Raw genomic sequence first — 47,247 nt, forward strand, 5'->3', positions numbered from 1 at the left:
CCGGCGGGGCCGGGCGTGGAGCCGCTGGCGTGGCGGATCCCGGGCGGCTCGGCCCGGCTGGCCCGCTGGCTGGTCACCCCGCGGCAGGCGTACGGGCCGGGCGCCGCCCTGGCCCGGGTCCGGCTGCCCGACGGCGCGCTGTACGACCTGGTCGCCCCCTCGGCCGGGCGCGTGCTGCGGCGGCACGCCGTGCCGGGCGACCGGGTCGCCGACGGCGACTGGCTGGTCACCACCCTCCGGCCGCCGGCCCCGGGCGACCTGCTGCCCGGCCCGGTCCCCGGCGAGTGGGCGGCCGGCCAGGCCAAGGGCGAGGTGCGGGCCCTGGCGTGGAGCCCGCGGGGCGAGACGCTGTTCGCCCTCACGGCCGACGGCTCGGTGACGGCGGTGGACGCCCGCGCCGGGGCCCGCGTCCTGTCCCCGCCGGGCGGCGGGCGGGGGCACGGCCTCGCGGTCAGCCCGGACGGGGCGCTGGTCGCCTGGGCGGTCAACGACGGGCACGGACGGATCACGGTGGCCGACACACGCGGGGGGCAGGCGGTGTGGAGCGCGGAGCTGGACACGGCGGCCTTCGCCCTGGCCTTCGCCCCCGACGGCCGCACCCTGGCCGTCGGCGCCGGGGACGGAACGGTCCGGACGTGCGACGCGGCGGCCGGGGAGGGCCCCGGTGCGGTCCGGGGAGAGCCTGCCTTCGAGGTGGCGCTCCGCCAGGAGGGCGCGGTGCGCGGCGTCGTCTTCGACGGGGACGGCGGGCTGACGGCGGTCAGCCGGATCCGCCGGGAGCAGGGCCGCGTCACCACCTGGGCCCGCGTCACCGCCGGGGACCGCGGCGCCGGCCGGCCCCTCGCGGACATCCGCCTGGACACGCCGGTGGAGCGGACCGCGGTCAGCGCGGACGGCCTGCTGCTGGCCGCCTCCGGCCCCGGCGGCCACGCCGGATCGGCCCAGGGCCAGGACGCCCTGGTGTGGCTGTGGCAGGGCCCGCGGCGGCCCGCCGGGCAGCCGGGGCCGGACCGCGCCCCGGCCCCCCTGGCCCGCACCGCCCGGGGCACGGCCCCGGCCCTGGCCTTCAGCCCCGACGGCCGGCTGCTGGCCGAAGGCGGGCAGGACGGCCGCGTGCGGCTGTGGGACACCCGAAGCCGCGGCCACGTACGGGAGTTCGCGGCGGACGCGGTGGTGCGGGCCCTGGCCTTCGCCCCGGACGGGCACACCCTGGCCGTCGGCACCGACCGGGGCCTGACGGTGTGGGCGCTGACCGCGTCGGCGGCGCCGGGCCCGCGGCGGACGACGGACGACGGACGACGGACGACGGACGACGGACGACAGTGAGGCCACCACCATGACGCACCCACCCCTGCTGACCGCCTTCGGCGGCGCCCTGGACGCCCTGCGCGCCCGGCTGGATGCCACCGCGGCGCCCCGGGAGCTGGCGCGCGCGCTGGCCGGGACGCTCGGCGCGCCACCACCGCCCGGCACCCCGCTGCCCGTCGCACCCTTCGTGCAGGCGGTCGAGTCCGCGGTCTGCCTGACGCTGTACGCGCTCGCGGACGCTTCCGCGCCCCCGCCCGCCGGCGGCGACGGGCAGGCGGCCGCCCTGCCGGGCGCGGCGGCGGAGCCCGGCGGCGCGGCCTGGTTCGGACGGCCCAGAGGCAGGCGCCCGCGCCGGGAGGCGGACGGCCCGCCCGCCGAGGCGGCCCCCGCACCGATGCGGGTGAGCGTCGCCAAGGTGCTCGACAGCGTGCGCGCCGCCCTGGAGGCGGCCGACCAGGTGCTCGACGCGGCGATTCCCCGCCCCGCCGAGCCCGAGCCCCTGCCGTGGAGCGAGGACCGGGAGCTGATCGACATGCTGCACGACGTCCTGGCGGCCGGCGCCCGCGGACGGGAGGGCTTCGCGCTGCGCCGCATCGCCGACCTGGAGGAATCCCTGCTGGCCCACGGCATCCAGACCCTGCGCTACGACCCGGACGACGGCGCGGAGGCGGGCGACCCCGTCCGGTTCGACTTCGTGGAGGGGGCCCGCCCGGGCGAGCCGGGCATGACGCTCGCACCCGCCCTGGTGGACCTGGCGGCAGACAGCCGGACCCTGCGCCGGGGCCGGGTCCGGCCCGCACCGGCCGGCCCGCACACCTGACGAGGCATCACACACGACAACGCGTTCAAGGGGGGACGGCATGGGTTCCAGGGGGGACGACATGGCGGACGGCACGACGATCACCATCCTGGGGTTCGACCTCGGCCACGGCGACACCGCGGTCGCCAAGGTCCACGCGGGCTCACGGCCGCAGAGCGCGTCGCTCGGCGACCGCAACGCACCACCGGAGATCGTGCCGCTGGGCGGGGACCGCAAGCAGCACGTGACGGCCGTGGCGGTGCGCCGGGAGGACGGCGCGGTGCTGGTCGGGGAGGCCGCCGTCGAGGCCCGGGGAGCCGAGCTGTTCACCGCCTTCAAGAGCCCCGACCTCGACCAGGAGCAGGTGCGGCGGCCCTTGGAGCTGTTCGCCCGGAGCGTGGTGGCGCACGTGCGGGACGAGCGGGTGTGGAGGGACGCCACCGTCCGCTGGGTGTTCGGCCATCCCTCCGGCTGGACGACGGAGCAGGTCGCCGCATACCGGGAGCTGCTGGCCGGAGTCTGCACGCCGGACGGGGTCCTGCTGGTCCCCGAGTCCCGGGCCGCCCTGCTGTACGCCCGCGACTCCGGCGACGTGCCCGACTCCGGCGCGTTCACCCGCGGCGCGCTCACCGCCGCCACGCTCATCGTGGACATCGGCTCCTCCACCACCGACTACACCTACGTGGCCGGAGGCGTGGAGCGGCCCGTCGACCACGGCAACGTCGCGCTCGGCGCCCACCTCCTCGACAAGACGCTGCTGGAGCTGGCGATCGACCGCTCGCCCGACGCCGGCCGGCTGCGCGCGGCGCTGGCGGCCGACCCCACGGGCAGCGCGGCGCGGCAGCTGGAGATGGCCTGCCGCAAACTCAAGGAGCGGTTCTTCAACACCAGCCCCGAGCACTTCGCCGCCAACCCGCACAGCCGGGTGCGCACCACGGAGGAGGTCTTCACCCCCGACGGCGACGTCGTCGAGCTGCCCATCCGGATCTCCCCGGCCGACATGGAACACGTGCTCGACACCCCGCAGCCCGCGCTCGGCGGCCTGTCCTGGCGCGCGGCGTACCGGCGCGACCTCGCCGGGGCGCTGGAGCGCGTCGGCGGCGAGGCGAGCCTGGTGCTGCTGACCGGAGGGCCGTCGCGGATGAGATTCGTGCTGGACACCTCGCGGGAGCTGGCCGACCGGGCGCGCGTGGTGCTGGGGACGGAGCCGGAGTCGGCCATCGCACGCGGACTGGCGCTGGCGGGCCGTACGGAGGAGCGCACCCGGGGCTTCCGTGACGACGTCCGTCGATTCGTCGACTCCGGCACGGTCGCCGACCTCGTCGCCGAGCGGCTGCCCCGGCTCGCCGAGGGGATGGGTCAGGCCGTCGCCTCCGGCCTGACCGACCACCACGTCATACCGGCCTTCCGGGCCTGGCGCGAGCGGCACGTCGTCACCGTCGACGACATGTGCGCCCGGATCGTCTCCGGCGTCAACGCCGAGCTCACCGGTGAGGGCAGCGCCGCCCTCAAGCCGATCGTCGCCGACTGGACGTCCGAGCTGCGCACGGAGCTGGCCCAGCACACGGCCGTCATCTGCCGCCGGTGGAACCTGGAGCCGACCGCGCTCGCCCTGCCCGACGTGACGATGAGCGCGGGCGGCATGAGCGTCGCCGTCAACACCACGGCGGCCACCGAGGTCCTGGACAACCTCAGCACGCTGGTCACCGTGGCCGTGTCCGGAGTGGTCGCCGCCAGCCTCTTCGGCAGCGGGGCGGCACTCATCATGGCGACCGGCCCGTTCGCCGTGCTCATCGCCGGCGTCGCCGTCTTCGTCGGACTGGGCACGATGAAAGAGAAGATCATGGAGGAGATCGGGGACAAGGACATCCCGCTGCCGCTGCGCAGGCTCCGCGGCGAACAGGCCATGGTCCGCAAGCTGCGCGAGCAGGCCGCCGCCCAGGAGGGGGTCCTGGCCGCGGAACTGGCCGCGCAGTTCCAGTCCGACGGCAGCGGACGGCTCGGCAGGGAGATCACCGCGGCCATTGAGGAGCAACTCCTCAGCGTGGCGGCCGACGCGGAACTGCTCATCGCGTGACGGCCGGCACCGGCCGACCCAGGGGGGGACATGACGAAACACCTCGCAGGACCGCTGCGGGCGCCGGCCGCGACGGGCGGCGCACCCGCCGGCGGCGACGTGCCCGGACCCATGCCCGGCACCGGACCGGCACGGCCGGGCCCGCCCACCGGAGAGGGGCCGCCGGGCGCGGCCGGCCCGCCCCGCACCGGCCCGGCCGGCGCGGACAGGGCCGGCGCGCGCCCTCCCGGCGGGGAGCCCGGGTATGGGGAGTCCGGCGCCGACGCGCTCAGCGACGAGGACCTGGCCCTGCTCGGCGCGGTCGGCGACCACGAGGCGTTCGCCACGCTCCTGGGCCGGTACGGACCGATGGTCCGGGCCACGTGCCTGCGCATCGTCGGCGACCCGGACGACGCCGGCGACGCCGTGCAGGAGACGCTGCTGCGGGCCTGGCGGGGCCTGGCCGGCTTCCGCCGGGACGCCCGGTTCTCCACCTGGCTGTACCGCATCGCCGCCAACACCGCGCTGGCCGAGGCGCGGCGGCGGGGCAGTCGGCCGCTGCCCGCCGAGCGCCTGCCTCAGGAAAGGGAGTCGGTCAGGTCCGTCGGCGACCGGGTGACGGACCGGCTGTCGGTCCAGCAGGCCCTGGCGCTGCTCCCTCCGCACTACCGCGCGGCCGTGGTGCTGCGGGACTGCTGCGACTGCGAGTACGGCGAGATCGCCGAGATCCTCGCCGTGCCGCTCAACACGGTCAGAAGCCGGATCTCCCGGGCCAGACAGGCTCTGGTCGCGCTGCTCAGCTCCGACGACGAGGCAGGAGACGTGTGATGGACGGTGGACGCTGGCTCGACATGTCGGCCTTCCCCGACACCGACCCGGACGAGGCCGTGCCCGCGGAGACGCTGCGCACCCTGCGCGCGCTGCTCCGTGAGGCGGCCACTCCCTGGATCGACGACGAGAGCTGGGCCCGCATGCTCACCGAGGCGATGGACGGCCCCGCCCCCGACGACGAGACGCCCGACGACCAGACGCTCGACCACGCGACACCCGAGGGTGAGACACCCGAGGGCGAGGACGGCGCGGACCTCCCGCCGCCCGGAGCCGCGCCCGGCCGTGTCCCGGAGGCCCGATCGTCCGACACCGGTTCACCGGATACCGGTTCACCGGGCGTCAGGCCGGGACCCGGTGGCGGGGGCGGCGGGGCGGAGGCCTTCGACCGGCTCCGGCGGGAGGTCCTGCAGCTGTTCCCCCCGCTCACCGACGCGGCCCGGCGCCTGGGCGCCGAGGAGGCGCGGGTCCGGCTGGAGGCCGCCCGCGAGCGCCTGGACCGGGGCACGCTGACGGTAGTGGTCTGCGGCGAGTTCAAGCGCGGCAAGTCCAGCCTGCTCAACGCCCTGCTGGGCGACGTCCGCGGCCTGCTGCCGGTGGGCACCGACTACACCACCAGCGTGGTCACCACCGTCGGCTACGGCCCCGCCGAGCACGTCACCGTCACCACCCGGGACGCGGACGGCGCCGTCCGGGAGGAGGAGATCGACCGGGAGCGCATCGCGGACTTCGCGACCGAGCGGGGCAACGCGGACAACGCCCGCCAGGCGCTCACCGTGCGGGTGCGCGTTCCCCACCCCCGCCTGGCCGGCGGGCTGACCCTGGTGGACACCCCCGGCGTGGGCGGCGTGTACCAGGAGCACACCGCGGCCACCGCCGCGTTCCTGCCCCAGGCCGACGCCCTGCTGTTCGTCACCGACGCGCTGCGGCCGCTGACCGACAGCGAACTGGCCTTCCTGCGCCGGGCGATGGACAGCGCCCGCACCACCGGGGACACCGACGGGCAGATCTACGTCCTCACCAAGACGGACGCGGTGGCGGACTACACGCCGCTGCTGCACGACACCGTCGACAAGCTCCACCGGCTCACCGGACTGCCCGCCGACGAGCTGACCGTCCTGCCGGTCTCCAGCCGCGCCAGGCTGGACCACCTGGCCTCCGGCGACCCGGAGGACCTGGAGCTGAGCAACTTCCCCGCGCTGGAGGAGGCGCTGTGGGCGGCCCTGTCCCGGCGGCGCGCCAAGCTGCTTCTCGGCGGCGCCCTCACCGACCTGGAGGCGTGCGCCCTGTCGCTGCTGCGCCCGGTGCGCGCGGAGGCAGCGGCCCTGGGTGACCAGCGGGAGCGGGAGCTCCAGCGGCTCACCGCGGACTACGCCGGGCAGCAGCGCCGCATCGCCGAGCTGGACGGCGGCGGTTCGCGCTGGCGCGCGGACCTGCGGTCGGCGCTGAGCGGTGTGGAAACGCGGCTGAAGCGCCAGGCCCGCACCGCGCTGGGTGAGGTGTGGGCGCACGTCAACGCCGACTACCTCTATCAGGACGGCTACCTGGACAACCCCGACCGGCTGGTGTCCGAGCTCAGCGCCCACGCCGTGCAGACCCTGGGGGCGGTCAACGAGCTGGCGGCCCGTGAGGCGGCCCGCGTGGTGCGGGAGTTCTCCACCTACAACGGCCTGACCCTGGCCCCGGGCGGCATCGGCCGGCTGCCCGACCCGCCCGTGCCGACGCTGCCGCCCGTGGCTCAGCCGGAGGCCAGGCAGGACGCGGACCGGCGCAGGGCCACCAGCTCCAGCGTGGGCTTCGCCGTGGGTAGTACGGCGGGCGGTACGGGCGGCGCCGTGCTGGGCGCCCTGGTGGGCACGGTGCTGGCGCCGGGCCTGGGCACCGCGGCCGGGGCGCAGATGGGCGGGTGGATCGGTTCGGCGCTCGGCGGCATACTCGGCGCCGGGGCGGGCTACCGTACCGCCACCCGGACGCTGGAGAGCGAGCAGCAGTCCGCGCGGCGCGAGGCCCTGCGCCGCTCCCTGGCCCCGCTGCGCAAGGACCAGGAGCGCCACGTGGACGAGGCCGTGGCCGAGGCGGTCCAGGAGTGGGGCCGCGCGGTGGTGGCCGAGTTGGAAAGCCGGGTCGCGCAGGAGCGGGAGACCGTCACCCGGGCCCTGGACCGGCTGGCGGAGGCCCGCCGCACCACCGAGCACGACGCGCTGGCCCGGCGTGCGGAGCTGGAGCGGGAGGGCGCCGCCCTGGAAGCGACGCGGCTGCGCGTCGCGGTGCTGGCGGAAGAGGCCGACCAGCTGTGGACGAGGCCGGGCGGCACCCCCCGGCCCGGCCCGGCGCACGGGACGGACCAGGGCGGGCAGACCGGGGCCGGGCAGACCGCGCGCGACGAGCGGGCGGGCTCGGCGGCCGCGGGCACGGGGAGCGGCTGATGCTGCGGCGCCGCGTCGAGGCCGCGTTCGCCCGCGCGGAGGCGCTGCTGCCGCGGGCGGAGTTCCCCCGGGCGCGGCGCCGGCTGGACGAGATCCGCGCCGGGCTGGACGCCAGACTCCGGGTCGCCGTCGTCGGCCGGGTCAGCGCGGGCAAGTCCACCCTGGTCAACGCCCTGCTGGGCGAGGACCGGGCCCCCACGGGCGTGACGGAGCTGACGTTCAACGTCACCCGGCTGCACCACGCCCCGCGGGAGACGCTGACCGTGCACTACCGCGACGGCCGGCCCAGCGGCCCCGCCGACCCGGCGCGGCTGCGGGAGCTGGCGGCCCGCGCGCACGACGACCCGGACCGGCTCGCCGAGTTGCGTGCGGTGGACTGGCTCGACATGGGCAGCCCCAACGCGTGGCTGGCCCGCTTCGACCTCGTCGACACCCCTGGCCTCGACTCGTACGCGGGCGAGGACTCGGCCCGAACCCTGCGGTTCCTCGGCCGGACCGGCCGGGACGTGCACACCGCCACCGTGGAGCACGCGAGCCGCGCCGACGCCCTGGTCATGGTGTTCGCCTCGGGTCTGGCCCGGTCCGAGGAACTGCTGCTGGCGGAGACCGCCGGCGCCGGGGTGGCGGCCGGGCCGCTGACCGCGGTCGGGGCGCTGACCAAGACCGAGCTGTACTGGCCGGCCTGCCCCGACCCGATGGCCGAGGGGCGGCGGGTCGCCGACCGTATCATGGCGGCGGCGGGCGGCCGCCGGGTGCTGTTCGAGCTGCGCCCGCTGGCCGGCCTGCTGGCCGCCGGCGCGGCCGCCTGCACGGACCAGGACGTGGCGGACCTGACCGTCCTGTCCCGCACGGCGCCCGAGGCGCTGGAGGCCCGGGTGCGGCGGGGCCCGCTGTTCGCCTCCCGCCCCTACCCGGACCTGCCCGTGCCCGCGGAGCGCCGGGCCGGGCTGCTGCGCCGCTTCGGCGGCTGGGGCCTGGTGCTGGCCTGCGGCCTGGTCCGGGACGGGCTGACCGGCCGGGAGGCGCTGCGGGACGAGCTGCTGCGCCGCAGCGGCGTGGCGGGCTTCCGCGACCTGCTCACCGAGCACTTCGGCAACCGCGCCGACGTGGTCAAGCTGGACGCCGCCCTCCGCGAGGCCCGCGGCCTGGCCGACCTGGCCGGCCCGGACGGCGACCCGCGCACGCGGTGGCGGCTCCGGGAGGCCGCCGGGGCGGTGACCGGGCTGGCGGTCGCCGAGCACGCCTTCCGCGAGCTGGCCCTGCTGCGCGCGGCCTACGACGGCGCCGTGCCGCTGACCCCGCCGGAGCTGGCCGAGGTGCTGCGGGTCACCGGCGAGCACGGGCTCGCCCCCGCCGCCCGGCTCGGCCTGCCGCCCGGTGCTCCCCGGCCCGGGCTGACGGCCCGCGCGGCGGAGCGCCAGGCGTACTGGGCCGCGGTCGACCTGGACCCGGCCCGCGGTCCGGCCGTCGCCGAGGCGGCCCGCGTGGTGCGCCGCAGCTACGACCTCCTGCTGGACCGGATCGACCGGCAGCTGCCCGTCCCGGACGGCGCGGACGGGGCGGACTGGATGGACGGGGCCGGCCGGTGACCGGCCGGACGCGGCACGGGCCGCGGTCCACCGGGCGGCGGCCCGGCGGGTACCGGACCGGCACCGTGCCACCGGCGGGACCGGACCCGCCCGAGCCGTGCCGGGCAGGCCCGGCACGGCTCCCGAGGGCCGCACCGCGCGGCCCGGCGATCGGACAGGAGACGTCATGAGCCTCGTTCCTCCCGGCATCACCCGCGTGGTGTTCACCGTGGACATCGAGTCCTACAGCCGGCGGCTGCACCTCGAACAGATCCGCGCCCAGGAGCGGCTGCTGCGCGTCGTGGAGCACGCCTTCGACAACGCGGGGACCGAGTGGTTCAGCCGTCAGGACGGCGGCGACAGCATGCTGCTGGTCCTGCGCGCGGACATCGAGCAGACCCGGGTGGTGCCCCGGCTGCTCACCGGGCTGCGCGAGGCCCTGGAGATCGACAACCGGGGCCGGGACGCCTCCGGCCGCCTCCGGCTGCGCGCGGCCCTGGGGGAGGGGACCGTGCACGTCGCGCCCACCGGTTTCGCGGGCGGCCAGGTGATCGAGGTGTGCCGCTTCCTCAACTCCGGCCCCCTCAAGGCCGCGCTGCGCGCCTCCCCCGAGCGGGACCTGGTCACGGCGGTCACCGACCACATCTACCAGGAGATCGTGCGGCACGGGTATCCGGGCCTGGACCCGTCCGGATTCCGCGAGATGCTGGTCGACATCCCGGACAAGGGCTTCAGCGCCCGCGCGTGGATCGACGCACCCGTCCCCGACCCTCCGGCACCGGCCGCCGAGCGGACCGGCGCCCCGGCTCCGGCACCGGCGGGCGTCCCGCAGAAGGGCCCGGCGGCGGCCGGTTCCCCCGCGGGAAGGGAGCGGCGCCGTGCGCCGAAGCTGGACGTGGCGATGCGATCGGTGGAAGGGCTGTTCATCGTCTCCGAGCTGGGGCACAACGCGGAGGAGCGCCACGCCGACCACCCCCCTGCCGACCACGCGTCCGACCACCACCTCGCGGACGGCCAGGCCTCCGGCCACCGGGACGCGGGCTCCGGCCGTCACCACGCCGCCGACCCCGGCGGCCGGGACGGCCTGGGCGGAGAGCCGGCCGACGTGCTGGACGACGCGCTGGAGGATCTGGACGACGACTACGGCGACGAGGAGGGAGACGACGCGGGGGCAGGGGACGGCGACGGGTCCTGGGACGGCTGGGAGTGACCCGGGGCGGGCGGGCTCGCGGCCAGCAGTGCGGCGAGCTCTCGACGGGCCCGTACGGCCCGGGCCCGGACCTGCCGTGGCGGCTCGCCCAGCGCCGCGGCGGCCTCCTCGGCCGTCAGCCCGGCGACGTCGCACAGCGCGAGCACGGCCCGGTCGCGCGGGGCCAGCCGCCGCAGGGCCGCGCCGGTCGCGGTCGCGTCCGCCTCCCCGGCCCCAGCCTGGTCCGCCGCGGCCAGGGCCCGCCGCACCGCGCCGCGCACGAACAGCGCGCGGGCCGACGAGGGCACCGGGCCGCCGCCCTCCAGCAGCCGCCACACATCCCGAAGTGCCGCCGTCGCGGCCGCCTGTACGGCGGTGTGCCCCCCGACGACCAGCTGGCACACGCCCAGCACCCGTTCCCGGTGGCGCCCGGCGAGGGTGGCGAAGGCCGCCCGGTCGCCGTGCAGCACGCACCGCTCCAGCAGGTCCTCGTCGTCAATGACGTCGGCAGATCCCCGTGGCGCCATTTCTCCGCACCCCCCGTTCCGCGAAGGGGCGGGCGGGCCGTGCCGGCGAGCCGCCGCCCCTCCTGAAGTCCCTTCCGAGGGCTGGACCGTATGCTCCGGCCGGACCGCCGACCACATCACAGGACGGGTTCATCCGATGCGGTCCAGGAGCATCGCGGCCCCGCAGCCCGCCAGGGCGGCGGCGACGCACCACATGCCGCGCGCCACCGCCCGGTACTTCACCGTCACGATCGTGCTCACCTGGCGGAGCTGATTGACCGTCAACTCCAGGCGGGAGGCGGCCGACCTGCGCACGGCGTCGGCCAGTTCCTCGTCGGACGGGAAGTGCAGCGCGTCGCCGAAGTAGCCGACCAGCGCCTCCGGGTCGGCTCCGTGACGGCGCAGCGGCCGCGGGTAGACGGCACCGGCCAGCAGACCGGTGCCGACCGCGCCCACGGCGAGTCCGAGCCACCACAGCCACTGCACGGCCAGGCCCAGCGAGAACGGCGACCAGGACCCGGCGAACACGCCGCCCGCCAGTGCCCCGGCCGCCACTCCCACCGCGGCCAGCAGGATCTGGGCCTTGTTGTCCGCCCGTTCGACCTCGGCGTGCGCCTCGGCCAGCAGCGCGGCCGCGTGCTCCAAGGCGGCCCGGTCGGCGCCGTGCGGTTCGGGGGAGCCGCAGGTCCGGCACCCGAGAAGCGCGGCGGCTGCGATCAACCAGGAGGAGGCCATGCTGCGATTGTGCCCGCGGTGTGATCGCCGCATTTCCTCTTTCGATCACTTTGCGGCCTTTCCCGGCCCGGCCCTGATGACCGCCGCCGCCGTCGCCGCCGCCGGGGCGTCGGGGCGGCCGTCCGGGCCGGGAGCCGGGCCAGGTCGGCAGGTCCGACCGGAGGCCGCGGCGCCCGGCGCGCCGCCGCCGCTCACCGGCCGCCGTCGGCACCCTCCGCGCCCTCCGCCGCGACCGCGTCGCCGTCGGCTCCGCCGGCCGCGACCCGGTCGGGGACACCGAGGGCACCGGGCACGGCGGGGACCCCGACGCCCGGGTCCGGTGCCTCCGCGCCCGGGGCCCCGAAGCCGACCGCGCCGGGCTCGGCGACCGGCACCGGGGCGGTCGGCCCGGGTCCGGCCGGCTCGGCGCGCGGCGGCTCGGGCCCGGTCGGCTCGGCGAGGGCCGGGCCGGGGGCGACGACGCCCCGTTCGGCCATCCGGGCCAGCTGTTCGTCGGTGTACCCCAGCTCGCCCTGCAGGATCTCCCGGTTGCCCGACCCCAGCTCCGGACCGCACCACCGGATCCGGCCCGGGGTCGCCGTCAGCCGGGGCACGACGTTCTGCATCTTCAGCGGGCCGAGCCGCGGGTGGTCCACCGTGGTGATGGCCTCCCGGGCCGCGAACTGCGGGTCGGCGAAGATGTCGGCCACCGACATCACGGGCGCCACCGCCGCGTGCACCTCCTCGAACGCCCGGATGACCTCCTGGGAGTCCCGCGCGGCGATCCACTCCTCGATCGGCTTGTCGATCTCGTCCTGGTGCTTCAGGCGGCCGGTGTGGTCGGCGAACCACGGCTGCCGCACCAGGTCCTCCCGGCCCACCAGCCGCATCACACGCTCGGCGATGGACTGCGCGCTGGCCGACACGCCCAGCCACACGCCGTCGCGGGCCCGGTAGGCGTTGCGCGGCGCGGTGAACGGCGCCCGGTTTCCCGTCCGGCCCTGCACCACCCCCAGCTGGTCGTACACCGACGCCTGCGGCCCGAGGATCCAGAACAGCGGCTCGAAGATCGACAGGTCGATCATCTGGCCCTCGCCGCTCTTCTCGCGCCACCACAGCGCCGTCATCACGGCGAACGCGCCGGTCATCGCCGCCACCCCGTCGCCGAGCGCGAACGGCGGCAGCGTCGGCGGGCCGTCGGGGAAGCCGTTCATGTGCGCGTAGCCGGACATCGCCTCGGCGAGGGTGCCGAAGCCGGGCCGGTGCGCGTACGGGCCGGTCTGCCCGAAGCCGGTGGTGCGCACCATCACCAGCCTCGGGTTCAGCTCGTGCAGCACGTCCCAGCCCAGACCCCAGCGCTCCAGGGTGCCGGTGCGGAAGTTCTCTATGTAGACGTCGGCGGTGGCCAGCAGGCGCCGCATCGCCTCCGCGCCCTCCTCGTCGGACAGCTTGAGCGTGACCGCCCGCTTGTTGCGGCTCACGGTCGCCCACCAGAGCGAGACGCCGTCCTTCTCCCAGCCGAGCGAGCGCAGGGTGTCGCCGTCCGGGTGCTCGACCTTGATGACGTCCGCCCCGTAGTCGCCCAGAAGGGTGGCGATCACCGGGCCGGCGAACAGCGTGGCCGAGTCGACGACACGGATGCCCCGCAGGGGGAGTGGGGTTTCAGGGGTCATGCCTCGCCCTCCAGACCGGCGCGCCCGCGCGGGACGCCGACGCGGTGCGCGGTGCGCGCGGGCCGGGCGTGCGGTCGGGGGCCGGTGCATCGTTGAGTCCTTGACGACGCCACGAATTTACGGGATCGGCGCCCGCGCGGACGCCGGGTGCGGCGCCGGGCCGGGCCGTACGCCCCCGCGCCCGGGCCGCACGCTCCGCGCCCAGCTCGCACGCCCCCGCGCCTGGCGCACCGCGGGCCGGAAGGGACCGTACGGTCCGTACGCGCGGGAGACCGTCCGCGCGGGCGGGGTGCGGTCAGGCCGACAGCGGGCGGTCGGTGGGCGTGACCGGGCCGGTGAGGGCCGTGGAGCCCGTCAGGTACCGGTCCACGGCCGCCGCCACCGAGCGGCCCTCGGCGATCGCCCACACGATCAGCGACTGGCCGCGGCCCGCGTCCCCCGCCACGAACACGCCGTCGGCGCCCGCGCCGAAAGCGGCGTCGCGCGCGAAGCCGCCCCGCTCGTCCAGGCGCAGACCCAGCGGGTCGGCCAGGGCGCTGTCCGGCTCCGGGCCGCGGAAGCCCAGGGCGAGCAGCACCAGGTCGGCCGGGATCACCCGCTCGGTGCCCGGCACCGGCGTTCCGTCCGGCGCGGCCTCGGCCAGCCGCAGGGCCCGTACGGCGCCGTCCGGCCGGCCCGCGCCCCCGCGACCGTCCCGCGGCCCCGTGGGCGTCCCGTCCCCCTCGAAGCGGAGCGTGGCCGCGGAGAAGACCCGCGCGTCCGCGTCCGCGTACGGGGACGAACCCAGCTCCCCGGCCTCCTCGTGGGCGGCGGAGAGCCGGTAGACCTTCGGGTGCACGGGCCACGGCTCGCCGTCCGGCCGCCGGTCGCCCGGCCGGGGGTGGATGTCCAGCTGGGTGACGGCGGACGCGCCCTGGCGCAGCGCGGTGCCCAGGCAGTCCGCGCCGGTGTCGCCGCCGCCGACGATCACCACCCGCTTGCCCTCGGCCGTGAGGGGCGGCCGGGCGTAGTCGCCCTCCTGGACGCGGTTGGCGGCCGGCAGGTACTCCATCGCCTGGTGGACGCCGTCGAGCCCCCGGCCCGGCACCGGCAGGTCGCGCCAGGCCGTCGCCCCGACGGCCACGACGACCGCGTCGCAGCGCGCCCGCAGCTCGGCGGCGTCCAGGTCGGTGCCCACCGCGGCGCCCGTGACGAACGCGGTGCCCTCCGCCCGCATCTGCTCCAGACGGCGGTCCAGGTGGCGCTTGTCCAGCTTGAACGCGGGGATGCCGTAGCGCAGCAGGCCGCCCGCCCGGTCCGCCCGCTCGTACACCGTCACGGCGTGTCCCGCGCGGGTGAGCTGCTGGGCCGCGGCCAGACCGGCCGGGCCGGAGCCGACGACGGCCACGGACGTGCCGGTCCGCCGCGCCGGCGGGCGCGGCGGCACGTCCCCCTCCTGCCACGCCCGGTCGGCGATGGCCAGCTCCACGTTCTTGATCGTCACGGCGGGCCGGCTGAGGGCCAGGACGCACGCGCTCTCGCAGGGGGCCGGGCAGAGCCTGCCGGTGAACTCCGGGAAGTTGTTCGTCGCGTGCAGCCACTCGGCGGCGCGCCGGAAGTCCCCGCGGGACACCAGGGTGTTCCACTCGGGGATGAGGTTTCCCAGCGGGCAGCCGTGGTGGCAGAACGGCACGCCGCAGTCCATGCAGCGCCCCGCCTGGGCGCCGACGATGGGCAGCAGGGCGCCGGGCGCCGGCACCTCGTCCCAGTCGCGCACCCGCTCGTGCACGGGGCGGCGCCCAGGGAGCCGGGGCGGTGTGGTGAGGAAGCCCTTCGGGTCGGCCATGGCCGTCCTCCGTCAGCCGGGTTCGCGAGCCGGGCCGACCGGTCCGGCCGGCCCGCGCGGGCGCGGTCGGCCGGTCGCGGGGGCGCGGCGCCGGCCACCGCGAGCCGGACCTGGCGCCCGCGCTGACTGTCCCTCCAGCCTAAGCGCCCGGCGCGGGAACGGTCCGCGCGCGCCGGCGCCCGTACAGCGGGTACACACCCGCGCGCACACACCCGACAGAGCACGCGCCTCATCCGCGCCGCTTGCGACCGCCCGGGATACGGCCACGCCCCGCCCGCTGACCGCCGCCGGGACCCGGTCCGCCTCCCGGGTCCGGTCCGCCTACCTCGCCGGACCCGTTCTCCGCGGCCGTCCCGCCGGTCGTCCCACTCGCCGTCCCCTCGGCCGTCCCACCCGCTGTCCCGTCCTCCGGACCGGGCCCGCCGCCCGCGGAGCCCGACCGGTGTCCCGCGCCGGGCCCGTCCTCAAGGCCTCTCAGGCGCCGCAGCCATTGCGCCGGCACGTGCCGCTCCTCGTGCAGCAGGCGGCCGAGGAGCGCACCGCCGAAGACGACGAACCCGACGCCCACCAGCCAGGACTGGACGACCAGGACCGTGCCGATGGACCCGTAGGTGACGGCGCTGGAGGCGATCAGCGGGGAGAACACCAGATGGCTGAATATCCGCAGCCCCACCAGCCCGGCCACCGTGAGCACCGCGCCCGGCAGCAGCGGGCCCCAGCCGATCCGCCCGCCGAGCAGCACGCGCTGCGACCACCAGAAGAACATCACCGACGAGGGGACCGCGGTCAGGAACCGGGCGATCCCCGGCCCGATGTGCGCCGTCACCAGCAGGAAGCCGACCAGGGCGGCCAGCCACACCAGGTGCCGCCAGACGGTGTGCCAGCGGCCCGGGGACAGCTCCCAGACCTTCTCGTACCCGGTCTGCACCGCCGAGCCGAACTGGAGGCCGAAGAACGCGAGCGTCGCCAGACCGAAGGCCGTCGTCGTCTCCAGGGCCTGCCGCGGCGGGGAGAACAGCCGTTCCACCTCGTCCCGGGACGAGGTCGACACGCCGAGCCCGCGGGCCAGCCACTCGGGGAAGCCGTTGCCGTGCACGGGGTCGGCCGCGGCGACCACGATCAGCAGCGGCACCAGGGTCAGGAACCCCAGCGCGGCGAAGCCCATCGACCGGTGCAACAGCTCCAGGTCGCTGCCCCGGCGCCAGCCGCGGCCCGCGGCGGACCGGTGGAACGCGCGGCCCAGGCGGGCAGGCACCGTCCGGTGGCGCCTGAAGCGGGAGGACGTCTCGGGCTTGTCGGGCATGCATCTCGACTACCACACCCGGCGGCGAAGGTACGCGCGGACGGCGGGAAACCGCCACGGTCTTCCTCGCCCCGCCCCGTCCCGACCGTCCCGACCGCCCCGTCCCGACCGCCCCGGCGCGCCCAGCTCCGCCGCCGCGCCCTCGCGCCCGCCGCCCGGGCGTCCCCGCCGTCCCCTGGCCCGGACCGTCCCCCTGACCTCCTCCGCTCCGGCCGGCCGACGCCCCGCGCCTCACCCCCCGGCGCGCCGCCCCGCGTCCGCGCGTCCGCGCCGCTGCGCCTCCCCGCCCGGCTGCCGGGGCAGCGCGGCCGCGTCGGCGCACGGCTCCGTCGCGTACTGATCGGCCTGCATGCGGTACATGGCCGCGTACCGGCCCCCGAGGGCGAGCAGGTCGGCGTGGCTGCCGTGCTCGACCAGCCGGCCGTGGTGCAGCACGTAGATGGCGTCGGCGTGCTGGACGGCGGCCATGCGGTGCGTGACCAGCACCACCGCCCGGCCCGGCCCGGCCAGCGCCCGGATCCGCTCGAAGCAGGCGATCTCGGCGGCCGGGTCCATGGCGGAGGTCGGCTCGTCCACGATCACCAGGGACGTGCCGCGGTAGTGCGTGCGGGCCAGCCCGATCTTCTGCCACTGGCCCCCGGACAGGTCCGAGGCGCCGCGGAACTGCCGGGCCAGCAGCGTGTCCATGCCGCGCGGCAGCCCGTCGATGATCTCGTCCGCGCCCGAGTAGGCCGCGGCGGCGCGCACGTCGTCGGCGCCGGGCGGGCGGCCCGGCGCGCCGATGCGGATGTTGGTACCCGCCGTGAACGGCCACCGCTCGAAGTCCTGGGTCAGCAGGCTGACGTGCGCGAACACCTGCTGCCGGTCGGCGCGGGCGATGTCGACGCCGTCCCACAGGATGCGGCCGGCATCCGGCACGTACAGCCCGGCCAGCAGCTTGACCAGCGTGCTCTTGCCCGAGCCGTTCTCCCCGACGAGGGCGATCACCGAGCCGGAGCGGAGGGACATCGACACCTCGCACACCGCGGGCGCCGCCCGGTCCGGGTAGCGGAAGGTCACCCTGTCCAGGGCGATCGTCTGCGGCGGCCCGGCCAGGTCGAGCCCGCCGTCGGGGATCGCCCGGGCCCGCGCCGCGGCCAGGAACCGGTCCAGGTCCCGTACGTACAGCGACTCCTCGTGGAGCTGGTTGAGGTACATGACCAACCCGCCAAGGCTGGTCGAGCCGGAGCGGACGGCCAGCACGGCCGTCCCGGCCACCGCGATCTCCATCCGCCCGCCGAGGATCAGCGCCGCCAGCGTGGCGTACGTGGCCAGGGCCGCCGCCCCGGACAGCGCCGCCGCCAGCAGTTCGGTGGCCGCCTTGTCGCGGGCCAGCCGGGTCTGCTCGCCCTCGGCGCACTCGGCCATGCGCCGGTAGTGGTGCAGGACGAACCGGCCCGCCCCGTGCACCCGCACCTCCTGCGCCGCGGTGCGGGAGGTGAGCATGCCGCCGAGCATCCGCCCGGCGCGCACGTGCTCCACCCACTGCATCATCGACACGTACCGCCGCTGGGCCACGCGCATCGCGCCCCAGCCGCGAGGCGCCACGATCAGCACGAGCATCGGCAGCAGCAGCGGGTGCAGGACGGTGAGCACGCCCGCCGCGGCCACCAGGGCGAGCAGGCCGTTGACCACCGCCACGCACGCGCCGATCATGCGGCGCGCGGAGGCGGCCCCGTACTGCGCGACATCGATCAGATGCCGGAACTCCCCGTCCTCCACCGCCTCCAGCTCCACCCGGGTCGCAGCCTCCAGGTACCGCTCGGTCGCCAGTCGCTCGACCTTCGGCTCCAGCCGGCCGGCCGCCGCGGTGGACAGCGACGACAGCACGGCGGCCGCCACCGCGACCAGCGCCGCGGCGACCAGCGCGGGCAGCGCGGCCCGTAACCGGTCGGCCGGGTCCCCGGACGGCAGGATCGCCCCCAGAACGGCGTTGACCGCGAGCAGGCCCAGCGCCTCGGCGATTCCCTGGCCGACCTCGGCGACCGCCACCGTCACCAGCGCCCGCCGGTCGGCCTGCCAGGCCAGCCGCACCGTCCGGCCGACCAGCCCCGGCAGGGAGCGCAGCGCCGAGGAGACGGTCAGATCCAGCGTCGCGTACTCGTGGTCGGACCAGCCCATGTCGTAGCGCAGCGGCCCGCCGAACAGGATCCGCTCGCTGTCGGACACCGCGGACTCGGCCGCCTCCGGGCGCCGCCAGAACCGTTTCATCACGCCTCCTGGTTGTGCCGGTGGGCCCGACGGTTCCGCCGCGCCCCGGTGGCCCGTGGGCCATCCCGTCGTCGGAACGTACGCACAGACAACGAACGCACGGGCGATCGCGTCACGGGGTCCCGCGCGGGACTACGGTGGGACCGGCACCCGTCCGGCGAGCCGGACCCGGAGACAAGGAGCGGGCCATGCGGTACGCCTTCGGCGCGGACGACGAGAACGCCACCACCCAGGCCGTCCTCGCGCACCTGCGGGAGCGCGGCGAGGTGGTCGTGGTCGACGGCGGCGGCCAGTGGCCGGCCATCGGCCAGGGCGTGGCCCGGGCGGTCGCGGCGGGCGAGGCGGACCTGGGCGTGGTGATGTGCTGGACCGGTACGGGCGTGTCGATCGCGGCGAACAAGGTGCCCGGCGCGCGGGCCGCCCTGGCGTGGGAGCCGTGGATCGCCCGGGGCGCCCGCCGCTGGAACGACGCCAACGTGATCGCCATGAGCCTCAAGCGGCTCGCCCCGGACGTGGCCGTGGAGTGCCTGGAGGCGTTCCTCGACCCCGAGGCGGAGCCGGACCCCGACGAGCGGGCGAACATCGACGCGCTGGAGTAGCGGCCCGCCTTCTGCTGCCCGCCTTCCGCGGCCCGCCGTCGTCGGTCCGCCTCCGCCGCCCGCCGCATTCCGCTCGGCGCGTTCCACGTCGCGTCTTCCGCGGACCCGTACGGACCGTCTCCGCCGGGCGCGCGCCCGGCCCCGGGCACCTGATCGGCGGGCGCGTCCGGCGCCCGGCGCGCGACCCGGCGGCGCCCGTCAGGCGCGCGGCAACAGCGCCCCGGCACGTTCCGGAATGCGAGATTCCCATCTCCTTTCCTTGACGGTCCGCTCGGCCCCCTGCTTCCATCGGTGGCATGAAGATGCGACTTGACCTGACGAGGCGGCGTTACGTCGATCTCGCGCGTGTCTCAAGCGCCTTCTGTTGCCGCGGCCACTGACGGGCAGTCATTTCCCGTACGCCTTTTCCCCTCGCGCTGTGACCGGCTCTCGACCAGAGCCGAAAGCGCGGCCACGGCCCGCAGCCCGATGATTTCCGCGAACCCGCCGCGACCGGCGCCGTCACACGTGAAGCCTCTCGCGGGCCCGCAGCCCGCGAACCGCCGCCGCTTTTCCTTTCCGCCGTCCCGCCCGTTTCCCGGGCCGGGACGGACGATCCCCGCCGCGCGCCCGGAAAAACCCGGACCCCGAGTGGGAGACGCGGAAACCGGAAGAGGAAAACGGCTCCGTCCCGCCCTTCTCGCGGCCTTCTCACGCCTTCCGGAGTTCATCCATGTCCGTCGTGCCCGCCTCCGACGCCTCCACCGACCCCGTACGTTTCGCCTATTGGGTGCCGAACGTCAGCGGCGGCCTGGTCACCAGCACCATCGAGCAGCGCACCGACTGGGGCTACGACTACAACCGCGAACTCGCCGTCCTCGCCGAGAACAGCGGCTTCGACTACGCCCTCAGCCAGGTCCGCTACATGGCCAGCTACGGCGCCGAGTACCAGCACGAGTCGACCAGCTTCAGCCTCGCCCTGCTGCTGGCCACCCAGCGGCTGAAGGTCATCGCGGCCGTCCACCCCGGCCTGTGGCACCCCGGCGTGCTGGCCAAGCTGGGCGCGACCGCCGACCACCTGTCCGGGGGCCGGTTCGCGGTGAACGTCGTCAGCGGCTGGTTCAAGGGCGAGTTCACCGCCCTCGGCGAGCCGTGGCTGGAGCACGACGAGCGCTACCGGCGCTCGGAGGAGTTCATCCGCGCGCTGCGCGCCATCTGGACCGAGGACCACGCGGAACTCGCCGGCGACTTCTACCGGGTCCGCGACTTCACCCTCAAGCCCAAGCCGCTGGCCGGCCCCGGCCGCCCGCACCCGGAGATCTTCCAGGGCGGCAACTCCACCGCGGCCCGGGAGATGGCCGGGCGGGTCTCCGACTGGTACTTCAGCAACGGCAAGGACTTCGACGGGGTCACCGAGCAGGTCCGCGACGTGCGCGCCGCCGCCGCCCGGGCCGGCCGCACCGCCCCCCGCTTCGGCCTCAACGGCTTCCTGATCGCCCGCGACACCGAGGCCGAGGCCCGCGAGACGCTGCGCGAGATCGTCGCCAAGGCCGACACCGAGGCCGTCCACGGCTTCGGCGCCGCCGCCCAGCAGGCCGGCCAGTCCACCGCCGACGGCAAGGGCATGTGGCAGGACTCCTCCTTCGAGGACCTGGTGCAGTACAACGACGGGTTCCGCACCGGCCTGATCGGCACCCCCGAGCAGATCGCGGAGCGCATCGTCGCCTACAAGCGGCTCGGCGTCGACCTGTTCCTCCTCGGCTTCCTGCACTACCTGGAGGAGGTCGAGTACTTCGGCAAGCGCGTGCTGCCGCTCGTACGGGAGCTGGAGGCGGCGCAGCCCGCGGCGGCCGAACCCGCCGCCGTCTGACGGCCCTGGCCCACCCGCGGCCGAAGCCCCGGCCCCGCGCCCCCCACCGCACCCCCGCCGCCGAAGCACCGAAGGACTCCCCATGGCCACCATCCTGTCCGTCTCCGGAAGCCCGTCCGCGGCCTCCCGCACCACCGGGCTGCTGCGCCACCTCGACGCCCGGCTCACCGCCCAGGGCCACGAGGTGGTGCCCCTGGACGTCCGCGCCCTGCCCGCCGAGGCGCTGCTCGGCGCGGACGTCCGGCACCCGGCGATCGCCGCCGCCGCCGACCTGGTGCGGCGGGCCGACGGCCTCGTCATCGGCACCCCCGTGTACAAGGCCGCCTACTCCGGCCTGCTGAAGTCCCTGCTGGACCTCCTGCCGCAGTACGCGCTCACCGGCAAGACCGTGCTCCCGCTGGCCACCGGCGGCACCACCGCCCACGTGCTGTCCATCGACTACGCGCTGCGCCCGGTGCTGTCCTCGATGGGCGCGGCGCACATCGTGCAGGGCTGGTTCACGCTGGACACCGACATCGCGCTCCGGCCCGACGGCACCGTCGACGTCGCGCCCGCCGCCGCGGAGGCCCTGACCCAGGCCGTCGACCAGTTCTCCGTCGCCCTCGGGCGTACGTCCCTGCTCGCCGCCGCCGGCTGAGCGACCGGCCGCCCCCGCCGGGGGCGCCCGAGGGCCCCCGGCAACCCCGCCCGAAGACCCGTGATTCCGTCCGGCCCCCCGGCCCGTAGAACCGTCCGCAAGCAGCCGCCGTCCGCACCGCAGGAGCCCGCAGCATGACCGCCCCCACCCGCCCCGAGCCCGCCCGGGCCGCCCCCGCCCATGTGATCGCCGACGACGCGGAGGCGCTGGCCGTGGCGGCCCGGCTGGCCGACGAGTTCCGCGCCGGGGCGGCCGAGCGGGACGCCGAGCGGCGGCTGCCGCACGCCGAGGTGGAGCGCCTGTCGGCCTCCGGGCTGCTGGCCGTCACCGTGCCCGCCGAGCACGGCGGCGCCGACGTCACCGCCGCCACCCTCGCCGAGGTCTTCCGCCTGCTGGCCTCCGCCGACGCCAGCCTCGCGCAGATCCCGCAGAGCCACTTCGTGTACGTGGGCGTGCTGCGCGCCCAGGGCACCGCGCGGCAGCGGGAGTTCTTCTTCCGCGAGGTCCTGGCCGGGCGGCGGCTGGGCAACGCCCAGTCCGAGGCGGGCACCCGGCACGTGCAGGACATCCGCACCCGCCTGGACCCCGCCCCGGACGGCGGCCACCTGCTCACCGGCCTCAAGCACTACGCCACCGGCGCGCTGTTCGCCCACTGGATACCGGTGCTGGCGCGCGCCGGAGACGGCGAGCTGCACGTGGCGTACGTGCCGAGGGACGCGCCCGGTCTGACCGTCACCGACGACTGGGACGGCATGGGCCAGCGCACCACCGCCAGCGGCACCGTCCGGCTGGACGCCGTGCCCGTACCCGCCGACCGCGTCGTGCCGCACCACCTCACCTTCCGCGGGCCCCAGCTGCACGGCGCCGTGGCCCAGCTGCTGCACACCGCGATCGACACCGGCATCGCCGCCGGGGCGCTCGCCGAGGCCGCCGCCTTCGTCCGCACCAAGAGCCGCCCCTGGTTCGAGAGCGGCGTGGACACCGCGGCCGAGGATCCGCTGCTGATCCAGCGGTTCGGCGAGCTGGCCATCCAGGTCCGCGCCGCCGAGGCGCTGCTGCGCGACGCCGCCCGCGCCGTGGACGCCGCCCGCGCGGACCTGACCGACGACACCGCCGCCGAGGCGTCCGTCGCGGTCGCCGCGGCCAAGGCGTTCGCCGGCGAGACGGCCGTGACCCTGGGCGGCGCGCTGTTCGAGGTCGCCGGCACCCGCTCCGCGCTGCGCGGTCTGAACCTGCACCGGCACTGGCGGGACGCGCGCACCCACACCCTGCACGACCCGGCCCGGTGGAAGGTCCAGCACGTGGGCCGCTACGTGCTCAACGGCACCCGGCCGCCCCGCCACGGCCTGCTGTGACCGACGCGCCCGCGACCGAAGCCGACCGACCCCGCGGCCCCGAGGGCCCCGACGAAAGGCCGACCCCACCGTGCCCCTCACCTTCCACTGGTTCCTGCCCACCTACGGCGACAGCCGCTCGGTCGTCGGCGGCGGCCACGGCACGGCCGTCGGCACGGCGGGCGGCGACCGGCCGGCGACCCTCGGCTACCTGACCCAGATCGCCCGCGCCGCCGAGGACCTGGGCTTCGCCGGCGCGCTCACCCCCACGGGCGCCTGGTGCGAGGACGCCTGGCTGACCACGGCCATGCTGGCCCGGGAGACCGAGCGGCTGAAGTTCCTCGTCGCCTTCCGGCCCGGCCTTGTCTCGCCCACCCTGGCCGCGCAGATGGCCGCCACCTTCCAGCGGCACAGCGGCGGCCGGCTGCTGCTCAACGTGGTCACCGGCGGCGAGAGCCACGAGCAGCGCGCATACGGCGACTTCCTCGACAAGGACGCCCGCTACGCGCGCACCGGCGAGTTCCTGGAGGTCGTCCGCGGGCTGTGGGAGGGCCGCACGGTGGGCCTGGCCGGCGAGCACGTGCGCGTGGAGGGCGCGAAGCTGGCCCGAGTGCCCGACCCGGCACCCGAGATCTACTTCGGCGGCTCCTCGCCCGCGGCCGGGAACATCGCCGCCCGGCACGCCGACGTCTACCTCACCTGGGGCGAGCCGCCCGCCCAGGTGCAGCGGAAGGTCGAGTGGGTGCGCGCGCTGGCCGCGCTGGAGGGCCGCACCCCGCGCTTCGGCATCCGGCTGCACGTCATCACCCGGGACACCGCCGAACAGGCGTGGGCCGAGGCGCGGCGGCTGCTGGCGGGCTTCGACCCTCAGGCCGTGCGGGCCATCCAGGCGGGCCTGTCCCGCAGCGAGTCCGAGGGCCAGCGCCGGATGCTCGCCCTGCACGGCGGCAGCGCCGACGACCTGGAGGTCTCCCCGAACCTGTGGGCCGGCATCGGCCTGGTGCGCGGCGGCGCGGGCACCGCGCTCGTCGGCAGCCACGCCGAGGTCGCCGAGCGCATCGTCGAGTACCACCGGCTGGGCATCGACGAGTTCGTGCTGTCCGGGCACCCGCACGTGGAGGAGGCGTACTGGTTCGGCGAGGGCGTGCTGCCGCTGCTGCGCGAGCGCGGCCTGTGGCGCCACCCGGCCGGCGCCGGCCGGGCGCAGGCGCCCGCCGAGGTCCCGTTCGCGGCGTCCAGCGCGCCCGCCGCGCCCACCGCGGCCTTCTGACGCGCACGCCCCCGGCAGCCCGTACGCCGCCGCGCGCGGAAACGCGGCGGCGTACGGGCCGTACGCCCCCGCGGTGCGTACGGCCCGGGACCCGCTGACGCGGACGTACGGTCAGGCGGGCACGCCCAGGCCCTTGGCCAGCATCGGCCAGGACGCCTTGAACTCCCGCTGCCAGTAGTTCCAGGCGTGCGCGGCGCCCAGGTAGAAGTGCGTCGTGACGGGTACGCCCAGGGTCGCCAGGCGCAGCGCGAAGGTGTGCGCCTGGATCCACAGGGTGCTCTCGATCACCTTGGCGTCGAGCGGGTCGCCCTCCATGGACACCCCGCTGCCCTGGGAGATGTACAGCGGCGTGCCGCGCAGCTTCGAGGCCAGCGCGAACGGGTTGTGCGCCTGCCAGTTGGACCAGTTGAAGACGACGTTGCCCCACAGGCTGTCGCCGGGCAGGTTCTCCCGCTGCACCAGCAGGCTGATCAGCTGGGGCAGGCCCGGGTCCAGCGTGCTGAGGATGCCGCTGTAGGAGGCGGCCGCCGCGAACGAGCCCGGGCGGCGGGCGGCCAAGGCGACGGCCCCGTAGCCGCCGGTGGAGATGCCCGCCACGACCCGCTTGTCGCCCGCGCGGTAGCCGCCGCGCAGGATCTGCCACAACTCGTCGACCTGGAACTTCTCATAGTTCGGGCCGTTGTTCCACCAGTCGGTGACGATGCCGGTGGGACCGGCCGACGGCAGCACGGTGATGACGTCCTTGTCGGCCGTGAACTCCTCGATGTCCGTCTCCCGGGTCCACGACGTGTAGTCGTCGTGTGCGCCCTGGAGCAGGTAGAGCACCGGCCAGGTGCGGGTCGCGTCCTTCGACCAGCCGCGCGGCAGCAGCAGCCGCACCGGCATCTCCGCCTTGGCGGCCGGAGAGTCGATCTTCAGGTCGACGGTCCGGTCGTCCAGCCACTTCTCCGAGACGACGCGGGCGCCGTCGTCGGCGGTGGCGCCCGGGGCGGTGACGGTGGCCGGTGCGGCCGTGGTCGCCAGCGCGCCGGGCGTGCAGACCAGCATGGCGGCGGCCGCGACCACGGCCGCGCCGGTCAGGGCCGCGCGTGGCGTGGCGGCGAAGCGTTCTCTTCGGTGGCTTCCAGACATGGGGTGTCCTCGTTGTCCAGGTGAGCGGGTACGGACGCGGGCCGCCGGTCAGCCCGCCGCGAGGTCGCGGACGAGCAGTTCGGCGAGGAGGTCGACCACGGGCGGGTCGAGCAGCGACAGGTGGTGGCCGGGCAGCGGCGCGACGGTCAGGTCCGGGCAGTAGGCGTCCCAGCCCAGCGCCGCGTCGTCCCGCTCGTAGCGCGTGTCCCGCACGGTGTGCGGGGCCGCCTCGGTGGCCCGGTACAGCAGCGTCCGGCCGCCGTACGGGCGCGGGGTGTGCCGCTCGCCGCTGCGCAGGTCCAGGTAGGAGGTGCGCTGGTGCTCCAGCACCGCCGGAGGCAGGTCCACCGCGTGCTCCAGGGCCTTGATGACCAGCTCGATCTGCTCGGCGTCGGCCAGCGCGGCCAGCTGCTCGTACGGGATGGGCAGCGGGCTGCCGTAGGTGCGCTCCACGTACTCGGCGAACGCCGCGAACCGCCGCCTGACCTCCTCCAGCGGCGACAGCTCGGGCGCGGGCAGCGGCAGCACGCTGTCGACCAGCACCAGGGACGTGACCGTGCCGTGCCCGGCCAGCAGGCGCGCGGTCTCCTGCGCCACCACCCCGCCGTAGGACCAGCCGCCCACGGCCCACGGCCCGGCCGGGCTGGCCTCGCGGACCAGGCGCGCGTACGCCGCCGCCCGCTCGGACACCTCGGTCAGCTCCGGCAGCCGCTCCAGGCCGACAACGGGCTGGTCGGCGCCGAGCCGGTCGGCCAGGCCCCGGTAGACGGCCGCCGAGCCGCCCGCCGGGTGGATCAGGAACAGCGGCGGGCGGGAGCCCTCCGCCCGGAGAGTGCGCAGCGGGCCGCTGACCGGCTCCTCCAGGCCCGGCCGCACCACGGCGGCGATCCCGGCGACCGTGCCCGGCCCTCCGGTCAGGTCGGCCACCGCGACCTGCTGCCCGGCCCGCTCGCCGAGCACCGCCGCGAACCGCTCCAGGAACTCCGGATCCCGTCCGGCCAGGCCCAGGTCGTCCTCCACCCCGGACGGCGGCGCGCCGGTGACGGCCTCCCAGGCGTGCGCGACCAGCCGCTCCGCCGCGTCCCGGGGCAGCACGCCGCCCGCCGACGCGGCCCGCTCGCCCGGCCCGGCCTCGCGGCCGTCCAGCAGGGCCACCACCGCGGAGACCGTGCCGTGCCGCAGCAGCACCCGCGGCTCGATCGCCGTGCCGAACTCGGCCTGGACGGCGGCCAGGATGCGGGCGGCCATCAGGGAGTCCAGACCCAGCTCGGTCAGCGGGGTGTCGGGGTCGATGCGGTCGGGCCGGTAGCCCATGACCTCGGCCACGACCGCCCGCAGCCGGTCCACCGTGGTCAGCGGACCGGACTCGCGCGCCCCGCCGGCCGGGTCCGGCGCCTCGGCCGCGCGCGGCGCCGCCGGCGCGGCGTACCGGGGCGCGGCCGCGCCGTCCGCCGCCCAGTACCGCGTGTGCCGCCAGCGCGGCCCCGGCAGGTCGACCACCCGGCCGTCCGGGTGCAGGTCCCGGGGCGGCGCGGCGGCGCCGTGCACCAGCAGCGAGGCCAGCGACGACCGGAAGGCCACCGCGTCGTCCGCGCCGCGCCGCAGGGTCGGCAGCACCAGCGCGTCGTCCACGCCCGCCGCGCGCAGCGTCTCGGTGAGCGGGTGCAGCTGCGTGGGGTGCGGGGAGACCTCCACGAACACCCGGTGGCCGTCCTGCGCGGCGGCGGCCACGGCCTGCGTGAAGCGGACCGGACGGCGCAGGTTGGCCGCCCAGTAGCCGACGTCGAAGTGCCGGGCGTCGTACGGCGAGTCCAGCACCGTGGTGTAGAACCGGCAGCCGGGCGCCGCGTACGGGACGCTGCCCAGCTCCTTGGTCACCGGGCCGAGCAGCGGGTCGATCGCCGGCGAGTGGCCGGCGGCGACCACGTGCAGCGAGCGGGCAAGACCGCCCTCCTCGGAGACCTGGGCGATGAGCGCGTCGATGTCCGCGGCCGACCCGGTGACCACGCTCTGCACGGGCGAGGCGTGCACCGCCACCTGAAGGCTCGGCAGCCGCGCCGACAGCGCGCGGATCCACTCCGCCGGCCGTTCGACCACCGCCATCGCGCCGCCGGACAGGCCGTCCAGCAGCCGGGAGCGTACGGCGATGATCCGCGCGCCGGTCTCCGCGTCGATCGCCCCGGCCACCACGGCCGCGGCCACCTCGCCCATCGAGTGCCCGATGACCGCGCCCGGCCGGAAGCCGTACGCGCGCCACAGCTCGGCCAGCGCCACCTGCACGCCGAACAGCACCGGCTGCACCACCGACGGCACCGCCAGCTCCGCGTCGGGCCGCAGGTGGGCGCGGAGCGACAGGCCCGCGTGGGCGAGCACCAGCGGCTCCAGCGCGTCCAGGGCCTCGGCGAACACCGGCTCCGTCTCCAGCAGGCCGCGCGCCATGCCCGGCCACTGGGAGCCGTACCCGGAGAACACCCACACCGGCCCCGGGCCGCCGCGCGTGCCGCGCCCGTCACCGGTGATCACGTTCGGGTGCGGGCGGCCCTCGGCCAGGTGCGCCCACGCGTCGGCCAGCTCCGCGGTGCCGCTCGCGACGACCGCGGCCCGGTGCCGGCCCTTGCCGGTACGGCCCGCCAGGGTACGGGCCACGTCCTCGGCGCGCGCCGCCCGCGCCCGCGGCGAGGCCAGCCACCGGGCCAGGTCGCCGGCGTCCTCGCGCAGCCGGTCCTCGGCCGGCGCGTCCAGCAGGGCCACCACCGGCGTACGGGCCGGCTGTCGGCCCGCCGCGCCGCGCGCCCCGCCCTCCGGGCGGCCCCGCCGGGGCAGCGGCCGGTGCTCCTGGAGCACCACGTGCGCGTTGGTGCCGCCGAAGCCGAACGCGGACACCCCCGCGGTGGCCGTGCCCGAGTAGCGCGGCCACGGCTCGGGATCGGCGACGACCCGCAGCGCCAGGCCGTCGAAGTCGATGTGCGGGCTCGGCTCGGTGAAGTGCAGCTGCGCCGGAATCTCCCCGTGGTGCAGCGCCAGCACCGTCTTGACCAGGCCCGTGACGCCCGCCGCGGCCTCCAGGTGGCCCAGGTTGGTCTTCACCGACCCCACCAGCAGCGGCTGTTCGGGGTCGCGGCCCCGCCCGAGCACCGCGCCGAGCGCGCCCGCCTCGATGGGGTCGCCCAGGGCCGTGCCGGTGCCGTGCGCCTCGACGTAGTCCACGTCGGCGGGCGCCACCGGGCCCTGCTCCAGGTGCGCCTGCTCCAGCAGGGCCCGCTGCGCCTCGGCGTTGGGCGCCAGCAGCCCGTTGGAGCGGCCGTCGGAGTTGACGGCCGTGGAGCGGATGACCGCCAGCACCCGGTCGCCGTCCCGCTCGGCGTCCACCAGCCGCTTGAGGACCACCACGGCGCAGCCCTCGCCGCGGACCATGCCGTCGGCCGCCGCGTCGAAGGTCTTGCAGCGGCCGTCGGCCGCGGTGGCGCCCGCCCGCTGGAAGGCCAGCGTCAGCGCGGGCGACAGCAGGACGTTCACCCCGCCGGCCAGCGCCGTGTCGCACTCGCCGGACGCCAGGGAGCGCACCGCCTGGTGCACGGCCACCAGCGACGAGGAGCAGGCCGTGTCGACCGCCAGGCTCGGCCCGCGCAGGTCCAGGGCGTACGACAGCCGGTTCGCGGCGATGCTCAGCGCCGCGCCGGGCGGCGTCCACGCGTCCACCCGGCCCAGGGCCGCGGTGGTCAGCTGGGCGTACTCGTTGCCGCTGATCCCCACGAACACGCCCGTGCGGGTCCCGGCCAGCGCGCCCGCGGGCACCGCGGCGTGGTCCAGGCTCTCCCGGGTGACCTCCAGCAGAAGCCGCTGCTGCGGGTCCATGGCCACCGCCTCGTGCGGGGCGATGCCGAAGAACTCCGCGTCGAACCCGGCGACGTCCGCCAGGTACGCGCCGTGCCGGCTCACCTCCCGCAGCTCCTCGCTGCCGGGGTCCGCGAACCCGTCCCAGCGGCCCTCCGGCAGGGTGCCGACCGCGTCCTGACCGCCGGTCAGCAGCTCCCAGAAACCCGCCGCGGAGGTGACGCCGCCCGGCAGCCGGCAACCGACGCCGATGACGGCGACGGGCGTGAGGGCGCTGCCGGACGGCCGGTCGGCGTCCCCGGCCGCGGCCTTGGCGTCCACCGTGTCCAGAGGGTTTCTCGCCGTGTCCGTCCCGTTGAGCCCGTTGACGAGCTGCGCCAGCCGCTCGATGGTGGGCGCCTCCCACAGCAGGGTGGCCGGCAGCGGCACCTCGACCAGGGTGCTCAGCTCCGCGGCCAGCGACACGGCGTGACGGGAGGTCAGGCCCAGCTCGGCGAACGGCCTGTCGTCGGTGATCTCGCCCCGGTCCAGCCCGTACCACTCCTGGAGCCGGTCGACCAGCGTGCGGCGCACGAGGTCGGTCAGATCAGCCGTGCCCTTCATCGACCCTCCGCTTCCCCGCCGGACTCCCCGCCGAAACCGCCGTCCAGGTACCGGGCCCGGCACGCGCTGCGGGACACCTTGCCGCTGGAGGTGCGCGGCACCGACCCGGGCGGCACCAGCAGCACCCGGGACAGGCGCAGCCCGTGCTCGGCCGACACGCGCGCGCGGGCCACCGAGTCGGCCTCGACGCGCAGCGCGTCGGTGGGCGTCACGTCCCGACGGTACTCGGCGACGGCGATCACCTGCTCCTCCTCGCCGCCCGCGCCGCCGGGCACGGAGAACACGGCCAGCCGGTCGCGGCGCACGCTGTCCACTCCCGACTGGATGGTCTCCTCGATGTCCTGCGGGTAGTGGTTGCGGCCGTCCGCGATCACCAGGTCCTTCAGCCGCCCGGTCACCAGCAGCCGCCCCTCGTGCATCGCGCCGAGGTCGCCGGTGCGCAGCCACGGCTCGTCGCCCTCGCCGGGCACGCGCGCGCCGAACGTCTCGGTCGACGCCTCGGGCCGCTTCCAGTAGCCCAGGCCGATGTTGGGGCCGCGCAGCAGGATCTCGCCGACCACGCCCTCGGGCAGCGGCGTGCCGTCCTCGGGGGAGACGACGCGCAGCTCCTGCCCGACCGGGGCGCCGCAGGCCACCAGGGCCGTGGCGGACCCGTCCCCGGCGTCCGCGGCCACGATACGGCCCTCGCCCAGCGCGGCGCGGTCGCAGACCACCGTCCTGACCGGCACGTCCTGCGGGTCGGTGGTGACGAACACGGTCGCCTCGGCGAGCCCGTAGGAGGGGCACATCGCCTCGGGCCGCAGCCCGGCGTCGGCGAACGCCTCCTGGAAGCGCTCCAGCGTGCCCGGGCGGATCGGCTCGGCGCCGTTGATGAGCGCGTGCACCCGGTCCAGCCGCAGGACAGCGGCCTCCTGCGGGTCGATCCGCGAGGCGCAGTAGTCGTACGCGAAGTTCGGCGCCGCGCCGACCGTCGCGGGGTACGCGCCGAGCAGCCGCAGCCACCGGACCGGCTGCTCAAGGAAGGAGATCGGGTCCATCAGGACGGACGGCAGGCCCCCCACCACCGGCGCGGCCACGCTGAGCACGAGCCCCATGTCGTGGAACAGCGGCAGCCAGCTCACGCACGTGCCCGGCTCCCAGTAGGCGTCCACGGCCTGGCGGGCGTTGGCCACCACGTTCCCATGGGTGATCATCACGCCGGCCGGCACCCGGGTGGAGCCCGAGGTGTACTGGAGGTACGCGACCTCGTGGAGGTCGGGGTCGGGCGGCAGCTCGGCGCCCGCGGAGGGCGCGGCGGGCAGCCGGTCGACGCACAGCAGGGGCACCGGCGCCGTGCCGTGCTCGGCGTGGAACCGCTCCACGAGCGGGGCCGTGGCCGTGTCCGACAGCACGCACGCCGGCTCGCAGCTGTCCAGCACGGCCGCCAGGCGGCCCGCGTGCCCGGGCAGGTCGGGGCTGAACAGCGGCACGGCGACGACCCGCGCGTACAGACAGCCGAGGAAGGCGGCCACGTAGTCCAGCCCCTGCGGCAGCAGCAGCGCGGCGCGGTCACCGGGCCGCGCGGTCTGCGCCAGCCGCTCGCCGATCGCGAGAGCCCGCTCGTACAGCCGCTTCCAGGTGACCGTCCGGTGCACTCCGGGCGACGCGGGGTCGGGGAACTCCACGAAGCTGAAGGCGCGCTGATGGCCGCGCTGTGCGGCCAGTTCCCGCAGTCGCGCGGGCAGGGACGGGTCACCGGCCGACGGACCGGCGGGGGGCGTGGGGGGCATGGCGGCTCCAATGGGGGCGGATAACAGGAGGACGGTGACGATCGCTATACGCCGCCGGTCCGGCGTTTCCCGACCGGCACTCGGGGAATGCCCTCTCCGGCGCATGGCGACATGCTCGGCCCTCCTTCTGGCCGGATGGTGACCGTAAAAACCCTGGGGAGAACAGGGTCCGTCCCGGACAACCTGCCGGTTAGATGAAGGGCTTACAGTTGCGCCAGCCGCATCTGTCACTCGCGTGACAAGAGTAACCGGGAAACCCTTTTCTGCTTCCGGTCGGGTTCCCGGTATCGCGGAAAATCTCGCATGGCGAGCCACGGTGCGCGGAAAGTGACAATCCGGCCGGGCGTCATTGTGCCGCACTGACGAAAAGAGGCGCGAGCCGACCGCCGCCGCCCTTTCCGCTACCGGACAGCCTGGCACGGAACGGCCCGCGGGCCCTTGTGTCCGCCGCGACAACCGCGGGCGGGTCCTTGCGCGCGCGGCGCGTATCGCCGCACCCCCGCCGCTCGATAGCGTCGCCGGCACCACCCCCAACTTCGCGCGCGGCCCGGCGGAGTACCGGGCCCGGCGAAACCCCCGACGCGCCGTTTCTTGTCATTTCAGTGACAAGAAACGGCGCGTCAATTTGCGTTCCGTACACGTGCGTAAGCCGCGAGCCGGAGGTACGGTCACGACACCGGCAAGATCTCCCTGACGCGGAAAGGAGCGTCCGCCACGGTGAGTGACACCGCTCTGCTGGCCCGTGAGACGTTCGCCCAGATACCGCGCGGGCTCTCCGAACACATCAGGCCGTTCCTGGACGACATCGCCGAGGACGTGGTCCGCGAGATTCAGGCACACGTCGCGGAGTACGCCCGCCCGAGCGACCCCACATATATGCGGACCCTCTACAAGGGTGTCGCCCAGGCCCTGACCCTGCTGCTGGACCGCATGGACCACCCGGACGGCAGCTCCGAGTCGGTCATCGAGACCTACCAGGCCATCGGCCGCGGCGAGGCCAACGAAGGGCGCAGCCTCGACGTCTTCCAGATGGCCCTGCGGGTCGGCGCGCGCATCACCTGGCGGAAGATCAACTCGCTGGCCGACTCGGATATCCTGCCGCGCTCCGCCGTGGTCCTGCTCGGCGAGGCGGGCCTGGTCCACCTCGACGAGATCGCCGCGGCCACCTCCGCCGGCTACACCGAGGCCCGGCTGCGCGCCGCCGGCGAACTCCAGCGGCGGCGCGCCCGCCTGCTGGACATGCTCACCGCCGACCCCCCGGCCCCTGTCGACGCCATCCAGGACCTGGCCCACGCCGCCCACTGGACGGTGCCCACCTCGCTGGCCGTCATCGCCCTGGACCAGCTGCCGGAGGCGGAGACGGCCCGGCCGATCGTGCCACCGGAGTTCCTGACCTCGTACGACCAGCGGCCCGGCTGCATCGTGGTGCCCGACCCGGACGGCCCCGGCCGGGCCCGCGTCATCGACCGCGCCCTGCACGGCCACCGCGCGGCCGTCGGCCCCACCGTGCCGGTCAGGGACGGCGCGCGCTCACTGCGCTGGGCCACCGACGCGCTGAACCTGACCCGCCGCGGCATCCTGCCCGACCACTGCGTGGTGCGCTGCTCGGAGCACCTGCGGACCATGCTGCTGTTCCGGGACGAGGAACTGGTCGAGGCCCTGGCCGACCAGCACCTCGGCCCCTTCGGCCAGATCCGCGCGCCGCACCGGGACCGGCTCGCCGAGACCCTGCTGTGCTGGTTGCAGTGCGGCCGCAACGCCAACGAGGTCGCCGTGCGCCTGGGCATCCACCCGCAGACCGTCCGCTACCGGCTGCGACAGCTCGAAGAGCTGTTCGGCGACTGCCTCCAGGACCCCGACACCCGTTTCGAGCTGGAACTCGTCCTGCGGGTACGCCACCTGCGGCCCCAGGGCGGCGTCGCCGACCCGGCGCCCCCCGCGGCCGCCCAGCCGGTGGCGGCCGGCCGGTAGCGCACGCGCGGCGTTTCGTACGGGCGCGGGCCGGCCGGGGCGCGCGCGGCGCGAGGCGCGAAACGGCCGCGGCGCGGGCCTGGCGTCCGCTCGGACGTGCCGTGGCGCGCCCGCGCGGAGCCGGTCGGCCCGTACGGTCGGTCGAGCCGTACGGACGGTCGCCCGCACGGTCGGTCGAGCCGCATAAACGGTCGGCCCGTGCGGACGGGCGCGGGCGCCGCGCGCAGGTCCGGTCCGGCTCAGGCCGACAGCGCGTCCAGGATCTGCTGCCCGTACTTGGCGAGCTTGTTCTCGCCGACCCCGCTCACCGTGCCCAGCTCCGCCAGCGTCGCGGGCCGCTCGGTCGCGATCTGCCGCAGCGTCGCGTCGTGGAAGATCACGTACGCGGGCACCCCCTGCTCGCGCGCGGTGGCCGCCCGCCAGGCGCGCAGCAGCTCGAACACCGGCACCGCCTCCTCGGGCAGCTCCACCGGAACGGCCGCCCGGCGCGCCGCCTTCTCGGCCCTGTCCGCCTTGTCTGCCTTGTCCGTGCGGGCCGCCCGCTCGGGCTCGCGGCGGAGCATGACCTTGTGCTCTCCCTTGAGCACCTCGGCGCTCGCGTCGGTGAGCACCAGCGTGCCGTAGTCGCCCTCCACGGCCAGCAGCCGCTGGGCCAGCAGCTGGCGGACCACCCCGCGCCACTCGCCCTCGCGCAGCTCGCCGCCGATGCCGAACACGCTCAGCGCGTCGTGGTCGAACTGGATCACCTTCGCCGTCTTGCGGCCCAGCAGGATGTCGATGATCTGCCCGGCCCCGAACTTCTGATTCCGCTCCCGCTTCAGGCGCACCACGGCCGACAGCAGCTTCTGCGCGGCCACGGTGCCGTCCCACGCCTGAGGAGGCGTCAGGCAGGTGTCGCAGTTGCCGCATTCCGACGGGCCCTGCTGGCCGAAGTAGGCCAGCAGCCGCGCCCGGCGGCACTCGACCGTCTCGCACAGGGCCAGCATCGCGTCCAGATGGGCGGTCAGGCGGCGGCGGTGGGCGTCGTCGCCCTCCGAGGTGTCGATCATCTTGCGCTGCTGGACCACGTCCTGCAGGCCGTACGCCAGCCAGGCGGTGGACGGCAGGCCGTCCCGCCCGGCGCGGCCGGTCTCCTGGTAGTAGCCCTCCACGGACTTGGGCAGGTCGAGGTGGGCGACGAACCGCACGTCGGGCTTGTCGATGCCCATGCCGAACGCGATCGTGGCGACCATCACCAGTCCGTCCTCGCGCAGGAAGCGGGACTGGTGGGCGGCGCGCGTGGCGGCGTCGAGCCCGGCGTGGTACGGCAGCGCCTCGATCCCGTTCTGCACCAGGAACTGCGCGGTCTTCTCCACCGAGGACCGCGACAGGCAGTAGACGATGCCCGCGTCCCCGGCGTGCTCGGCGGTCAGCAGGCGCAGCAGCTGCCGCTTCGGATCGTCCTTCGCCACCAGGCGGTACTGGATGTTGGGCCGGTCGAAGCTGGCCACGAAGTGCCGCGCGTCCTGGAGCTTCAGCCGGGAGGCGATCTCGGCGTGGGTGGCCTCGGTGGCGGTCGCGGTCAGCGCGATCCGCGGCACGGCGGGCCAGCGCTCGTGCAACTCGGACAGGGCCAGGTAGTCGGGCCGGAAGTCGTGGCCCCACTGGGCCACGCAGTGCGCCTCGTCGATGGCGAACAGGGCCACCGTGCCGCGCTCGAGCAGGCGCAGCGTGGCCTCCGAGCGCAGCCGCTCGGGCGCGAGGTAGAGCAGGTCCAGCTCGCCCGCCAGGAACTCGGCCTCCACCAGCCGCCGCTCGTCCAGATCCTGGGTGGAGTTGAGGAACCCCGCCCGCACGCCCAGCGCGCGCAGCGCGTCGACCTGGTCCTGCATCAGCGCGATGAGCGGCGACACGACGACGCCCACGCCCTCCCGCACCAGCGCGGGAATCTGGTAGCACAGCGACTTGCCGCCGCCGGTGGGCATGAGGACGAGCGCGTCACCGCCGCTGACGAGGTGCTCGATGATCTCTTGCTGGTCGCCCCGGAAGCTGTCGTAGCCGAAGACGCGGCGCAGCACCCGCAGGGCCTCGCCCGCGTCCGGGGCCTGGGGCCCGGGACCGTCGGCGCTCCCGCCATCGGCTATCGGGTCGGCCGACGGACCGGGGTCGGTGGTGAGGGCGAGGGCGGGGTCGGGCGCGTCGTCGGGGGAAGCCACCCGGCGATTCTATGGGGGCTCCGGGCCCGGGGTCCGCCGATATCCGAATTCCCGGCCGTACGCCCCGGCCCGCCAGTGCGGGCCTGTCGAACCGGGGTATTCCAGGCTTTTCGCGCGCCTCTGCGCGCGGGCCTCGGTCCGGCTGCCGGTTAGGGGACGCGGGCAGCGCGCCGGGCTGTCGGCCGGTCGAGGGCCTGTGGCGGCTGCACGGGTCCCGCCGGGTGGTGCCGGCCGGGATGCCGGGTGGCGCGGGGCGCGCCGGGTGGCGCCGGGGCTGTCTCACACCGGAGATGACCGGCATGTGAGGTGTAGGTGTCAGAGATGCGGGTGAGAGGCGTGACGAGGATCACAGTTGCCCCGGGGGCGGAGGTCGACCCCCCTGGGATGACGCGCACGCGCCCCGGGGGAACGGGGCCGTGTCGACCGGGGGAAAGCACGGGGGAGTACGTGACCTTCACGTCGGGCATGAACGGGTCGTCTCCGCACGCCCGGAGCCAGGATCGGATATCGGATCCTGGAGATCGGATATTGGATCCAATCGCCGTCGTCGGCCTGGCCTGCCGGCTGCCGGGCGCCGACAGCCCGCGCGCCTTCTGGGACCTGCTGTGCGAGGGCCGCGACGCGGTCACCGACGCACCCGCCGACCGGCCGGGCCTCGGCAGGGGCGGCTACCTCGACGCCGTCGCCGACTTCGACGCCGCCTTCTTCGGCATCTCCCCCCGCGAGGCCGCCCTGCTCGACCCCCAGCAGCGGCTCGCGCTCGAACTCGGCTGGGAGGCCCTGGAAGACGCCGGTATCGCCCCCGGCGCCCTCGACGGCACGCCCGTGGGCGTCTTCGCCGGCGCCACCGCCGACGACTACGCCGCCCTCCTGCACCGGCACGGCGCCCGGGCCGCCACCCACCATACCCTCACCGGCCTCAGCCGCGGCATGATCGCCAACCGGCTGTCGCACACCCTCGGCCTACGCGGCCCCAGCATGACCGTCGACACCGGGCAGTCCTCCTCCCTCGTCGCCGTGCACCAGGCCTGCCGGAGCCTGCGCGACGGCGAGGCCGCCGTCGCCCTCGCCGGAGGAGTCCAGCTCAACCTCGCCGAGGAGAGCGCCCTGGGCGTCGCCGCCTTCGGTGCGCTGTCCCCCGACGGCCGCTGCCACACCTTCGACGAGCGCGCCAACGGATACGTACGCGGCGAGGGCGGCGGCTTCGTCGTCCTCAAACCCCTCGCCGCCGCCCTCGCCGACGGCGACACCGTCCACGCCGTCATCCGCGGCAGCGCCGTCAACAACGACGGCGGCGGCGACGGCCTGACCGCCCCCCGCCAGCAGGCGCAGGAGGAGTGCGTCCGGCTCGCCCACCGCCGCGCCGGAACCACCCCCGCCGACCTCGCCTTCGTCGAACTCCACGGCACCGGCACCCGGCTCGGCGACCCGGTCGAGGCCGCCGCCCTCGGCGCCGTACTCGGCAGCGGGCGGCCCGCGGACACCCCCCTGCCCGTCGGCTCGGTCAAGACGAACATCGGCCACCTGGAAGGCGCGGCCGGCATCGCGGGACTGCTCAAGGCCGTACTCGCCCTGCGCCACCGCCACCTGCCCGCCAGCCTCAACTTCCGCGCCCCCTCCCCGCGCATCCCCCTGGACGCCCTGAACCTGCGGGTCAACACCACGCTGACCGCGCTGGACGGCGCCGGCCGGCCGCCCGTCGCCGGCGTCAGCTCGTTCGGCATGGGCGGCACCAACTGCCACCTCGTGGTGGCCGGATGGGACGACACCGAGCCGGCACGGCACGGCGCGGCAGGACCGGAACGGCACGGTGCCTCAGGAGACGGTGCCCCAAGAGACACCCTCTCAGGAGACGGTGCCGCGCCCGGACGGGACGTCGACCGGCGGGCGACGCCGGACGGCCCGCTGCCGTGGCTGCTGTCCGCGGCCACCGAACAAGCCCTGCGCGACCAGGCGGACCGCCTCGCCCGGCACCTCGCCGCCCACCCCGGACTACACCGGGCCGACGTGGCCCACACCCTCGCCACCGCCCGCACCCACCTCGCGCACCGGGCCGCCGTCGCCGCCCAGCCGGACGGACTCGCCCCCGCCCTCGCCGCACTGGCCGCCGGGCACGGCGCCCCCGGCCTGGTCACCGGCACCGCCGACGCCGAAGGCCCCGGCCGCCTCGCCCTGCTGTTCACCGGGCAGGGCAGCCAGCGGCTCGGCATGGGACTCGCCCTGCGCGAGACGTCCGACGTCTTCCGCGACGCCTTCGACGAGGCGTGCGCCGCCGTCGACCCCTGGCTGGAGCACCCCCTGCGGCGCGTCCTCGCCGACCGGCCCGACCTCCTGGACCGCACCGCCTACGCGCAGCCCGCCCTGTTCGCCCTGGAAACCGCGCTGTTCCGGCTCGTCACCTCCTGGGGCGTCGTACCCGACCTGCTGATCGGCCACTCGGTCGGCGAGCTCGCCGCCGCCCACGCCGCCGGCGTGCTGTCCCTCGCCGACGCCGCCGTGCTGGTCGCCGCGCGCGGCCGGCTCATGGAGGCCTGCCGCGCCGACGGCGCCATGACCGCCGTGGAGGTCTCCGAGGCCGACGTCCTGCCCACGCTCGCCGGCCGGGAGGGCCGCGTCGCCGTGGCCGCCGTCAACGGCCTGCGTGCGGTGGTGCTCTCCGGGGACGCCGACGCCGTGGCCGAGGTCGCCGCCCACTGGGCCGCCCAGGGCCGCCGCACCCGGCGGCTGCGCACCTCCCACGCCTTCCACTCCCCGCACCTGGACGGCATGCTCGACGGGTTCCGCGACGTACTGGCCGGACTGACCTTCCACGAGCCCCGCCTCACCGTCGTCTCCAACACCACCGGCCGCCCCGCCGACCCCGCCGCCATCCGCACCCCCGAGTACTGGGTGCGGCAGGCCCGACAGCCCGTCCGGTTCGCCGACGGCGTCGGCTACGCCTACGGCCAGGGCGCACGCGCCTTCCTGGAGGCCGGACCCGACGCCGTACTCTCGGCCATGGCCCGCGAGTGCGTCGGCGCGGACCCGCGCGCCGCGTTCGTACCGCTGCTGCGCGCCGACCGGCCCGAACCCGACACCGCGACCCAGGCGGTGGCGCGGCTCCACACGTGCGGCCACCACGTCGACTGGGCCGCGTACCCCTTCGCGGGCGACAGCGGACAGCCCCGCCGCGTCCCGCTGCCCACCTACGCCTTCCAACGGCAGCGCTACTGGCTCGACGGCATACCCGGCCTCGGCGGCACGCCCGGCCTGCCTGGGACGGCAGCCGCCGCGGGGCAGGCCGAGGCCCCCACGGCACCCGTCCCGGCCCCGGCGCCCGCACCGGCCGCAGGCCCGGCCCGCGGCCCGCTCCACCTGGTCCGCCAGGAGGCCGCCGCCGTCCTCGGCCACGCCACACCGGACGCCGTGCCCAGCGGCGTCAGCTTCCGCGACCTCGGCTTCGACTCCTTCATGGCGGTCGAACTCCGCGACCGCCTGCGTGACGCCACCGAACACCCCCTGCCCAGCACCGTCCTCTTCGACTACCCGACCCCCGCCGCGCTCGCGGACTACCTGCGTACGGGCCCGGCCCGGGCCGCCGATCCCGCCGCTACCCCGGCGGCCGTGGACGAGCCGATCGCGATAGTGGGGATGAGCTGTCGTTTCCCGGGTGGGGTGGGGTCGCCGGAGGAGCTGTGGCGGCTGGTGTCCGATGGCGGAGACGCCATCTCGGACTTTCCGGTGGACCGGGGGTGGGATCTGGAGTCGTTGTTCGGGGCGGGTCCGGATGCGGTGGGGACGTCGTATGTGCGGCGGGGTGGTTTTCTGGAGTGTGCGGGGGAGTTCGACGCGGAGTTTTTTGGTATTTCGCCGCGTGAGGCGTTGGGGATGGATCCGCAGCAGCGGTTGCTGTTGGAGGCGGCGTGGGAGGTGTTCGAGCGGGCGGGGGTGGATCCGGGGTCGGTGCGCGGCAGCCGCACCGGCGTCTTCGTCGGCGCCACAGCGCAGGACTACGGCCCTCGCCTGCACGAGTCCGCCGACCACCTCGCCGGACACGCCCTGACCGGTACCACCCCCAGCGTCGCCTCCGGCCGCATCGCGTACACCTTCGGTCTTGAGGGCCCGGCCGTCACGGTCGATACGGCCTGCTCGTCGTCGCTGGTGGCCCTGCACCTGGCCTGCCAGTCCCTGCGCCTCGGCGAGTCCACGCTGGCCCTGGGAGGCGGGCGAGGCGGAGGTGCGCGGTCTGATCAGCCGCATCCCGCTGGCCCGGCTGAAGGAGTCGGGCCTGTACGACGCGCTGCTGCGGCTCGCGGACGACCGTCCGGGCGGCGCACCCGAGGCGGCCGGCGCGAGCGGCCCAGGCGCCAGCGGCCCCGGGGCGGTCGGCGAGGCGGAGCAGCGGACCGCGGAGTCCGAAGACGAGGAGATCGACCGGATGGCCGTGGACGACCTCGTGCGCTTCGTACTCCAGGACGCCGAAGGCATCCAGAACGCGGCCGACGGCGCGGCCGACGGCGCGGCGGACGGCACCGACACGACGGGGAGCGAACAATGACGGGCGGTCACGACGCCGTCGTCGCGGCACTCCGGGCCTCCGTGAAGGAGACCGAGCGGCTGCGGCGGCAGAACCGCGAGCTGGCCGAGGCCGCGCGGGAGCCGGTCGCGGTCGTCGCGATGAGCTGCCGCTTCCCGGGCGGCGTGGAGTCGCCCGAGGACCTGTGGCGGCTGCTGGCGGCCGGGGAGGACGCGCTGTCGCCGTTCCCCGCCGACCGGGGCTGGGACCCGGACGGCGGGGCCGGGCCGGACGGCCCGGACGTCGGCGGCCCCGCCGCCACCCGCTCCTACCGGGGCGGCTTCCTGCGCGACGCGGGCGCCTTCGACCCGGCCTTCTTCGGCATCTCGCCGCGTGAGGCGCTGGCGATGGACCCGCAGCAGCGGTTGCTGCTGGAGACGTCGTGGGAGGCGTGCGAACGCGCGGGAATCGACCCGGCCGCGCTGCGCGGCAGCCGCACCGGCGTGTTCATGGGCACCAACGGGCAGGACTACGCGGCGCTGTTCCCCTCCGCGCCGCCCGGCGCCGAGGGCTTCTTCATCACCGGCACGGCCGCGAGCGTCGTCTCCGGCCGCCTGTCCTACACCTTCGGGCTGGAAGGCCCGTCGGTGACGGTCGACACGGCCTGCTCGGCGTCCCTGGTGACGCTGCACCTGGCCTGTCAGGCCCTGCGGCAGGGCGAGTGCGCGATGGCGCTGGCGGGCGGCGCCACGGTGATGGCCACGCCCACCGCCTTCGTGGAGTTCGACCGGCAGGGCGGGCTCGCGCCCGACGGGCGCTGCAAGGCGTTCGCGGCGGCGGCCGACGGCACCGGCTGGGGGGAGGGCGTGGGCGTGCTGCTGCTGGAGCGCCTGTCCGACGCCCGCCGCAACGGCCACCCGGTGCTGGCCGTCGTGCGCGGCTCGGCCGTCAACCAGGACGGCGCCAGCAACGGCCTGACCGCGCCGAGCGGCCCCGCGCAGCGCCGGGTGATCCGGGACGCGCTGAGCGGCGCGCGGCTGTCGCCCGCCGACGTGGACGCGGTCGAGGCGCACGGCACCGGTACGACCCTGGGCGACCCCATCGAGGCGCGGGCGCTGATCGCCGCCTACGGCAGGGAGCGGGACCCGGCGCGGCCGCTGTGGATCGGGTCGGTGAAGTCCAACATCGGCCACACGCAGGCCGCCGCGGGCGTGGCGGGCGTCATCAAGATGGTGCTGGCCATGCGGCACGGCGTGCTGCCCAGGACCCTGCACGTGGACGCCCCGACACCGGCCGTCGACTGGTCGGAGGGCGCCGTACGGGTCCTGGCCGACCAGGTCGCGTGGCCGGACACCGGGCGGCCGCGCCGCGCGGGCGTGTCCTCCTTCGGCGTCAGCGGCACCAACGCGCACGTCATCCTCGAACAGGCCCCGGAGGACGCACCCGTACCCGCCGACACCGGCGCACCCGCCGACGACGGATCCGTACGCCCGCGCCCGGCCCCCGACCGCCCGCTGCCGCTGCCGCTGTCCGCCAGGTCGGAGGCGTCCCTGCGCGGCCAGGCCCGGCGCCTGCTCGACCACCTCCGGGAGCACCCCGGCGCCGCCCCCGCCGACGTGGCCTACTCGCTCGCCACGACGCGTGCGGCCATGGAGCACCGCGCCGCGCTGGTGGCCGCCGACCGCGACCGGCTGCTGGCCGGGCTGGCCGCGCTGGCCGACGGCGAGCCCGCGCCCGGCGTGTGGACCGGCCGGGCCCGGCGCGGCGGGCTCGCGTTCCTCTACACCGGGCAGGGCAGCCAGCGCGCCGGGATGGGCGCCGGGCTCGACACGGCCTTCCCCGCCTACGCCGACGCCCTGGCCGAGGCCTGCGCGCACCTCGACCCGCTGCTCGGCGTGTCGCTGCGCGGCCTGCTCAGCGCCGACCCGGGCACGCCGGAGGCGGCCGCCCTGGACCGTACGGACCTGGCGCAGCCCGCCCTGTTCGCGCTGGAGGTGGCCCTGTCGCGGCTGTGGCTGTCCTGGGGCGTGCGGCCGGACTACGTCCTGGGCCACTCGGTCGGCGGACTGGCCGCCGCGCACGTCGCCGGGGTGTTCACGCTGCCCGACGCGTGTGCGCTGGTCGCCGCGCGCGGGCGGCTGATGGCCGCCGCCCCGGACGGCGGGGCCATGGCGGCGATCGAGGCGAGCGAGGCGGAGATCGGCCCGTCACTCGCCGGGCTCGCCGACCGCGTGTCGCTGGCGGCGGTCAACGGCCCGTCCTCGGTGGTGGTCTCCGGCGACGCCGACGAGGTCGGCCGGATCGCCGACGCCTGGCGGGAGCGGGGCCGCAAGGTGCGGCGCCTGCGGGTCAGCCACGCGTTCCACTCGCCGCACCTGGACGGCGTGCTCGACGCGTTCCGTGCCGCCGCGGACGGCGTGTCGTACGCCCGTCCCGCGATCCCCGTCGTGTCCGACCTGACCGGCGGCCTGGCCGACGAGGCGGGCATCGCCACGCCCGAGTACTGGGTGCGGCACCTGCGGCAGGCCGTGCGCTTCGGCGACGGCATGGCCTTCCTGCACGCCCGCGGCGTGTCCGCGTATCTGGAGGTCGGCCCGGACGGCGTGCTGACCGGCATGGGCCGGGCGTGCCTGGGCGACGAGGCCGGGCCGGTGTTCGTGCCCACACTGCGCGCGGACGGGGAGCCGGTCGCCGACGTCGCGTCGGCGCTGGCGCGGCTGCACGCCGCCGGGCGGCGCCCCGACTGGGAGGCGTACTTCGCGGACCTGGCACCGCGCCGGGTGCCGCTGCCCACGTACGCGTTCGACCGGGCGCGCTACTGGCTGGACGCCGGCCGCCCCGCCCCCGCCGGGCCGTCCCAGGCCCGTACGGACCCGCCCGACGCCGGTACGGGCACGGACCCGGCCGGCACGGGCACGGCTGGTACGGGCACCGCCGGGTCCGGCACGCCGCGGACCGGCGACGGGACCGGCGCCGCCGCGGACCCGGCCGCCGGAGCCTCCCCCTTCGCCCGTCGGCTGGCCGCCCTCGACCCGGGCGAACGCACCGGAGCCGCACTGGACCTGGTGCGCCGTCACATCGCCGCGGTACTCGGGCACGCGGACGCCGGGAGCGTCGACCCGGACCGCGCCTTCACCGAACTCGGCTTCACCTCCCTCACCGCCGTCGAACTGCGCGACAGCCTCGCCGCGGCCACCGGCCTGCCGGTCCCGGCCACCCTCGTCTTCGACCACCCCACCGCCCGCGCCGCGGCCGCCCACCTCGCCGCCGAGGCGTCGGGCGCGCCGGACGGCGACACGCCGGGCGCGGTGCGGGCCGACGCCGAGCCCATCGCGATCGTCGGCATGAGCTGCCGCTACCCCGGCGGCGTGCGGTCGCCGGAGGACCTGTGGCGGCTGCTGGCCGAGGGCGGCGACGGCATCACCGCCTTCCCCGCCGACCGGGGCTGGGACCTCGACGCCGTCTACCACCCGGACCCGGACCACCCGGGCACCACGTACGGCCGCGAGGGCGGGTTCCTCGACGGCGCCGACCTGTTCGACGCCGCGTTCTTCGGCATCAACCCGCGCGAGGCGCTGGCCATGGACCCGCAGCAGCGGCAGCTGCTGGAGGTCGCCTGGGAGGCGTTCGAACAGGCGGGCATCGACCCGGGAACGCTGCGCGGCAGCCGCTCCGGCGTGTTCGTCGGCGCCGCCACCCAGGACTACGGCGCGGCGGCCGGGGAACTGCCCGAGGGCGTCGAGGGCTACCTGATGACCGGCAACACCGGAAGCGTCGCCTCCGGCCGCCTGTCGTACGCCTTCGGCCTCGAAGGCCCGTCGCTGACCGTGGACACCGCCTGCTCGTCCTCGCTGGTCGCGCTGCACCTGGCCTGCCAGGCCCTGCGGCGCGGCGAGTGCTCGCTGGCGCTCGCGGGCGGCGTGATGGTGATGCCCACCCCGACGCCGTTCGTGGCCCTGAGCAAGCAGCGCGGCATGGCGGCGGACGGCCGCTGCAAGCCGTTCGACGCGTCCGCCGACGGCACCGGCTTCTCCGAGGGCGTCGGCATGCTGGTGGTCGAGCGGCTGAGCGACGCCCGGCGCAGCGGGCACCGGGTGCTGGCCGTCGCGCGCGGTTCGGCCGTCAACTCCGACGGCGCCAGCAACGGCCTCACCGCCCCCAACGGCCCTTCCCAGCGCCGCGTGATCCGCGCCGCGCTGGCCGACGCCGGCCTGTCCCCGTACGACGTGGACGCCGTCGAGGCGCACGGCACCGGCACCAGCCTCGGCGACCCGATCGAGGCGCAGGCCGTGCTGGCCGCCTACGGCCGGGACCGGGACCCGGACCGGCCGCTGTGGCTGGGGTCGCTGAAGTCGAACATCGGGCACAGCCAGGCCGCTGCGGGCGTCGCGGGCGTGGTCAAGATGGTGCTGGCCATGCGGCACGGCCTGCTGCCCAAGACCCTGCACCTGACCGAGCCGACCCCGCACGTGGACTGGTCGGCGGGTGCCGTGGCGCTGCTGACCGAACCGGTCCCGTGGCCCGAGACCGGCCGCCCGCGCCGCGCCGGCGTGTCGTCCTTCGGCATCAGCGGCACCAACGCGCACGTCCTGCTGGAGGCGCCGTCCGACGACCCGCCGCACGACGAGCCCGCGGGTGACGAGGCGCCGGCGCCCGGCGGTACGGACCCGGTCGTCCCGCTGGTCCTGTCCGCCCGCACCGACGAGGCGCTGCGCGCCCAGGCCCGGCGGCTCGCCCGCCACCTGCGCGAACAGGCCCCGCGCCCGGTCGACGCCGGCTACGCGCTGGGCACCACGCGCGCCGCCCTCCCGCGCCGCGCCGCCGTCGTCGGCCGCGACCGGGACACGCTCGCCGCCGGTCTCGCCGCGCTCGGCGAGGGCCGCCCCCACCCGGCCGTCGTGCGCGGCCACGCGCCCGAGGGCGGCGGGGACGGCGTGGTGTTCGTCTTCCCCGGCCAGGGCGGGCAGTGGCCCGGCATGGCCGCGGAACTGCTGGATACCGCGCCGGTGTTCGCCCAGCGGTTCGCCGCGTGCGAACGCGCGTTCGCCCCGTACACCGACTGGTCGCTGACGGCGGCGGTGCGCGGCGGGCCCGGCGCGCCCGACCTGGAGCGTACGGACGTGGTGCAGCCCGCGCTGTTCGCCGTGGCGCTCTCCCTCGACGCGCTGTGGCGCTCCTACGGGGTGCACCCGGCCGCGGTCGTCGGGCACAGCCAGGGCGAGATCGCCGCCGCCTGCTCGGTGGGTGCCCTGGGCCTGGAGGAGGCGGCGCGCATGNTGCTCGGTGGGTGCCCTGGGCCTGGAGGAGGCGGCGCGCATGGTGGCGCTGCGCAGCCAGGCGCTGCACCGGCTGGCGGGCACCGGCGCCATGGCCTCGGTGCTGCTGCCGCACGAGGAGGTGGCCGCCCGGCTCGGCCCGTGGGCCGGACGGGTGTCGGTGGCCGCCGTCAACGGGCCCGGGTCCACGGTCGTCTCCGGCGATCCGGACGCGGTGGACGCCCTGCTGGACCGCCTCGCCGGGAAGGGCGCCCAGGTGCGCCGCATCGCCGCGAGCGTCGCGGGCCACTCCGCGCACATCGACGCGCTGCGCGCCGACCTGGACAAGGCGTTCGCCGACGTCGAGCCGCGCGCCGTCGGCACCGCCTTCTGCTCCTCGGTGACCGGCGGCCCGCTGCCCACCGACGCGCTCGACGCCTCCTACTGGCACCGCAACGTGCGCCAGACCGTGCGCTTCGAGCAGGCCGCCCGCGCGCTCCTGGAACGCGGCCACCGCGTCTTCGTCGAACTCGGCCCGCACCCGGTGCTGGCCCTGAGCCTGGAGGAGACCGCGGCCGCCGTGGACCGGGAGGTGGTGGCGCTCGGCTCGCTGCGGCGCGGCGAGGGCGGCCTGGACCGCTTCGTCGCCGGTGCCGCCGAGGCCCACGCGCACGGCGCCGCCCTGGACTGGGCGGCGGCCGCGCCGGGCGGCCGGCGGGTGGACCTGCCCACCTACGCCTGGCAGGGCGCCCGGTACTGGCTGGCGCCCGGGACCGGCGCGGGCGACCTGGCCGCGGCCGGCGCGGCCGACGCGCGGCACCCGCTGCTGGGCGCGCAGGTGCCGCTGCCGGACGGCGGCCTGGTGCTCACCGGGCGGCTGTCCCTGCGCGACCAGCCGTGGCTGGCCGACCACGCCGTCGCGGGCACCGCCCTGCTGCCCGGCGCGGGCCTGCTGGAGCTGGCGCTGCGGGCCGGCGCGGCCGCGGGCTGCGCGCGGGTGGAGGAGCTGACCCTGCACACGCCGCTGGTGCTGCCCGAGCGGGGCGGCGTGCAGCTGCGCGTGGTGGCGGAGCCGCCCGGCCCGGACGGGCGGCTCGGCGTGGGCGTGCACACCCGGCACGGCGACGACGAGCCGTGGACCGCGCACGCCGACGGCCTGCTGGCCCCGGCGCCGGACGAGCCGGACCGGCCCGCGCCGGCCGGCCCGTGGCCCCCGGAGGGCGCCGAGCCGGTCGTCCTGGACGGCGCGTACGAGCGGCTGGCCGAGGCCGGCTACGGCTACGGGCCCGCCTTCCGCGGCCTTGCGGCGGTGTGGCGGCGCGGCACGGAGACGTACGCCGAGGTGCGGCTCGCCGAGGGGCAGCGGGCGGACGCCCAGCGGTTCGGCCTGCACCCGGCCGCGCTGGACGCCGCGCTGCACGCCGCGGCGGCGGGCCGTACGGACTCCGGCGTGCGGCTGCCGTTCTCCTGGAGCGGCGTGTCGCTGCACGCGGCGGGCGCGTCGGAGCTGCGGGTCCGCCTGGAGTCCCGCGGGGACGACGCGATGTCCGTGACCCTCACCGACCCGGCGGGCACGCCCGTCCTGACCGCGCGGTCCCTGGTCACCCGGCCCGTCGACCCGGACGCGGTCAGGCGGGCCCGGGACCGCACGGACACCGCGCGGGACTGGCTGTACGAGGTGGCGTGGCCGCCGCTGCCGCCGTCCGCCGCCCCGGGCGTGGCGGTCGGCCAGTGGGCGGTGCTGGCCGGCCCGGCCGACGGCGGCGACGCCGGGCCCGGGCAGGGGCTCGCCGAGGCCCTCCAGACGGCCGGCGCGCCGGCCGGCGTCTACCAGGACCTCGCCGAGCTGGCCGCGGCGGT

24 protein-coding genes and 2 pseudogenes are annotated in these 47,247 nt (G+C 76.5%); 16 read left to right on the forward strand and 10 right to left on the reverse strand.

Going from position 1 to position 47,247, the window contains the following annotated elements:
* From RKE29_RS05090 to RKE29_RS05120, 7 genes are all read left to right on the forward strand, one after another.
* Nucleotides 1-1,326 (forward strand): WD40 repeat domain-containing protein (locus RKE29_RS05090; protein ID WP_369016025.1); only part of this gene is annotated, 1,326 nt, incomplete at its 5' end.
* Between the two features lie 10 nt (nucleotides 1,327-1,336).
* Nucleotides 1,337-2,128, forward strand: coding sequence for a hypothetical protein (locus RKE29_RS05095; protein ID WP_312003814.1), 792 nt, complete (start codon nucleotides 1,337-1,339; stop codon nucleotides 2,126-2,128).
* Between the two features lie 40 nt (nucleotides 2,129-2,168).
* Nucleotides 2,169-4,184, forward strand: a complete 2,016-nt coding sequence (locus RKE29_RS05100) for a hypothetical protein (RefSeq protein WP_312003815.1) — start codon at nucleotides 2,169-2,171, stop codon at nucleotides 4,182-4,184.
* 30 nt (nucleotides 4,185-4,214) lie between these two features.
* On the forward strand, nucleotides 4,215-4,991 hold the full coding sequence (locus RKE29_RS05105) for a sigma-70 family RNA polymerase sigma factor (protein ID WP_312003816.1): 777 nt from the start codon (nucleotides 4,215-4,217) through the stop codon (nucleotides 4,989-4,991).
* Nucleotides 4,991-7,417 carry a dynamin family protein gene (locus RKE29_RS05110; protein WP_312003817.1) on the forward strand — a complete coding sequence of 809 codons (2,427 nt, stop codon included), beginning with the start codon at nucleotides 4,991-4,993 and terminating at the stop codon, nucleotides 7,415-7,417. The genes RKE29_RS05105 and RKE29_RS05110 overlap by 1 nt, the downstream gene beginning before the upstream one ends.
* On the forward strand, nucleotides 7,417-9,006 hold the full coding sequence (locus RKE29_RS05115; protein WP_312003818.1) for a dynamin family protein: 1,590 nt from the start codon (nucleotides 7,417-7,419) through the stop codon (nucleotides 9,004-9,006). The genes RKE29_RS05110 and RKE29_RS05115 overlap by 1 nt, the downstream gene beginning before the upstream one ends.
* Before the next feature lie 166 nt (nucleotides 9,007-9,172).
* The gene (locus tag RKE29_RS05120) at nucleotides 9,173-10,195 is read left to right on the forward strand and encodes a hypothetical protein (protein WP_312003819.1); all 1,023 of its coding nucleotides are present in this window, start codon (nucleotides 9,173-9,175) and stop codon (nucleotides 10,193-10,195) included.
* Here RKE29_RS05120 and RKE29_RS05125 read toward each other — a convergent pair.
* The 6 genes and pseudogenes from RKE29_RS05125 to RKE29_RS05150 all read right to left on the reverse strand — a co-directional run bounded on the left by RKE29_RS05125 (nucleotide 10,126) and on the right by RKE29_RS05150 (nucleotide 18,445).
* Nucleotides 10,126-10,701 carry a sigma factor-like helix-turn-helix DNA-binding protein gene (locus RKE29_RS05125; protein WP_312003820.1) on the reverse strand — a complete coding sequence of 192 codons (576 nt, stop codon included), beginning with the start codon at nucleotides 10,699-10,701 and terminating at the stop codon, nucleotides 10,126-10,128. The genes RKE29_RS05120 and RKE29_RS05125 overlap by 70 nt on opposite strands.
* A 129-nt stretch (nucleotides 10,702-10,830) precedes the next feature.
* On the reverse strand, nucleotides 10,831-11,415 hold the full coding sequence (locus RKE29_RS05130; RefSeq protein ID WP_312003821.1) for a Pycsar system effector family protein: 585 nt from the start codon (nucleotides 11,413-11,415) through the stop codon (nucleotides 10,831-10,833).
* A gap of 191 nt (nucleotides 11,416-11,606) precedes the next feature.
* Nucleotides 11,607-13,067 carry a CoA transferase gene (locus RKE29_RS05135; protein WP_312003822.1) on the reverse strand — a complete coding sequence of 487 codons (1,461 nt, stop codon included), beginning with the start codon at nucleotides 13,065-13,067 and terminating at the stop codon, nucleotides 11,607-11,609.
* Nucleotides 13,068-13,362: 295 nt separating this feature from the next.
* Complete coding sequence (locus RKE29_RS05140) at nucleotides 13,363-14,892, reverse strand: glutamate synthase subunit beta (RefSeq protein ID WP_312003824.1); 1,530 nt, start codon at nucleotides 14,890-14,892, stop codon at nucleotides 13,363-13,365.
* A 508-nt stretch (nucleotides 14,893-15,400) separates the two neighbouring features.
* Nucleotides 15,401-16,057, reverse strand: a pseudogene (locus RKE29_RS05145) (ribonuclease BN); the annotation flags it as partial.
* 369 nt (nucleotides 16,058-16,426) lie between these two features.
* Nucleotides 16,427-18,445 (reverse strand): ABC transporter ATP-binding protein, encoded by a 2,019-nt coding sequence (locus RKE29_RS05150; protein ID WP_312003825.1) that lies wholly within the window; start codon nucleotides 18,443-18,445, stop codon nucleotides 16,427-16,429.
* A 188-nt stretch (nucleotides 18,446-18,633) separates the two neighbouring features.
* Here RKE29_RS05150 and RKE29_RS05155 point away from each other — a divergent pair, with 188 nt between their 5' ends.
* From RKE29_RS05155 to RKE29_RS05175, 6 genes are all read left to right on the forward strand, one after another.
* On the forward strand, nucleotides 18,634-19,044 hold the full coding sequence (locus RKE29_RS05155; protein WP_312003826.1) for an RpiB/LacA/LacB family sugar-phosphate isomerase: 411 nt from the start codon (nucleotides 18,634-18,636) through the stop codon (nucleotides 19,042-19,044).
* 302 nt (nucleotides 19,045-19,346) lie between these two features.
* Nucleotides 19,347-19,424 carry a putative leader peptide gene (locus RKE29_RS30765; RefSeq protein WP_369016027.1) on the forward strand — a complete coding sequence of 26 codons (78 nt, stop codon included), beginning with the start codon at nucleotides 19,347-19,349 and terminating at the stop codon, nucleotides 19,422-19,424.
* Nucleotides 19,425-19,756: 332 nt separating this feature from the next.
* Nucleotides 19,757-20,893: a dimethylsulfone monooxygenase SfnG gene (gene sfnG, locus RKE29_RS05160; protein ID WP_312003827.1), complete on the forward strand. Its 1,137-nt coding sequence runs from the start codon at nucleotides 19,757-19,759 to the stop codon at nucleotides 20,891-20,893.
* Between the two features lie 82 nt (nucleotides 20,894-20,975).
* Nucleotides 20,976-21,530, forward strand: a complete 555-nt coding sequence (gene ssuE / locus RKE29_RS05165) for an NADPH-dependent FMN reductase (RefSeq protein WP_312003828.1) — start codon at nucleotides 20,976-20,978, stop codon at nucleotides 21,528-21,530.
* Nucleotides 21,531-21,664: 134 nt separating this feature from the next.
* A complete protein-coding gene (locus RKE29_RS05170; RefSeq protein WP_312003829.1) occupies nucleotides 21,665-22,885 on the forward strand; it encodes an SfnB family sulfur acquisition oxidoreductase in 1,221 nt (406 codons plus the stop codon).
* Nucleotides 22,886-22,955: 70 nt separating this feature from the next.
* Nucleotides 22,956-24,134, forward strand: coding sequence for an LLM class flavin-dependent oxidoreductase (locus RKE29_RS05175; RefSeq protein WP_312003831.1), 1,179 nt, complete (start codon nucleotides 22,956-22,958; stop codon nucleotides 24,132-24,134).
* A gap of 111 nt (nucleotides 24,135-24,245) precedes the next feature.
* Here the strand turns inward: RKE29_RS05175 and RKE29_RS05180 are convergent, their stop codons facing one another.
* Genes RKE29_RS05180 through RKE29_RS05190 form a run of 3 tightly spaced genes read right to left on the reverse strand, consistent with a single transcriptional unit; the run spans nucleotide 24,246 to nucleotide 31,471 of the window.
* A complete protein-coding gene (locus RKE29_RS05180) occupies nucleotides 24,246-25,265 on the reverse strand; it encodes an alpha/beta hydrolase-fold protein (RefSeq protein ID WP_312003832.1) in 1,020 nt (339 codons plus the stop codon).
* A 48-nt stretch (nucleotides 25,266-25,313) separates the two neighbouring features.
* Entirely contained in the window at nucleotides 25,314-29,702 is a 4,389-nt protein-coding gene (locus RKE29_RS05185) for a beta-ketoacyl synthase N-terminal-like domain-containing protein (protein ID WP_312003833.1), read from the reverse strand.
* Nucleotides 29,699-31,471, reverse strand: coding sequence for a fatty acyl-AMP ligase (locus tag RKE29_RS05190; RefSeq protein WP_312003834.1), 1,773 nt, complete (start codon nucleotides 31,469-31,471; stop codon nucleotides 29,699-29,701). The genes RKE29_RS05185 and RKE29_RS05190 overlap by 4 nt, the downstream gene beginning before the upstream one ends.
* 717 nt (nucleotides 31,472-32,188) lie before the next feature.
* On the opposite strand from RKE29_RS05190, the gene RKE29_RS05195 reads away from it, so the two are divergent.
* The gene (locus RKE29_RS05195; RefSeq protein WP_312003835.1) at nucleotides 32,189-33,442 is read left to right on the forward strand and encodes a helix-turn-helix domain-containing protein; all 1,254 of its coding nucleotides are present in this window, start codon (nucleotides 32,189-32,191) and stop codon (nucleotides 33,440-33,442) included.
* A 239-nt stretch (nucleotides 33,443-33,681) separates the two neighbouring features.
* Here the strand turns inward: RKE29_RS05195 and recQ are convergent, their stop codons facing one another.
* Complete coding sequence (gene recQ / locus RKE29_RS05200) at nucleotides 33,682-35,505, reverse strand: DNA helicase RecQ (RefSeq protein ID WP_312003836.1); 1,824 nt, start codon at nucleotides 35,503-35,505, stop codon at nucleotides 33,682-33,684.
* 597 nt (nucleotides 35,506-36,102) lie between these two features.
* On the opposite strand from recQ, the pseudogene RKE29_RS05205 reads away from it, so the two are divergent.
* Together RKE29_RS05205 and RKE29_RS05210 are read left to right on the forward strand one after the other, a co-directional pair.
* A pseudogene (locus tag RKE29_RS05205) lies at nucleotides 36,103-45,303 on the forward strand (beta-ketoacyl synthase N-terminal-like domain-containing protein); the annotation flags it as partial.
* 145 nt (nucleotides 45,304-45,448) lie between these two features.
* A partial coding sequence (locus RKE29_RS05210; protein WP_312003837.1) for an acyltransferase domain-containing protein occupies nucleotides 45,449-47,247 on the forward strand: 1,799 nt, incomplete at its 3' end.

The sequence above is a fragment of the Streptomyces sp. B1866 genome (genome assembly GCF_031932565.1).
Lineage (GTDB): Bacteria > Actinomycetota > Actinomycetes > Streptomycetales > Streptomycetaceae > Streptomyces.

Coding starts and splice junctions, on each gene's coding strand:
- RKE29_RS30765 (WP_369016027.1), top strand. CDS start 19,347: ATGCGACTTGACCTGACGAGGCGGCGTTACGTCGATCTCGCGCGTGTC.
- RKE29_RS05105 (WP_312003816.1), top strand. CDS start 4,215: ATGACGAAACACCTCGCAGGACCGCTGCGGGCGCCGGCCGCGACGGGC.
- RKE29_RS05150 (WP_312003825.1), bottom strand. CDS start 18,445: ATGAAACGGTTCTGGCGGCGCCCGGAGGCGGCCGAGTCCGCGGTGTCC.
- RKE29_RS05100 (WP_312003815.1), top strand. CDS start 2,169: ATGGGTTCCAGGGGGGACGACATGGCGGACGGCACGACGATCACCATC.
- RKE29_RS05095 (WP_312003814.1), top strand. CDS start 1,337: ATGACGCACCCACCCCTGCTGACCGCCTTCGGCGGCGCCCTGGACGCC.
- RKE29_RS05115 (WP_312003818.1), top strand. CDS start 7,417: ATGCTGCGGCGCCGCGTCGAGGCCGCGTTCGCCCGCGCGGAGGCGCTG.
- RKE29_RS05120 (WP_312003819.1), top strand. CDS start 9,173: ATGAGCCTCGTTCCTCCCGGCATCACCCGCGTGGTGTTCACCGTGGAC.
- RKE29_RS05130 (WP_312003821.1), bottom strand. CDS start 11,415: ATGGCCTCCTCCTGGTTGATCGCAGCCGCCGCGCTTCTCGGGTGCCGG.
- RKE29_RS05190 (WP_312003834.1), bottom strand. CDS start 31,471: ATGCCCCCCACGCCCCCCGCCGGTCCGTCGGCCGGTGACCCGTCCCTG.
- ssuE (WP_312003828.1), top strand. CDS start 20,976: ATGGCCACCATCCTGTCCGTCTCCGGAAGCCCGTCCGCGGCCTCCCGC.
- RKE29_RS05135 (WP_312003822.1), bottom strand. CDS start 13,067: ATGACCCCTGAAACCCCACTCCCCCTGCGGGGCATCCGTGTCGTCGAC.
- RKE29_RS05110 (WP_312003817.1), top strand. CDS start 4,991: ATGGACGGTGGACGCTGGCTCGACATGTCGGCCTTCCCCGACACCGAC.
- RKE29_RS05125 (WP_312003820.1), bottom strand. CDS start 10,701: ATGGCGCCACGGGGATCTGCCGACGTCATTGACGACGAGGACCTGCTG.
- RKE29_RS05140 (WP_312003824.1), bottom strand. CDS start 14,892: ATGGCCGACCCGAAGGGCTTCCTCACCACACCGCCCCGGCTCCCTGGG.
- RKE29_RS05170 (WP_312003829.1), top strand. CDS start 21,665: ATGACCGCCCCCACCCGCCCCGAGCCCGCCCGGGCCGCCCCCGCCCAT.
- RKE29_RS05185 (WP_312003833.1), bottom strand. CDS start 29,702: ATGAAGGGCACGGCTGATCTGACCGACCTCGTGCGCCGCACGCTGGTC.
- RKE29_RS05155 (WP_312003826.1), top strand. CDS start 18,634: ATGCGGTACGCCTTCGGCGCGGACGACGAGAACGCCACCACCCAGGCC.
- sfnG (WP_312003827.1), top strand. CDS start 19,757: ATGTCCGTCGTGCCCGCCTCCGACGCCTCCACCGACCCCGTACGTTTC.
- RKE29_RS05180 (WP_312003832.1), bottom strand. CDS start 25,265: ATGTCTGGAAGCCACCGAAGAGAACGCTTCGCCGCCACGCCACGCGCG.